Here is a 45,786-nt window from a genome sequence, read left to right as displayed (position 1 = left end):
GATCGATCCTGAAGACCATCGCGGCGCCTGTCGGCGGCGCCCTCGGCGGTGCCCTCGGCAATCGCCAGATGGGTCAGCAGATCGGCAACATCGCAGGCCAGGTCGCAGGCTTCCTACCCTTCAGCGCAGGACCGCAGACTACCCAGGGCTGGCAGGGAAATGAGCACGGCCGTCCGCAGGAGACGATGTATCCCTGGTACGGCCAGAGCCAGGCCCCGGTCTATCATTGAGGCTGAGGCGCCTTGCCCCGGAGGGGCAGGAGCCAGGGGGCGGAATGGGGACCGCCGTGTCGGCGGCCCCCTTTTCCCTTCCGTTCGGCGGTGGGCCATGGAGGGTGGCACCCTCCGGCCCTATCGGGCGCGCAATCAGCCGTGATGGGAGTCTCCGATGACCGACAAAGGCGAGGAATATCTGGTGGCCGTGCGAACCAACTCGCCGGAAGCCGCAGCCGCGATGGCAAGCCTCATGGCCGAGGCCGAGTCCTCGCCGGACCTGCGGATCGCCAGAAGTCCCGCCGGGGGCTCCGCTCCCGCCGTCGTCATCATGCCGGCTCCCGTCGCCGATGCGCTCCGACAGCGCTATGGCGCCCAGCTCGTCATCGAATTGAACGCGCCTTTGACGCACTTCTGACAGCCCCGGGCGGCCTGACCGCTCGCCTGGGGCCTCCTAGGGAGGAACAAACATGGCGGACACACCGGAAAACACCGGGCCGGGCGGATCGACGAAGCGGACGAGCACTGCCACGAGCACTGCCGCGTCCTCCCGGTCCGACGGTCCCGTCACTCCGGCGACCGGCGAAAATGGACCAGGGCGCAGCATCCCCGCGAGCGTGGGACCGCGGCGCAAGCAGTTCCTCATCGCGACCAGGGCCGCGCCCGGCTTCGCTCCGATGTCGACGGATTTCGTCGCCAACTCCCTCAACATGCTCGACGACGTCGAGATCGTGCGGCGCGTCGCGCCCAAGGGGGTCGGTGTGCTCGGCACCTTCGGTGCCGGCGGCGGATCCTCCATGCCGGAGGTCATCGTCGCGCGCATGCCTGCGGAGCGCGGGCTCGAGTTGCTGAGCACCGCCGGCCCGACGATCGTCGTCGAGGAGGACCGGCTGCTGCATCACAGCGACTTCCCCGAGATGCCGGAACTCCTGCAGCCCCAGTTCCTGGCCATGCCGGGCGTGGGTACCGACATCCAGTTCCGCGTCGTCGGCGAAGGCGGAAAGCCGTTGGGCGACGCAATGGTCTACGTGTATGGCCGCGGCTTTCCCGCCCAGGGCAAGACCGGGCCGAACGGCCAGGTTTCCATCACGCTGTTCGGAACCTCGCTCGAGGCCGTCACGGCGATCTACGTCAAGCCGGCCTGCAACCACTGGGACCGCTATCTGAGCGCGCCGGAGCTGAACGAGGGCGTGAACACCATCCAGCTTCGGGAACTTTCGCAGGCCTGGCCCGAATTCCCCAAGCAGCGACTGGTCAACTGGGGCCAGAAGCTGATGCACCTGGAACAGATGGCCGAGTCCGCGCGCGGTCGGGGCGTGAAGATCGGAATTATTGATTCTGGATGCGACATCACTCACCCGCAGCTCGACCATATTGCCAGCGGCCTGGACTTCACAGGCGGCGACCGGGAGCGGGGCTGGACCACGGACACCTATGCGCACGGGACGCATTGCGCCGGAATCATCGCGGCATCGAGCAAGAACATGCCAGGCATCCTGGGCTTCGCGCCGGACGCCGAGGTGCATGCCTTCAAGGTGTTCCCGGGTGGCCGGTTCAGCGATCTGATCGATGCGCTTGACGAGTGCATCCAGCGTCGCATCGACGTGGTCAATCTGAGCCTGGGCAGCGACGCGGTATCGGAGCTGGTGGCGCGCAAGATCGAGGAGGCGCGACAGCATGGGGTCGCATGCATCGTAGCAGCCGGCAATTCCGGTCAGCAGGTCCAGTTCCCGGCCAGGTTGCCGGGCGTGCTGGCCGTGGGGGCGCTCGGCCGGATGGGCGAGTTCCCAGAGGACAGCTTCCATGCGACCACCGTCCTGCAGGGCGGCCTCGCGCCGGATGGGACATTCATTGCGAAGTTCAGCTGCAACGGACCCGAGATCGCGGTCAGCGCGCCCGGTGTGGCCGTTGTGTCGACGGTGCCCGGAGGCTATGCGGCGCTGGATGGAACCTCCATGGCAGCTCCGCACGTCACAGGCCTTGCGGCGCTGATCCTTGCGCACCATCCGGCCTTCCAGGGAGGGCTGAAGGCCCGCAACGCCCAGCGCGTCGAGGCGCTGTTCCAGGTGATCGCCCAGTCCTGCGTGAACCCGTTCCCCGGTGCCCCGACCTATGTGGGTGCTGGCTTGCCCGACCTCAGCCACGTGCCGCAGCAGGCGCAGCCGGCTGCCGTGGCGCCTGCTGCAGTCGCGTTCGGCGGACGCCCGATCGGGACGAGCCTGGGCTCCCTGGCCCCCGCAGGCTTCGGCGCCGGCTTCGGCCAGCAGGTTGCATGGGGAGCGACACAGCAGACGGTCGCGCCGTTCATGGTCAACCAGGCCCTGGTCCAGCAACTCCGCGCCGCGGGCCTTCTCTAAAGCGGCCAGGCGGGCCGACAGGCGTGGCGGCCCGCCTCCTTCCGTGCCTCAGCGCTGAAAGACCGGCGTCGGCAGCGCCCGGATGACATCCTCGACCGTCGGTGCCGTGGCAAGAACGCAGGCGCTCTTGACCGCCGCGTAGGTGCCCGTCCGCTTGAAGCGCGCGATCGAGAAGACGGGCGGATCGCCGTCCGCGGCATCCGGCTCCCATACCACGATGTAATCGCCGTGGTCTTCGCTGACGAACTCTGCCCGTCCCCATGTACGGGCGCGGAGGTTCTGGTCGATCTCGGATTCGAGGAGCATCCAATCCGAAATGGTGAAGCCAAGCCCCGAAGGACCCACCCCGTCTGGCATCGAAACACTCCGCAAGACTGCTTGCAATTCACGGACTCGTTAAGATCAACCCAACCTGAGCCCGTTCGTTGCGTCTCACGCAGCCTATCTCAGCAGTTATTAACGGGAGATGCCCTGCGCCGTAGGCCGACGAGCCGGCTGGCGACATCGGCGCGGCTGCCGATCTGGAGCTTTTCGAGAATGGTATGGACGTGGTTCTTGACCGTCGAGACGCCGATGTCCAGGGATTGCGCAATCTCCTTGTTGGAGAGGCCTGCCGACAGATGAGCCGCGATCTCCCGCTCGCGTATCGTCAGCGGAATCGCATGCGTGCGCTGGACGGCCGGCTGGTAGCTGACCGCCTTGGCAAGGCGCTGGTAAAGGCAGGCCGCGATGCGCGGTGTGCAGCAGAGTTCTCCACGCAGGACGGCAACCACCATGTCCGGCAGATGGTCCGCATCGGCCGTAGCCGGCAGGAAGCCGTCGACGCCGGCCTCGATGCATTGCATGACGTCATCCTCGTCCTCGCCGGCGGCAAGCACGATGATGGAGACGCCGGGCACCTGTGACAGACGCCGCACGAGCGGAAGGACGGCAGGGTGGATGGCGTCCAGCAGGACGACATCGGGAATCGTCCCGAGACAGATCTTCTCCGCAGCTTCGAGGCCGCAGTTGCCGACCACCCGAAACCAGGGAGATCGGCCGAGCGCCGCTGATATCGCATCGCGGTACAGCCGGACGCGGCCGACGACCAGGAGCTTGGCCGGCAGAATGCCAGCCTCCAGCAACATCGTTCCCGTGCAAGTCATTCGACCTTCTCCAGGAACTGAAATGGGGCGAATTTCCTCCTACTTTTCAATCAGAAGCGGACCTTTCCGTCGCACCTCCCATAAATATTCAGTCAGAGTTCCCCAATGGTCTTTTGGCGAAGCAAGGACACTCCGTCAATTACACCAACGGCCATTCGCGGCGAGGCGTCGCTGACGGCCGTTGCGGCCGGACTTTCCTAGGCTCGCCACCCCGCCATCATGTCGGCCGTACCCGCCGGTTCTCCTGCAGCCCGTCCGAGGCAGCCAGTCCAGGGGAAGGGCCCTGCCCTTCCGGCGCACCCCGCAGCCCCGCACCGCGGGATGCGTTTAGAAACATGAGGAGAGGGGAAGCCATGGGCCGGAACGCGGAACTGAAATACCTCGTCGCCACCGCGCGGGCGCTGGCGGGCGGGACCATCTTCGCCTTCCCGCTGCTGATGACGATGGAGATGTGGTGGCTGGGCTTCCACATGGACCCGTTCCGGCTGGCGCTGTTCCTGATCGTGTCGCTGCCGCTGCTGACGGGGCTGTCCTTCCTCTCCGGCTTCGAGGACACCTTCCGCTGGCGCGACGACGTGATGGACGCCCTGACGGCCTATGGCATCGGCTTCGTCGCCTCTGCGGCGCTGCTCATGCTGTTCGGGGTGATCGGCCCCAACCAGCCCTGGACCGAGATCGTCGGCAAGATCGCGGTCCAGAGCGTGCCCGCCGCCATTGGCGGCATGCTCGCGCGAAAGCAGCTCGGCGAGGAATGCGACCAGGAAAGCAACCTGCGCCGCGCGGGGTATCCCGGCATCCTCTTCGTAATGGCCATGGGCGCCCTGTTCCTCGCCTTCAACGTGGCTCCCACCGAGGAGATGCTGCTGATCTCCTTCCGCATGTCGCCGTGGCAGGCGCTGGGGCTGGCCCTGCTCTCGCTGCTGGTGCTGCACGCCTTCGTCTATGCCATCGGCTTCAGCGGCCAGGCGGAGCCGGTGCGCGCGCCGCTGTGGCACACGGTGCTGCGCTTCGCTGTGCCGGGATACGGCATCGCGCTGCTGGTCAGCCTCTACGTCCTCTGGACTTTCGGCCGGACCGACGGGATGGCGCTGATGGAGACCGTGCAGGCCATGGTGGTCCTGGGCTTTCCGGCTGCGCTGGGGGCGGCCACCGCACGTCTGGTGATCTGACTGAAGGGGAGGAAGGGAATTCCATGGTCGGGATCGGTGGGACCGTTGATGCGGAGGGGCGCGGGGACGGACGCCGGGCGCGCGGCGAGAGGCGGACGCCCGTGACGGAATGGATCGCCTCCGGGATGGGGGCGATCCTGTTCCTGGGCACGCTGGGCATGATCCTCTACGAGGGGATCTTCGTGGCCGGCAGCCCGCCGGATGTGCGGGTCGAGATCCGCGACGTCGCACGCCAGGGCGAGGGATGGCTGGTCCGCGTGAAGGCGACGAACCTGGGCGGGGCCACGGCGGCCGAGGTGCGCGTGACCGGCCGGCTGCGCCGCGGGGACGAGACGGTCGAGGACGCCAGCATCCTGCTGGACTACCTGCCCGGACATTCCGAGCGCGAGGGCGGGCTGTTCTTCCGCGGCGATCCCGAAAGCCTGGTGCTGGACCTGCGCGCCGAGGGCTACGTCGAGCCCTGATCCCTGCGACGGGCGGGCTGCCTCCCTGTTGCAGGATGGTCCGCCGCAGGGGAAGGCCCGGCCATGCCGCTGATCACCTATCACGCCTCGCACGAGCAGTTCGCGCCCAGCCACCTGCTGGACCTGGTCCGGCGGGCCGATAAGGCCGGTTTCGGGGGAGTCTTCTCCTCGGATCACTTTCATCCCTGGGGGCCGTCCCAGGGCCAGTCGGGTTTCGTCTGGTCCTGGCTGGGCGCGGCCATGCAGGCGACCCGCCTGCCCTTCGGCCTGATCACCGTGCCGGGCGGGTGGCGCTATCATCCCGCCGTCCTGGCCCAGGCGGTCGCGACCCTGGGCGAGATGTTTCCGGGGCGCCTGCCCTGGATCGCGGTCGGCAGCGGCGAGCTCGTCAACGAGCATATCACCGGCGGGGAGTGGCCGGAAAAGGCCGAGCGCAACGCGCGCCTGCGCGAGGGCGCCGAGGCGATGCAGGCCCTGCTGCGCGGCGAGACGGTGACGCGCCGCGGCCGGATCCCGGTGATCGAGGCCAGGATCTACTCCCGCCCGGAGACCGAGACGCGGCTGGTCGGCGCCGCGGTCAGCGAGGCCACGGCCGAATGGCTCGGCGGCTGGGCCGACGGGCTGCTGACGGTGGGTCATGGCCCCGAGGCCGTGCGCAGGATCGTCGACGCCTTCCGGCGCGGCGGGGGCGAAGGCAAGCCGGTCTACTTCAAGATGGACCTGTGCTGGGCCGCCTCGGACGCCGAGGCGCTGCGCCAGGCGCACGAGCAGTGGCGCTTCAACGTGCTCGGCGGGGATGTGAACTGGACCCTGCGGACGCCCGAGGACTTCGAGACCGCGGCCCGCTTCATCCGGCCGGAGGACATGGCGAAGGCCGTCCACGTCTCGGCCGATCCTGGCCGGCATGCCGCCTGGATCGCGGAATACGCCGAGATCGGTTTCGAATCCATCGACCTCCACAATGTCGGGGCCGATCAGGAGGCCTTTATCGACGTCTTCGGCGCCCGGGTGCTTCCGCAGGTCAGGAGCTGAGCCCGGCCCGGGCCGGCTGCCGGCCGTCGGGCCTGCCGATGCCGTCCTTCCCCGCCCCTTCCAGGATCGCCCCCTCCAGGATCGCCCCCTCCAGGATCTCGGCCGCGAAGTCCTCGCCGCGCCATTCGGCCAGCCAGACGCCGGGCCTCCCGCCCCGGCAGCGCAGCAGCTCGACCCGCCAGCGGGGAGCGCCGACGCCGGGCTCGTCCGCGCCGTCCGGCGTGCGGACGACACGGCCGGGCGCGGCCGACACCGCCCAGCGGGTCACGGCCGCGCTGGCGGGGGCCCGCCGCCGCCCCAGGCGCAGCAGCAGCGCGGTCACCCCGCCGGCCTCGGCGGCGAGTTGCAGGCGCCGGCCGGCGGTCGCATCGATGCCGTCCACCTCGGCCAGGACCGCGCCCAGCCCCCGGCAGCGCAGCGCCTCCTCGAGGGCCCAGAGGATCTCAGCCTCGGCGCGGGCGCGAACGACGATAAGCCGCTCGGGCCCGAGCCCCCAGGCTGCCAGCCCCGGGGCATAGGGCTCGGCCGCGCCCCGGCGCGCCTCGGCCCGCCGCACCCAGAGGACCGGCCCGTGCAGCGCCGCGATGCGGCCGGCCAGCGCCGCGGCAAAGCCGGTCGCAGCCCCGCCCCAGGGATCCTCGCCAGGACCGGTGCCCGCCGAGACCTCGTGCAGGCAGCCGAGCGGCAGTCCGCCTTCCGGCAGCGCGGCCCCAAGCGCCGGGCCGAGCGGGAGGACCCGGCCGCCCTCGCCCGCGGTTCCCTCCAGCCGCCGGATCCGGCGGCGCAGGTCTTCGAGCAGGACCGCCTTGCCGGCCGCAGGTATGGGCATGGGATCGGTCATCGGATCTCCCCGGCCTTGCCTGCGGGTCAACAGGCCCGGCGCGGAATCGTTCTCTATTTGTTCTATAAACCGCGCATGCCTTCCGTCAAGCGCGCCCAGACGGGGTGGTCCGGGCCAGAGCTGTCCGGGCGGCCGGAAAGCTCGGCCGCCGCGAAGGAACGGCCGGACCGGCGAGGCGTTTAACAGCGGTGCACGTCGGACGCGAGAGCCAATGGACATCATCCGCATCCTGTTCGCTTTCCTCCTCCCGCCGCTGGGGGTTTTCCTGCAGGTCGGGTTCGGCCTTCATTTCTGGCTGAACATCCTGCTGACCCTCCTGGGCTGGCTGCCGGGGATCATCCATGCGATCTGGATCATCGTCCGCCGTTGATCCGCTGACCCCGGGAACCGGCTACGACGAGTTGCTGCGGCTTCAGCGCCTCTCCAACCTGCTGGACAGTCGCTGGCGCATCCCGGGGACATCCTGGCGGATCGGCCTGGATGGGATCGCCGGGCTCGTGCCCGGCATCGGCGACACGCTGGGCATGGCCGTCTCGGCCTACATCGTCTACCAGGCAACCCGGTTCGGCGTTCCGTCCCGGCTGGTGGCCCGCATGGTCGCCAATGTGGGCGTCGACTGGCTGGTCGGATCGGTCCCCGTCCTGGGCTCGATCTTCGACATCGCCTTCAAGGCCAATCGCCGGAACATGAACCTGCTGACCCGGCACCTGGAGCAACGCTACACGACGGGCCCCCGCGGCGCCTGACCTTCCGTCCGCGCGCGCCTGGTCGCATCTTGACCCACGTCAAGGCGCGCCTGCCGCCGTACGCCAGACTGCGGGCATGGACAACATCGACCTGATCGCCCGCTACGACGGCCACCGCGTCCCGCGCTACACCAGCTATCCGACCGCCCCGCATTTCAGCCCGGGGATCGGTCCGGACACCTATCTCGGCTGGGTGCGGGAACTGGACCCGGACGAGCCCGTCTCGCTCTACCTCCACGTCCCGTTCTGCCATGCCATGTGCTGGTACTGCGGATGCAACACCCGCGTCGTTGCCCGCTACCAGCCCATCGCCGACTACCTCGGCGCGCTCGACCGCGAGATCGCCATGGTGGCCGCGGTCCTGCCGGCCCGGATGAAGGTCGCGCACATCCATTTCGGCGGCGGCACGCCGACCATGATGGCTCCGCGCGACTTCACCTCCCTGATGGACCGGCTCCGCAGCCGCCTCGACCTGCTGCCCCAGGCCGAGGTGGCGGTGGAGATCGATCCCAGGACGCTCGATCCCGAGATGCCGGCCGCCCTGGCCCGGGGCGGCGTGAACCGCGTCTCGCTCGGCGTGCAGGACCTGAACCCGCGGGTGCAGGAGGCGATCAACCGGATCCAGCCCTTCGCCGCCACGCAGGGCGCCGTCGAGGCCCTGCGCGGCGTCGGCATCGAAGGCATCAACCTGGACCTGATGTACGGCCTGCCGCATCAGACCCCCGAGACCTGCGCCGAGAGCGCGCGCCAGGTGCTCGGGCTGGCACCCGACCGGCTCTCGATCTTCGGCTATGCCCACGTTCCCTGGATGAAGACCCACCAGCGCCTGATCGACGAGAAGGCGCTCGCGGATTCCCGGGGCCGCTGGCTGCAGTTCGACATGATCGCCCGCACCCTGTCGGAAGGCGGCTACGAGCAGATCGGCCTCGACCACTTCGCCCTGCCCCAGGATCCGCTGGCGCTCGCCCAGCGGGCGGGACGCCTGCATCGCAACTTCCAGGGCTACACCACCGACGAGGCCGGCACGCTGCTGGGCTTCGGCGCCTCGGCCATCGGCTCGCTGCCCCAGGGCTACGTCCAGAACGATCCCGCCCACGAGCGCTATGGCCGGGCCGTCGCCGCCGGTCGCCCGGCCGTCACGAAGGGCCTGCGCCTCAGCCCCGACGACCGCCTGCGGCGCGAGGTGATCGAGCGGCTGATGTGCAACCTGACGGTCGACCTGGCCGAGGTCGCGGCGGCCCACGGCACGAGCGCCGATGTGTTCGCCGAGGACGTGGCGCGACTTGCCCCGCTGGTCGAGGACGGCATTGCCGGGATCGAGGGCTCGCGCGTGTTCGTCGAGGATGCCATGCGCCCGCTGGTGCGTCTGGCCGCAGCGGTATTCGACGCCTATCTCGACCGCGGAGCGGCCCGGCACTCGCTGGCGGTCTGAAGGCGGCGGCAAACGGCCGCCGGCCTCACTTCTGCTGGACCCTGGCGACCACGCCCATCGTGGAGAGGTTCCGTTGCGCGGCCTCCGCGTCGGAGCGCCGCGTCACCAGGATCACCTGGCACAGCCCCATCTTCAGCGCGGCCGAGCGGTTGCCCTCCGGCACGATCAGGCTGCCCCCGAACAGCGACTGCCCGAGCAGGACGTTCTCGCCGGCAAGGCAGGCGGTCTCCTCGGCATGGCGCTCCGGAGAAAGGCTTTCGGCCGGCCCGACCAGCCAGACCTCCTTCTCGGACGGGGACGCGGCGCCGTTCTCCGGCAGCGGCGGCACGCTCATGCGCGGAGCCGCCGCGGGCGCTCCGGAAGCCCTGCGGGGGGTCAGCTTCGCCAGCGGCGGGCCGAGCGGCAGCCGGGCGATCCTCCCGAGGCTGGGGCGGGTCGGCGCGCCGGGCCGGCTCCGGGCCGTCGTCGGCTCGGCTCGGGGCTGCGGCGCGGGAGCCGTGCGCGCCACAGCCGCCGGCGGCTTGGTGGCCGGTGCCGGAACGCCTGCCGGCGGCAGGGCCATCGGTGCGGGCGGTACGCGCGCAGCATCGGCGGGCGGCTGCGTCGGCCGGGCAGCCGCGGGAGCCGGGGCCGGCTGCGCGAGGGCGGCCCCTGCCTCGCTCTCCGCTCCTGTCTCGGGCGGAGGCGCCGGACGCTGCGCCGGGGCCGGCGGGTTGAGCGCAGCGCTCTGGGCGGGGCGCGCCGGCTGGGAATTCGCCGGCGTGGCTGCGGGCGGCGCCTTGACTTGCGGCTGCGAGGACGCCGGCTGTGTCGGTTGCTGCGGGGCTGCCGGCTGCGCCTGCTGTACCGGCGGCTCGGGCGCCGGCTGCGCCTCCGACACCAGCGGGACGGGGAAGCCCAGCGGCGCCACGAAGGGCTTGGGTGCAGGCACGGGCACCGGCGTCGCAGGAGCGGACGGCGCCGCGGCCATCCGCTGTGCGGGCGCCGCATGGGACGCGGCAGCGGGTGCGCCTTGCCGCACCCGCGCCTCGCGCCGCTGCGGCGGAGCGGCGGGCTTCGCGACGGATGCGGGGTTCGCGGCTGACGCCGGCGGCGCGACTCGGTAAGGCACCGAGGTCTGCGGCCGCATCGCGAAGGGCGCGATCCGGTAGGGCGGGACCTGGGGCCGCGCCACCGATCCCGGCTGTACGAGCCGCTGCGGGCTGGATGGCGCGAAGGTCGGCGCGAAAGCCGGCACCGGCCGGTCGTCCGGCGCATCGGCGCGGGACGCCGGCGGCAGGACCATCCAGACCGCCGTCAGGGCGACGAGGCTCAACGTGTACCAGCGGTTCATGGGCCCCCGGGCCTCTCTCTAGAGAACGGGATAAACCCTTCCGCCCCCGGATGCAACCAAGACGAGACCCGAAAGTGGTAATCAGCGTTTCGACGCCGCCTCGCGGATGGCTGAAAGGGTCGTCCGCGTGGTGATCACGTCCGGGTCCATGCGCAGCTCGATCAGCGCGGGTCTGCCCGACGCCACCGCAGCCTCGAAGGCCGGCGCGAACTCCTCTGTCCTCGACACAGCCACGCCGAAGGCGCCGTAACTCTCGGCGAGCCGGACGAAGTCGGGGTTGCTCAGTGCCGTCGCGCTGACCCGGCCGGGATAGCGCCGCTCCTGATGCATGCGGATCGTGCCGTACATGCCGTTGTTGAAGACCAGGATCACCGGGGCCGCCCCCGACTGCACGGCCGTCGCGATCTCCTGGCCAGTCATCAGGAACCCGCCATCTCCGACATTGGCGAGGACGATCCTGTCGGGATGGACCAGCTTGGCCGCGACGGCGGCGGGCACGGCGTAGCCCATGGCGCCGCTCGTCGGGCCGAGCTGCCTGCCGGGGCGTCGGTAGGAAAGGAACCGGTGGCTCCAGCCCGAGAAATTGCCGGCATCCACCGTAACGACGGCATCGGCCGGCAGCCTGTCGCGGAGCCAGGTGAAGACCCGGCCGAGATCCAGGTCGCCGGCATAGGGCTGCGGCTCCAGCCAGGCCAGGTAGTCGTCCCGGCAGGCGCGCGACCAGCCGTCCCAGCGCGGCGCCGCGGCCGCCGGCAGGGCGGCCAGCGCGGCCAGGGCCGCCGCGGGGCCCGCCTGGATCGGCAGGTCGGGGCGGTAGACCCGCCCGAGCTCCTCGGCCGAGGCGTGGATATGCACCAGCGTCTGCGTCAGCTCGGGCGGTTCGACCAGCTCGTAGCCCTGGGTCGTCATCTCGCCGAGCCGGGCGCCGATCACGACCAGCAGGTCAGCTTCGCGCACACGCTGGAGCAGCTTCGGATTGGGCCCGGTGCCGAGATCGCCGGCATAGCTCGGGCTGTCGTTCGCCATCACGTCCTGCCGCCGGAAGGAGCAGCAGACCGGCAGCCTGTTCGCCTCGGCCCAGCGCCGCAGGTCGGCGCAGGCGGCATCGGTCCAGCCGCTTCCGCCGACGAGGACGAGCGGCCGCTCGGCGCCGGCCAGCAGCGCAGCCAGCCGGTCGAGCTCGGCGGGGCCCGGGTGGCCCTGCACGGCGGCGTAGGGCGCGGTGTCGGGAACCTCGACGCGGTCGCGCAGCATGTCCTCGGGCAGCGCCAGGACCACCGGGCCAGGACGGCCGCTGGTCGCGGTCGCGAAGGCGCGCGCGACGAATTCCGGGATCCGGCGCGCGTCGTCGATCTGCGCAGCCCACTTCGCCACCGAACCGAACATGCGGCGGTAGTCGATCTCCTGGAACGCCTCGCGCTCCGCCTGATCGCGGGCGACCTGGCCCACGAACAGGATCATGGGGGTGGAATCCTGCATCGCCGTGTGCACCGCGATGGAGGCGTTGCAGGCCCCGGGCCCGCGGGTCACGAAGCAGATTCCGGGGCGCCCCGTCAGCTTGCCCGCGGCCTCGGCCATGTTGGCGGCGCCTCCCTCGTGACGGCAGGTCACCAGGCGGATGCCGGGCGTGTCCACGAAGGCGTCGAGCACCTCGAGATAGCTTTCCCCGGCCACGCAGAAGGCGAGGTCGGCACCATGCACGCGCAGGGCGTCGACGAGGATCTGGCCGCCGCTGCGGGCGGGTCGGGTGGCGGGCAAGGCTTGCGTCTCCGGATCAGGTCAGGCCCGGCGTCTCATGCGCCGCCGGACAGGCGGGGCGAGTAAAGTCGCCACCGCCGCAGCCGTCAAGGACGGGCGCACCGCCAATGGGTCGGTCCCCTCCCCGACGCGGGTATTGCCTTTTGAGGGGGCCGACGGTATTGCGGAAAACCCCGGGGGGCGGTGCGGACGGGGCGGTTTCCGGCCAGGCCGGATCCGCCCTCCGGGTTTGTCGAGATCGCGATTGACGCTTCGGACGGACCGACCGAGGCGGCCGTTCTCTACCCAGGGAGGATGCAGGGGATGCCCGGACTGACGCGCGACCAGGTCATCGAGATCTGCGGCCGTTTGGACGACATGCGCATCGCCGCCATCATCGGCACGGGCGCCGACACGGCCGAGCTCATGGAAGCCAGGACCTGGCTGAACTCCGACGACTATCTGGCAACGGCGCTGAAGCGCTCGGTCAGCGGGCGGGTCGCCCGGTTGGTCGAGCTGCTGCGGGCCGACGAGACCGAGTGGGACGACCGCTGACCCCGGCGGGCGGCGCGGCCCTGGTCTTTTGGCCGCGCCCGTCGGCCTGATCCGGCCGATCCGTTCAGCCCTGCTGCGTCACTCAGCCGCGCTTCGCCTCGAGTGCCTTGTAGGCGGCGGTGAAGCCCTTCAGCGAGAACTTCACCGCGGCGAGCTGCGTCTGGTTCGGAAGCCCGAAGGTCAGGATGATCTCGTTGCCCTTGCGCAACCGCTCCAGCACGTCGTCGGGAAGCACCGCGCGGGCGCTGCACTTCGCCGCGTCGCAGCCGTTCACCTGAAGCGGCGCCGGGGCCCCGCCGTCGACGGAGAGCCCGATCGGCTGCTTGGGGTCGATCTGGGGCGCGAGGTTCACCTGCATGACCCCATTGGGCCGCCCTGGCGGCTTCGCGACGGCGATTCCCGCAAGGCCGGCCTTGGTCTCGGCGTCGACGACCTCCTGAGTGATGAAGCAGGGCGTGGACGGCGCGCAGACCAGCTTCCAGTCGCCGATCCTCTGCCCGCCCTGGGCGGCGGACTGCTTTCCCTTCGCCTGCTGGGCCGCGGCGGGCATCGCGAAGACGAGCACGGCCGCGAGCGCGGCGGCCGCAACGGACGTGGCATGGGAGGCGGTCAAGGCTTCGGCTCCTGATCTCAGCGGGCGGCCCCGGGCCATGCCGGGATCCGCGAAGAAAGCGCATGCCGGACGGCCCGCGGTCAAGGGGATGCTGCGGCAGGCCGACGCCCGAAGCACTCCGAGGTTCGCTCCGAACCTTGGAGTGCTTCCAGATCATTGAGCTTGGAACGGGGCGTGATCCGTTCCAGTGCCGGGCCCCGTCAGGTGATGCGCTCGAAATCCGGCCGGGCGGGCGTGTCCCTGACCAGGCGTACGGCCCAGGGAGAGGTCAGCTCCTGGGACGTCAGCGCTCCGGCGGCCGGCGCCTTGATCCGATAGGTCACTTGCAGCGTGTCAGGGAAGTCGATTCGCCGTAGCACCGCGGCGTCGACGATCTCGACCGCGAAGCCCCCGCCGCTCTGCACGCCCGCGAAGACAGCGACGGCCATCCAGCCCGGCGGCAGCGGTCCCGGCGCAGGGGCGGCGACCTGGCGCCAGAGCCCCTGCCATTCCTCCTCGGTCCGGGCGGTCACCGTCACACGCCCCTGCACCTCGCTCTGCACGCCGCTCCAGTCCAGGCGCCCACCGATCCCCGGCAGGGCGCCGGGCCGCTGGCCCGAGCCCCAGACCGGCGGCTCCCCGGCGAGGAGAGCCGCCGTGGATCCGCAGCCGCCCAGCGCCGCGACCGCGGCGGCCAGCGCGGCGGCCCTCAGCAGACGGGGCATCGGCTTGGCCATCAGGCGACCTCCCGGGGGAGCGCGGCCTCGACCAGGTTCGCCCAGTAGCTGGCACCCAGGGGCAGGATCTCGTCGTTGAAGTCGTATCGCGGGTTGTGGACCATGCAGCCGCCCCCGCCGCCGGCCTGGCCGATCCAGGCATAGCACCCGGGAGTGCGCTCCAGCATGAAGGCGAAGTCCTCAGCACCCATGCTCGGCTCGAAGTCGCGCATCACCGCGGCCTCGCCGAGCATCCGCGTGGCGACCCCGGCGGCGAAATCGGTCTCGGCTGGCGTGTTCAGCGTCGGCGGATAGTTCCGGCGGTAATCCACCGTCGCGGCCGCCTCCAGGGCCGCCGCGACACCCTCCGAGATGCGGCGGATGCCCGCCTCGAGACGGTCGCGCGTCTCCGGCCGGAAGCTCCGCACAGTGCCGGACAGCCGCGCCTCGCCTGGGATCACGTTGTAGGCGCTTCCGGCGTGGATCCGGGTGACGCTGACGACGGCATTGTCCATGGGGTCGGTGCCGCGGCTGACCAGCGTCTGAAGCGCCGTCACGATCTGCGATGCGACCACCACGGGGTCCACCGAGTGGTGCGGCATGGCGCCGTGGCCGCCTCGGCCCGACACGGTGATGTCGAACAGGTCGGCCGCCGCCATCATGGGGCCCGGCCGCATGGCCATGATCCCCGCGGGCATCTCGGGCCAGTTGTGCAGGCCGTAGACCTCGTCGAAGGGCAGCTTCTCCAGCAGCCCGTCCTCGATCATCCGGAGCGCGCCGCCCCGTCCCTCCTCGGCGGGCTGGAAGATGAACCGCACCGTGCCGGCGAAGTTGCGCGTCTCCGCGAGGTATCGGGCCGCGCCCAGCAGCATGGTCGTGTGGCCGTCGTGGCCGCAGGCATGCATCTTCCCGGGCACGGTCGAGGCATGGGCGAAGTCGTTCTCCTCCTGCATAGGCAGGGCGTCCATGTCGGCGCGCAGCGCGATCACCTTCGGCCGGCCCGCGCCGGTATCCCTGGCAGGATGCGCGCCGTGCAGCGTGCCGACGACCCCCGTGACGCCGAGGCCGCGATGGACCTCGATACCCCATTCCGTCAGCAGCGCCGCCACCTTCTCGGCGGTCCGGAACTCCTCGAAGCCCAGCTCCGGATGGGCATGGAAATCGCGCCGCCAGGCGGTCATGTCGGCGTGGAACTCGGCGATGCGGTTGATGATCGGCATGTCCTGATCCCTGTCGCGGTGCATACCCGCAATCTTGCGGCCGGCACCATAGCAGAGGGCTCGGGATCGGGACAGGCGGCCAGGAAGGCCGAAATCGTCCCTGCGACACCCGTCCGCCTCAGCCGTCGTCGGCCTCGATCGGGTGCAGCGAGCGCCAGGCCTTCCACAGCAGCCACAGCCCCGCCCCACCCAGCGCCGCGGCACGCACCGTCCGGCCGGTCCGCGTCCGCCAGATCGGGCGCGAGGGGTTCACGACGAAGTTGTCGACCACGTCCACGAAGGCTCCGAGCTTGCGCGGCTTGAGCGGCCGCAGGCAGCGCTGGGAGCGGCATTCCGCCCGCAGCACGTCGATGGCGCGCACCAGGGAGCCCATCTGCCCGGTCGCCTGAGACACGCGCCCGCGCGGCACGCCCAGATGCTCGGCGATCAGGTCGTCCCGGAGCGTCCGGATGGCCCCCGCGATCTCGCCGGCCCGGGGATCCCCGGGCACCGCCTCGATCACGGCGTCGCATTCGGTGTCGACGCCCATGGAACGCTCGTTGAGGTTCGACGAGCCGATCCGGAGCAGCCGGCCGTCCACGATCATCAGCTTCCCATGGACCGTGATGCCCTCGTCGCCGCTGAACGCGCCGTAGATCCGGAACCGGTCGTAGCGGTCGGCCGCGCGCAGGGAATGGACGAGCTTGTCGCGCAGCACGTTCATGGTGGCGTGCTCGATCCAGCTCGGCCCCCAGTGGGAGGTGACCACGACGACCTCGGGCCCGTCCGGCTCGCGCAGCCGACGCCCGATCGCCTCGGCGATCGGGCGCGAGGCGAAGTACTGGTTCTCGATGTAGATGAAGCGCCGCGCCGCGGCGATGCTCTCGAGATAGAGGCGCTCCACCTCGCGCGCGCCGGGCCAGCCGTTCCAGCGCGGCCGCGTCCGCGCCAGCCCGACCGGCACGTCGCGCAGCATGGGCGCGACGGCGGGCGGCCAGGGATCATGGTCGGGCTCCCGGGGCGGCGCGGCGGGCCGCTCCCCGGTCGCGCATTCCCAGCGGTCCCGGCAGAGCTCGCCAAGCGCCAGCGCCGCCGGGCCGTCGACCATCAGCATCATGTCGTGGCGCGGCTCGTAGCGGTTCCCGTCGGGATCGAGCCGGCGGGGGTCGTGGGCGACGTGCTCGCGCGTGTCCCAACGATTCCCGGACAGGTCGATCCCGCCCAGGAAGGCCACGGCGTCGTCGACCACGAGCACCTTCTGATGGTGGACGGATCCCGTGGGATAGGCCCCATCGGCCTTGATCGTCAGGCGCTCGTCGGTGAGCCAGTCCTGGATGGTCGGCGGCACGGTCGGCCGGATCAGCGCCAGCGCGTCCGCCATGTCCCAGACCAGCAGGCGGATCTGCAGCCCCGGCCGTTCGACCAGCAAACCTTCCAGGAAGGCGCGCAGCGTCAGCATTGAAGCCGGGTGCTCGCGGATCCTCAGGTCAAGGTCCCAGCCCAGCAGGGCGATGCTGTGGCGCGCGCGTCGCATGGCCTCGAAGGCGGCGGCGAAATAGGTCTCGCCATCGACCAGCACGGCGGCGCGGTGAGCCGTGTCGCTGCGCCAGATCGTGCGCCCTGGTACCGCGATTGCGCCTTCATCCGCCGTCAGCGCGCAGCGCTCCGGCGCAGCGGCCGCGGGCGCATACCCCGCTCTGCTGTCCATTGGCTCTCCTGTCCGAACGGCGCGTTCGCGCCCCTTTCAGGAAACCCATCTTCCGTCGCAGGGTTGCCGCCGCCCGGGCGCGGCGGCCTCGGCAAAGGGGGAGGCGACGCGCCGCCCCCTCGCCTGCGGGCTCAGGTGATGACGGTCGGTGCGTCGCGTCCGGTCCGCGCCCTGATGCCGGCAATGGCATCTGCGGCCGCGATCACCTCGGCCAGCGACTCCTGGGTCGGCAGGTCCAGGCGCGCGGGGTCGGATTCATAGCGCTCGAGGTACACGCGCAGCGTCGCCCCGGCCGTTCCCGTGCCGGACATGCGGAACACCGCCCGCTCGCCGCCGGCGAAGAACACGCGGATGCCCTGCCCCGTGCTGACCGAACCGTCCACGGGATCGGTGTAGGCGAAATCGTCGGCCCTTACGACCTCCAGCGTCCCGAAGCGGCGTCCGGGCAGCGTCGGCAACGCCTCGCGCAGCGCGGCCATCAGCCCTTCGGCCGCTGCCGTCTCGACCTCCTCGTAGTCGTGGCGCGAGTAGTAGTCGCGCCCATAGGCCGACCAGTGCGCGCGCACGATGGCCTCCACGCTCTCGCCGCGCGCGGCGAGGATGTCGAGCCAGAGCAGGACCGCCCACAGCCCGTCCTTCTCGCGCACGTGGTTCGAGCCCGTGCCGAAGCTCTCCTCGCCGCAGATCGTGGCGAGCCCGGCATCTAGCAGGTTGCCGAAGAACTTCCAGCCCGTGGGCGTCTCGTGGCAGGGAACGCCCAGGCGCTGCGCCACCCGGTCGGCCGCGCGGCTGGTCGGCATGGAGCGGGCGATGCCGCGGATGCCGTCCCGGTAGCCCGGGGCCAGATGCATGTTGGCCGCCAGGACCGCGAGGCTGTCGCTGGGTGTCACGTAGAAGCCGCGGCCGAGAACCATGTTGCGGTCGCCGTCCCCGTCCGAGGCCGCGCCGAGGTCCGGCGCGTCCGGCGCGGCCAGCGCGGCCACCAGATCGGCCGCATAGACCGGGTTCGGGTCCGGATGCAGGCCGCCGAAGTCCTCGAGTGGCTCGCCGTTCACCACCGTCCCGGGCGCCGCTCCCAGCCGGCGTTCCAGGATCTCCCGGGCATAGGGGCCGGTCACCGCGTTCATGGCATCGAAGCGCATGCGGAAACCGCGCGCGAACATCGCCCGAATCCGGTCGAAGTCGAACAGCTGCTCCATCAGCCCGGCATAGTCGGCGACGGGATCCACGACCTCGACCACCGCATCGCCGACATTCACCTCGCCGAGCCGGTCCAGGTCGATGTCGGGCACGTCCAGGATCCGATAGCGGCCGATGGCGCGTGTGCGGGCATGGATCGCCTCGGTCACCTTCTCTGGGGCCGGGCCGCCATTGCCGACGTTGTACTTGATGCCGAAGTCGCCCTCGGGGCCGCCGGGATTGTGGCTGGCCGACAGGACGATGCCGCCGAAGGCGCGGCGCTTGCGGATCACGCAGGACGCCGCCGGCGTCGACAGGATGCCCCCGCGCCCGACGACGATGCGCCCAAAGCCGTTGGCCGCCGCCATCTTCAGGATGATCTGGACGGCCTCGCGGTTGTGGAACCGCCCGTCCCCGCCGACCGCCAGCGTCGCCCCGGAGAAGCCCTCCAGCGCATCGAAGACGGACTGCACGAAGTTTTCGACATAGCCGGGCCGCCGGAACACGGCGACCTTCTTGCGCAGGCCGGAGGTTCCGGGCTTCTGCCCTTCGATGGGGGCGGTCTCGATGGTCCTTGGGGTCATTCCGCTGTCCGGGAGCCAGGGCTTCGAATCTTCGCCCACCATGCCGCCGCCAAAAGAGGGCGGCAACGGCTCAGACGTTGATCACCGTCAGGCTGACCGGCGAGCGCGGCCCGCCGATCACCACGATTCCCGTCTCGGTCACGTGGTGGCGCGCGCGGTCCTGCTCGGGCTCGTGGCCGATCGTCGCTCCCGCAGGGATCTTCACGTTCTTCTCGATGATGGCGCGGCGCACCCGGGCGCCCGCCCCGATCTCGACATTGTCGAACAGCACGCAGTCCTCGACCAGGGCGTGGTCGTGGACGCGCACGTAGCGTCCGAGAACCGAGTTGCGCACGGTGCCGCCGATGATGCACCCGCCGGAGACGACCGAGTTCAGCGCCTGGCCTCGCCGGCCATCCTCCTCGAAGATGAACTTGGCGGGCGGGTCCGAATAGCCGGCCGTGTGCAGCGGCCAGTCCCGGTTGTAGAGGTTGATCGGCGGCACGATCGCGCGCAGGTCCATGTTCGCCTCGTAATAGGCGTCCAGCGTGCCGACGTCGCGCCAATAGGCCGGCTGGTCCTCCTCGCCGGGAATGCGGTTGGTCTGGTAGTCGTAGGCGTAGAGTGCCGAGGTGCCGGCGAGCTGGGGCAGGATGTCCTTTCCGAAGTCGTGGCTGCTGTCCGGCTTGGCCGCGTCCTCGTACACCATCTTCATCAGGCAGTCGGTCGAGAAGATGTAGTTGCCCATGGAGGCCAGCACCTCGTCCGGGCGCCCTGGCATGGTCGGCGCGTCCGCGCGCTTCTCGTGGAAGGCCTGGATGCGGCTGCTGCCATCGATCTCCAGCACCCCGAAGTCGCGGGCGAAGCGGCGCTCCACGGGCAAGGCGGAGATGGTGACCTGCGCCTTCTTCTCGAGGTGGTACTCGATCATCTGGCGCACGTTCATGCGGTAGACGTGGTCCGCGCCGAAGAGCAGCACCAGGTCCGGGGCCGACTGCTCGATCAGGTTGGCGTTCTGGAAGACGGCGTCGGCGGTGCCGCGGTACCAGTGCTCCTCGGGGGTCCGCATCTGCGCCGGCACGGGCACGATGAACTGGTTCTTCAGAAGGCCGCCGAACTGCCAGCCGTCCCGCAGGTGCTGGATCAGCGACTGGCTCTTGAACTGGGTCAGTACGTAGATCGAGTAGATCCCCGAGTTCACGAGATTGCTGAGAACGAAGTCGATGATGCGGTACTTGCCGCCGAAGGGCACCGCGGGCTTCGCGCGCTCCTCGGTCAGCGGCGCAAGCCGCGTGCCCTTGCCGCCAGCCAGTACGAGCGCCAGGACCTTCACCTGCATGGCCGTCCCCTCCCCTTCGGACCGGCCATTTCGCCGGCCGCGTTTGTTCCGCCGTCGGCAGGAGCATGCCAGAGACAGTCCCGACCGCAACGGATTCGAATCCGCGCCCTACCTCTCGGCGTCCTCGCCCTCGCCGCCGGCGGCATCCGCGAGGATCGGGTCGAGATCGTGGCCGCGCAGGTACTTCGTCACCGAGCCGTCCTCGAACCGGACGTCGTAATAGGAGTCCGCATCGAGGGTGCGGGCGACGATCATCCCCATCCTGCCCCCGACGCGGACACGTGTGCCGAGCTTCAGCGTTCCCATGCCCCTACAACCGGCGCGGACGCGATCCGTCGCGCTGCCTCGCGCTCAGTCGCGGCCGCGCCATCTGTGCTTGCCGCCGTGGTGGCCGCCGTGGTGGTGGCCGTGATGCCCGCGCCGGCCGTAATAGTAGTTGTTGACCTCGCGCTTCTCGGGGGTCGTCACGGCGCCCAGCAGCGCGCCGCCGGCTCCGCCGAGCACGCCGGCCATCACGGGATCGTAGCCCAGCATGTAGCCGCCCGCGGCGCCGGCGCCCGCGCCGAGCAGACCGCCGGTCGTCGCCCGCCGCTCGGCATGGTTCATGGTGCAGCCCGAGACCGCGAGCCCGCCGACCAGGACCAGGATTCCAAGCGTCTTCGTCATTTTTTCGACCCGTTGTGTCGTTCTCGTATCGCGAGTGTGCGGATCACCGGCACCAACCCCTGTGACGCCCGCCACAGCCTCCTGTGACAAAAGGGAGGTACCGCTGGCGCCGATGGATGCGGGCGGTTCCGGCGCGACCTGATGCGCGGCGCATGGCACGCCTGCAGCAGCGAAGCGGCGACAGGGCGAATGCTGCGCTCGCGCCGGCCATATAAATGGATGCGAAGCCGCGCGGGTACCGCCCGAGGGATCGGGCACCGCCCCGCCGGGCGATGGTGGAGATGGCGATGTCCGAGGTCCTTCGGCGCGATACCGACGCAGATTCCCTGCTGGGGCTGGAGCCGGGGTCGCGGCGGCGCGGCCTGCGCCGGCGGCTGGCGCAGCTCGCCGGGGTCGTGCTGGCGCTGGCGCTCGCAGGCTGGCTGTTCGCGCTGTCCAGGACCACCTCCGCGGCGACGGGCTACGTGACCGAGCCGGCGGCGCGCGGCGCGCTGAACGTCGTGGTGACGGCGACCGGCAGCGTCCAGCCCACGAGCCAGGTGGAAATCTCGAGCGAGCTGTCGGGAACCGTGCGCCGCGTCTTCGTGGATTACAACAGCCGCGTCGAGGCTGGCCAGGTCCTTGCCGAGCTGGACACGGACAGGTTCCGCGCCGCCGCCGACAGCGCCCGCGCCAGGCTCGACGCCGCCAGGGCGCATGTCGTCGAGGCCACCGTGACGCTGGAGGAGAAGGAGCGGGACTACCAGCGCAAGCGCGCCCTGGCCTCGACAAGCTCGGGCAGCCGGCAGGACCTGGACGCCGCGAAGGCCGCCTTCGACCGCGCCGCAGCCGCCCTCGCCAGCGCCAGGGCCGATGTGGGCACCGCCCTGGCCGACGTGACGCTGAACGATTCGAACCTCGCCAAAACGCGGATCGTGTCGCCCATCAACGGCCTCGTGCTGAAGCGCAACGTCGATCCCGGCCAGACCGTCGCCTCCTCGTTCCAGACGCCTGTGCTCTTCACCATCGCCGAGGATCTGCGGCAGATGGAGGTCCAGGTGGACGTGGACGAGGCCGATGTCGGCAAGGTCCACGAGGGGCAGCACGCGACCTTCTCGGTCGACGCCTACCCCGACCGGCGCTTCCCTGCGCGCATCCGGGAGCTTCGCTTCGCGTCCGAGACCGTGCAGGGCGTCGTGACTTACAAGGCGGTGCTGACCGTCGACAATGCCGAGCTTCTGCTGCGCCCCGGCATGACGGCCACGGCCGAGATCGTCGTGCAGGAGATCGCCGAGGCGCTGCTGGTGCCCAACGCCGCGCTGCGTTTCACCCCGCCAGCGCAGGCGGACGGGCGGACGGGAGGCAGCCTGCTGTCCCGCCTGCTGCCGGGTCCGCCTCGATTCCGGCCGGCGAGCCGGCCGGACACGGCCGGCCCGACACGCACGGTCTGGGTCCTACGTGGCGAGGAGGCCGTGGCGGTGCCCGTCGTCGCGGGCGCGACCGACGGACGGCGGACCGAGATCCGGGAGGGCAGCCTCGCACCTGGCGATGCGGTGATCACCGACGTGACGAGCCCCACCAGGGGCTGACGGGAGGCCGGCATGCCGGACCAGGGCACCGCGGCGACGCCGCTGATCGAGTTCCAGTCGCTGAGCAGGGTCTTCGGGGCCGGCGCTGCCGCCGTCCGCGCGCTTGACGCCGTCGACATGCGGATCGACGAGGGAGAGTTCATCGCGATCATGGGTCCCTCGGGATCCGGCAAGTCGACCGCCATGAACATCCTGGGCTGCCTGGACACGCCAAGCTCCGGAGCCTACCGCTTCAAGGGCGTCGAGATCGGCCGCCTGGACCCCGCGCGCAGGGCGCTGCTGCGCCGGCGCTTCATCGGCTTCGTGTTCCAGGGCTTCAACCTCCTGCCGCGCACGAGCGCCGTGGAGAATGTCGAGCTGCCGCTGATCTACCGCGGCGCGCCGCAGGCCGAGCGGCGGGAGCTCGCCATGCAGGCGCTGGCCCGCGTCGGGCTCAAAGGGCGCGAGCGCCACACCCCGGCCGAGCTGTCGGGCGGCCAGCAGCAGCGCGTCGCCATCGCGCGCGCCATCGTAACCGAGCCCGCCGTGCTGCTCGCCGACGAGCCCACCGGCAACCTCGACACCAGCATGAGCCGCGAGATCATGGACCTGCTGGTGGCCCTCAACCGCGGCCAGGGCATCACCGTCGTGATGGTCACCCATGAGCCCGACATGGCGGCCTATGCCGAGCGCGTGATCCGCTTCATCGACGGCCGGATCGCGACCGACGAGCATCGGGGAAGGGCCGCCTGATGGTCTGGGAATCCGTCCGCCTGGCGCTCCAGGCCATCCGCCGCAACACGCTGCGCTCCTTCCTGACGGTGCTCGGCATCATCATCGGCGTCGCCGCGGTGATCGCCATGGTGACCATCGGCAACGGCACGACGGCGAAGATCACCTCCGACCTCGCGAAGCTCGGCAGCAACTTGCTCTTCGTCTCGCCGGGCCAGTTCGGGCCGGGCCGGGCGAGCGCCGATGCGAAGGCCTTCAACGAGCGCGACATCGAGGCCATGAGGGCGCAGCTCCGCAGCGTACGCGCCGTGGCGCCGGTCTCCCAGAAATCGGTGACCCTGGTCTACGGCACCGAAAGCCGGAACACCGTCGTCACCGGGACCGACAACGACTTCTTTATCACCCAGGACTGGGTACTGGCGGCCGGGCGCAGCTTCCTCGACGGCGAGCTGCGCGCGGGCCGCGCAGCCTGCGTGATCGGCCAGACCGTGCGGGACAGGCTGTTCGGGCCGGCCGAGGCGATCGGGCAGAACCTGCGCGTGCACAACGTCTCATGCGAGGTGATCGGCATTCTCGAGGCGAAAGGCCAGTCGAGTTTCGGGACGGACATGGACGACACGGTCCTGATGCCCCTCCGGGCCTTCCACCGGCGCATCGCCGGCAACATGGACATCGACCGCGCCTACGTCTCGGCCGTCGACGGGGCGGACACCTCCAGGGTCCAGGCGGATATCGAGCGCCTGCTGCGCGAGCGCCGCAACATCTTCCCTGGCCGGGAAGACGACTTTGTCGTGCGCGACATGCGGCAGATCGTCCAGACGGCGGCGGGGACGGCGGCAATGCTGACGGGCCTCCTGGGCGCCGTGGCGGCGGTCAGCCTGCTGGTCGGCGGCATCGGGATCATGAACATCATGCTGGTCTCCGTCACGGAGCGGACCCGCGAGATCGGCATCCGGCTGGCCGTCGGCGCGCAGGAGGAGCAGGTACTGCTCCAGTTCCTGGTGGAAGCGGTCGTGCTGTCGCTGTTCGGCGGGCTGATCGGCGTCCTGCTCGGACTCGGCATCGCCGCCGCGGTGACCACGGCGCTCGGCGTCCCCTTGCCGGTCGACCCGACGATCATCCTGGTCGCCTTCGGCTTCTCGGGCCTGGTCGGGATCGTCTTCGGCTTCTTCCCGGCCCGCAGGGCTGCCCGGCTCGACCCGATCGAGGCGCTGCGGCACGAGTGAGGCGCCGGATCAGCCTCCGCCGCCCTGGGACTCGCCCTGGAACGCCTCATGGAACTCCCCCCGGCCTTCCCAGGATTCCAGGATCTGCTCGACGGCGTCGATGTTCGCGACCACCGCGCGACCGTGCTCGTAGCGGTCCAGCACCACGCTTGGAACCATGTGGTAGCGCGCGCCCAGGTGCCGGCAGCTCGCCGAGATGCAGGGGTTGATGTATTCCGGCGAGTACAGCTCGACGATCAGCTTGCCGGGCGGCATGAACATGGTCAGCGCCAGCCCTGCCCCATGCGCGCCGATCACCGCGTCCGCCCGGCTGGCGAGCGCGATCTGCTCGTCGAGGCGCATGTCCTCCATGTGGACGCGCCGGAAGCCGAAGTGTTCCAGCACGGGCATCAGCTCGTCCTCGTTCAGGACGCCCCGGCCGTCCTTCCGTGCGATGTAGAGGCGCGTCGTCTCCCCCGCGCGATCGGCCGCCGGCGGGGACAGGCGCCGGCGCATTGCCCGAAGCGCGCCAGCGCCGAGGCTCCATCCCTGCATCTGCGTGGTGCAGAGCAGGCGTTCCACGCAGAGCCGCGCCGGCGACAGCTTGAACACCCGTTCGGGCAGGACCGACAGCATGCGGAAGGTATCGAGGACATAAGGGCGCAGGGAGCGGACCAGGAAGCTTCCCTCGAATCCCGTATCCTGAATGGCGAGGATCCTCGGGATGCTCTCGTACATCCAGTGCCAGAACTCGTTCGACCAGAGCCCGCAGACATAGGCCCAGTCGCCGGGCAGGCGGTCGAGCGCCGCCGCCGTGCCATCCTTGTTCAGCGAGGCGAAGGCGGCCTCGGCGGCCGTCTCGGTGTCGTAGTCCGAGGATTCCCGGGCGATCACGAGATCCGCGCCCTGGCTGAACCCGATGATCGGCGGAGCTCCGATGACGAAGGCATCGCGCGCCTCGTAGACGCCCACAACCCTGCCCGTCCTGTCCGCGCCCCAGTCCGCAACGCGCCGGACCATGCCGGGATGCGACTTCGCGAGATCGTCCAAGGTGCTGACCAGCATCGGCCATCGTTCCGTCAGTGCCGAGGAATGCCGCGGTCGCTCCACGGACGGCCCGGCAGCGCCGACCATGGAACCGGAATCGTTGCGAATGTCTTGAGCCCGCCTGTGCGCTTCCGGTGTCAGCGGCTGTTAGGGACGGCGAGAGGGCATGCGAGCGAAAGCAAGGAGACGAGAATGGCATTCAAGACACCCCTGATCACCGGCTTCGCGCTGGCCTCGCTGGCCGTCGCCCCCGCCTTCGCGCAGGGGACCACCGGCACGGCGCCCGACGCAGCCCCGCCCCCGCCGGGCGCGACCGCTGGCGCGGCCCCGACCCCGCCCAGCGCGACCATGGATACTGCGCTGATGTCGATGACGGTCGACGCGATCGAGGACATGGACGTCCACGGTGCCGACGGCCAGAAGATCGGCGAGATCGAGGAGATCGTGCGGGGGCCGGACGGGCTGATGGCGGTGGTCGAGGCCGGCGGCGGCTTCCTGGGGATCGGCGGGAAGAACGTCCTGGTCCCGATGGCCCAGTTCCGCATGGAGGGAGAACGGCTGACCCTCCCCGTCACCGAGGAGCAGGCCAAGTCCATGGCCGAGTACACCGAAGGCCAGGGCGGCTACGCCGAGGTCGAGAACGACGACCTGGCGCTCAGCGAGGCGGCGACCCGGCCCTGATCAAGAACAGGAGGAGCCGCGCGGCTCCTCCCCCTCACCGAGGCGCTGTTCCTGCCGCGCAGGCCCTGCCTGACGGGCCCGCGCGACGGGACGGGAGGACCTCCCCGCCCGATCAGGGTTGATCGACCGCCTTCCCGGGCGATACTCCCGCGGAAACAGGAGCGGGACATCCAGCCATGAGCCGCGAAGACATCGCCAGGCAGCCCCGAGTCCGCGCGCCGGACCTGCGCGCGCCCGGACTGCACTGGCTGAACACGCCGCGGAACCTGTCCCTGGACGATCTCAGGGGCAGGCTCGTCATCCTCGACTTCTGGACCTTCTGCTGCATCAACTGCCTGCAGATGCTGCCGGCGCTGGCGCGCGTGGAGGAGGCCTTCCCCGAGGATGTCGCCGTGATCGGCGTCCACAGCCCGAAATTCCCGCACGAGCGGGACCCCGCGAACGTGGCGGCGGCGCTGCGGCGCCACGGGATCCGGCACCCCGTCGTCCACGACCCCGATTTCTCGCTGTGGAAGCAGTATGCGGTGCGGGCCTGGCCGACGCTGGTCTTCATCTCGCCCGACGGCTACGTGACCACGCAGCATGCCGGCGAGGTGCCGCCGGAGGTGCTGGTCGAGGCCGTCGGCGACGCGCTTTCGGCCTTTCGCGCGGCGCGCCTGCTGGCGCCCGGCCCGGCGCCGCTGGAGATCGCGCTGCCGGCGGCAGCCGCGGCCTTGCCCGGCCGCTTCGCGTTTCCCGGCAAGATCAAGCCTCTGCCCGCCGGGGGATGGGCGCTGGCCGATGCAGGCCACAACCAGGTCGTGCTGCTGGACACCGCCGGGGCGGAGCTCGCGCGCTTCGGCTCCGGCCTGCCGGGCCGTGCCGACGGTCCCGCCGGCGAGGCACGGTTCGATGCGCCGCAGGGCATCGCGGCGGACGAGGGGGCGGTCTTCGTCGCCGATACCGGCAACCATGCGATCCGTCGCATCGACCTTGCCAGCGGGACGGTCTCGACCCTGGCGGGGAGCGGCGGCCGCGGCGGTCCGCTGGGAGGGCCCGCGCCCGGGCCCGATACGGCCCTCGCCTCCCCCTGGGATATCGAGGTCCGCGGCAGCCTGCTGCTCTTCGCCAATGCGGGAACGCACCAGATCGGCCAGCTCGCGCTGGAGACGGGCCGGGTCGCACGCTTGGCGGGAGCCGGCCCCGAGGGGCTGCGCGACGGCGCGGCGGCCGAGGCGCATCTGGCGCAGCCGAGCGGCCTTGCCCTCTCCGCCGATGGCGGAACCCTTCACTTCGCCGATGCCGAGACGTCGTCTGCGCGCCAGGTCGATCTCGCGACCGGGCGGGTGCGCACCCTGGTGGGCAGCGGTCTCTTCGACTTCGGGCATGTGAACGGCCCGCTCGCCGAGGCGCAGATGCAGCATTGCCTCGGCATCGCCACGCGCGGCGGCGCCCTGCTGGTCGCGGACACCTACAACGGCGCCGTCCGCGTCGTGGATCCCGCGGGCGGCCTGGTGTCGGACCTGGACGACGGGTTCCTGTGCGAGGATCCCGTCTGCCTGCCGCTGGACGAGCCCGCAGGCGTATGGGCCGATGGCCCCGACCGGATCCTGGTCTCGGATACCAACAACCACCGGATAGTCGTGCTGGACGCCGCAATGCGCCGCTCGCGCATCTGGGCTGAGTGACTTTCGCGCACCACCGCGTTGCGGTTAAGCTTCAGTTCCCACCCGTTCTAAGACACTGAGGCTCCATGCACGGCACCACGCTTGGCGAGCGCGACAAGGCCCACTCCTTCCACCCCTTCACCAATCTGGAGACCCACGGCCGCGTCGGCCCGCTGGTGATCGTCGAGGGCCGTGGCGTGCGCGTGCGCGACGACCAGGGGCGCTGGTACATCGAGGGCATGGCCGGCCTGTGGTGCACCGCGCTGGGATGGGGCGAGGAGCGGCTGGTGGATGCCGCCACGGACCAGATGCGGCGCCTGGCCTTCTATCACGGGTTCAACGGCCGGGCGCACGACCGCAGCATCGAGCTGGCCGAGCGGCTGGCGGCGCTCGCCCCCGACCCGCTCGCCCGCGTGTTCCTGGCGGGATCCGGGAGCGAGGCCAACGACACGGCCGTGAAACTCGTCTGGTACTACAACAACGCGCGCGGCCGGCCCGCCAAGAAGAAGATCATCGCGCGCAGCAAGGGCTATCACGGCGTCACGGTGGCTGCGGCCAGCCTGACGGGGCTGCCGCACCTGCACGAGGCCTTCGACCTGCCGCTGCCCGGCATCCTCCATGCCGACTGCCCCCATTACTGGCGCTTCGGACGGCCCGGCGAGAGCGAGGAGGACTTCGCGACGCGCCTGGCCGAGCAGCTCGACGCCCTGATCCGCGCCGAGGGGCCGGAGACCGTCGCCGCCTTCATTGCCGAGCCGGTGATGGGCGCGGGCGGCGTGATCGTGCCGCCGCGGACCTATTTCGAAAAGGTCCAGGCGGTGCTGCGCCGGCATGACGTGCTGATGATCGCCGACGAGGTGATCACCGGATTCGGGCGCACCGGAAGCCTGTTCGGCTCCGAGACCTATGGGATCCGGCCCGACATCATGACCGTCGCCAAGGCCCTGTCCTCGGCCTATGTGCCGATTGCCGCCGTGCTGGTCTCCGAGCCCGTCTACGAGACCGTGGCCGCGCAATCCGGCAGGGTCGGCACCTTCGGGCACGGCTACACCTATTCCGGACATCCGGTGGCGGCGGCGGTTGCGCTGGAGACGCTCGCGATCATCGAGGAACGGGACGTTGTCGGCCATGTCCGGCGCGTCGGGCCGCGCCTGCAGGAGGGGCTACGCCGCCTGGAGGGTCACCCGCTGGTGGGCGACATCCGCGGCGTCGGCCTGATCGCCGGCGTCGAGCTGGTGCGCGACAAGGCGACGAGGACCTCCTTCGAGCCGGCCCAGGCGGTGGGGCCGAAGCTGGTCTCCTTTGCCCAGGCGCGGGGCGCCATCCTGCGGGCCATGGGCGACAGCATCGGCTTCTCGCCGCCTCTGGTGATCTCGGAGGCCGAGATCGACGAGCTGGTCGGGATCTTCGCCGCCGCCCTGGACGACACGCTGGCCTGGACGCGGGAGTGCGGCATCGCGCCCAATGGCGGTTGAGCTGCCTTGCGACCAGGTTGAGCTAGATCAAGCCGCGGCTGCCGCCATGGCCTAGGATGGCCTGCGCAGGGTACGCAATCAGAACGAAGAGCCTTGCCCGCTGTTGCCGCGGGACCGATAGTGTCCGTTGGCGCAGCGCGCGGGTTACGGGATACCGGGATGGATTACGAGAGCTTCTTCCGGAGCCAGGTAGAAAGCCTTCGCTGCGAGGGCCGCTATCGCGTGTTTGCCGATCTGGAGCGGCGGCGCGGGGATTTTCCGAAGGCGCAGCGCTACGACGCCCAGGGCCGGGCCCACGAGGTGACGGTCTGGTGCAGCAACGACTATCTCGGCATGGGCCAGCACCCCGACGTGCTCGCCGCCATGCACGAGGCGCTGGAGCGCTGCGGCGCCGGCGCCGGCGGCACCCGCAACATCTCCGGCACCAACCACTACCACGTCCTGCTGGAGCGCGAGCTCGCGGATCTGCACGGGAAGGAGGCCGCCCTCCTCTTCACCTCGGGCTACATCTCGAACCAGGCCAGCCTCAGCACGCTGGGCCGGCTGCTTCCGGGCTGTGTGATCCTGTCGGATGCGCTGAACCACAACTCGATGATCGAGGGGATCCGTCAATCCGGCTGCGAGAAGCACATCTTCCGGCACAACGACCCTGCCCACCTGGAAGAGCTGCTGTCCCGCATCGCCCCTGACCGTCCGAAGATCGTCGCGTTCGAGAGCGTCTATTCCATGGACGGCGACATCTCGCCGATCGGCGAGATCTGCGACGTCGCGGAGCGCCACGGCGCCATGACCTATCTGGACGAGGTCCATGCGGTCGGCATGTACGGGCCGCGCGGGGCCGGCGTCGCCGAGCGGGACGGCGTGATGGACCGGCTCACCGTCATCGAGGGGACGCTCGGCAAGGCTTACGGTGTCATGGGCGGCTACATCACCGCCTCCGCCGCCCTGGTCGATGCCGTGCGGAGCTTCGCAGCCGGCTTCATCTTCACGACCTCGCTGACCCCGTCGGTCGCCGCCGGCGCGCTCGCCAGCGTCCGCCACCTGAAGCGCAGCCAGGCCGAACGCACCCGGCACCAGGAGCGGGCGGCCACGCTGAAGCGGATGATGCGCGAGGCGGGGCTGCCGGTGATGGACTCGGCCAGCCACATCGTCCCGGTGATGGTCGGTGATGCGCGGCTGTGCAAGCAGGCCAGCGACGACCTGTTGGAGCGCCACGACATCTACGTGCAGCCCATCAACTATCCGACGGTCCCGCGAGGCACGGAGCGGCTGCGTTTCACCCCGACGCCGCTGCACAGCGACAGCGACATGCGCCAGCTCGTCTCGGCCCTGCTGGATGTGTGGAGCCGGCTCGAGCTGCGCAAAGCCGCCTGAGCGGCAGGGGGCGCGCCCGCAGGGCACGCCCCCTCATTCATCCTCAGCGCTGGGCGCTGTCGTTCCCGGATCCGCCGAAACGGCTGGTCTCCGCCAGCTCCTGCTCGGCGATGGAAAGGCGGATCTCCTTCCGCCGCGCGTCCACCGATTCCACCCGGTCCCAGGGCACGCCGTACACCTTCTCGCTGGTGCCCGTGATGCTGCTGCCCGCCCCGACGTTCAGCGTGTCGATGCGGCCATTCTTCCAGTTCAGCAGTACTTCCGAGACGCTGCCGATCTCCTTGCCGTCGCGGCCGAGGACCTTGAAGTCGTCGATCTCGGTCATGCGCACCTGGCTCTCGGCCGGGGCACCGCCGCCCACCGTCCCGCTGGCGGACCGGGCCTGGTCCCGATGGCGGTCCACCGGCGTCGCATAGGCCTGGCCCTGCCCCTCGTAGCCTGGGCGCCCGGTCGCGATGTCCTCAGCAGTATTGCGGGGATCGGTCTTGGCCCGCTCGCCCGCGGCACTCTGACGGCCCGGGCTCGGCGTCGCCCCAGGACGGGATCCGGTCTCGGAATTGGTGGCGCCGGTGCTGTCGCGGTCGGCGGTCGCCTCCGGAGTCCCGGTCTGGGGCTGCCGGCTGGGATCGGCCGGCCGCGCCTGGGCGTTCCCCTCGGGCGCTCCCATGGAGCGTCCGGCGCCCAGCGTCTCGGGCGTCTGCATGCCCTTCTGATCCACCGGCGCGCGCCCTCCCATGTCGGGCGCAACCTGCGCGGCGGCGGGCAGGGCCGTCCCCAGCATCAGCGCGGTGCCGAGCAGAATTGGTTTCAGCACGTCTCGTCCTCCGTCAAACTCGTGCGCCTTCAACAGGAGCCCGGACGAGGCCGTTCCCCCCGCAGATCGGCAACGGATGTCACGGGCGACGGGCCGGCTCATACCCTTGGCCGAATGGACAGCCGTCGGGGGCGGCCCTATCTTGAGCCTGCCGACGCATACCGGCCGGAGGGACAGGCATGTACCGCGACAATTCGCTGATGCCGAAGGAGGCCGTACGGCTGGCGGTGCTGGGCCAGATCGCCCAGCAGCCCATGCGCTATGCCGACCTTGCGGCCGCCGTCCGCCATTTCACCGCACGCCTGGTGGGGCCGTCGCTGGACCTGATGGCCCCGTCGCTCGAGCTCCTGCGTTACGAGGGGCTCGTGGAGGCCCTGGACGGCAGCGGCATGGAGGATAACGCCCTGCTCGGCGTCACGGAGGCCGGGCGCCGCGAGTTCGAGACGCTGATGAAGGCGGCCGTCCGGGCGCCTTCGACGGACGATCTCAACAAGCTCGTAATCACGCTCAAGCTGCGCTTCCTGCACCTTCTGGAGCCGGCCGACCGCTGCGACCAGATCGAGCAACTTGCCGAGCTGCACGAGGCCGAGTTGGCTCGGCTCGAGGACCTGCGGGCCCGCCACGCCGACGAGCCCGGACACCTCGGCGCATGGCTGGACCACGACATCGGCCAGACCCGGGCGCGGCTCGCCTGGTTCGCCGATCTCGCGAAATCCCTGTAGTCCTCCCGGTGGTCCTTCCAGGTGGTCCTCTGGGGCCGCACTCGGGTTTGGTCTAGATTTTAAGGATTTCGCGGTAGGCTGGCGGCGCATCCCAACCGCCGGCGCCGTGCCATGACCGAGATTCTCAACGCTGAAGACCTCGCCGACCGCCTGCGCGTCGAGTTCAAGGACGACGCCCAGGACCGGCTCGAGATCATCTACCGCACCGTCAAGGCCTTCGAGGCGGCCCCCGCCGGGGAGGCCGAGGCCCTGGTGGCGCTGCAACGCGAAGCCAGCAAGCTCAAGGGCATCGGCTCCACCTGCGGCTATCCGCTGGTGAACCTGATCGCCCACCGGCTCGAGGTCTATCTCGCCGGGGTCAAGACGCTGCGCGAGCGCGAGATCGCCGACGTCCTGAAGTTCGCCGACCGCATGGCCGAGGCCGTCGACAAGGAGGAACGGCCGGACGTCGCCAGGACCAACCAGATCATCCGTGCCCTGCCCGTCCGATACGAATTCGACATCTCCCATGTCGAGGTGCGGGACGTCGAGATCATGCTGGTAACGCCGTCCAAGGTGGTCAGCCGCCTCCTGAGCACGGAGATGCAGGCCTGTGGTTACCGGAGCGTCGTGGTCCACGACCCCGTCGAGGCCCTGGGCCTCGCGGTCCGCAACCCGCCCGGCATGGTGATGGCCTCGGCCACCATGGAGCCGATCGGCGGGCTCGACCTCCTGCGCGGGCTGAAGGCGATGTCGGTCACTGCGGCGGTGCCCATGGCGCTGCTGACCAGCCTGGACGTCCCCTCGCGGGACCTGCCCCGGGACGTCGCGGCCGTGCGCACCGGCGGCCATTTCGGCGAGGACTTCGCCACCGCCATTGCGCGCTTCAACCTGGGCTGAGCCTCACTCCACCAGGGCTCGCATCACGACCACGGAGCCGACGCCGACCGCGACGACGCCGAGGACCGGCAGCCGTGTGGCGGCGAGCACCGTCAGCGCCGTCGCCACGATCTCGGCCGGGCCGGCCGAGGCGGCCGGCGCGATAACGGCCACCAGAACCGCCGTGGGCAGCGCGTCGAGGGCCGCGCGCACCCGCCCAGTCGCCGGAATGTACCGCGCGAAGACCAGCCCGGCCACCCGCGTCAGGTAGGTGGCGGCCGCCATGGCCAGGATCGCCAGGAGCGTCGCTGGATCGAGGCTCATGGCGTGCTGCTCCGGTCCGCCTCGGCGCGCAGAACCGCTTTGCCGCCGCCCGTCTCGGCGTCTCCCGCGCGCAGTGCCGCGACGCCGATCCCGGCCAGCGCCCCCGCGACAACGAACCAGCCGCCAGGCACCGCATGACGCACTGCGATCGCGGCTGCGGCGCTGGCCACCACCACGGGCAGGCTGGACCGGCCTTTCCAGAATCCCGCGACGAGGCCGATGAAGACGGCCGTGAAGGCGAAGTCGAAGCCCAGCGCCCGAGGATCGGCCACAAGGGCGCCGACCGCGGCGCCAATCGTCGTCGTCACCAGCCAGTTCAGATACAACGGCGCCGCCGCCCCCAAGTAGAAAGCGGGGGTCAGGCCGCGCTCGATGGCCCGGCGCTCGGCGACCGCCCAGATCTCGTCGGCCATGAAGAAGACGGCAATGCTGCGCCCCAGCGTGCCGAAGCGATCGAGCTTTCCCGCGAGCGAGGCGCCCATCAGCACGTGCCGGAGGTTCACCAGCAGAACCGTCAGGCCGAGTGCCGCCCAGGGCGCCGGGTCCTGCCAGAGGTCGATGGCCACGAATTGCGCGCTGCCCGCGAAGACCAGCGCGCTCATCAGCGTGACCTCGATGACCGAGAGCCCCTTGGCCGCCGCATTGGCGCCAAGGATCAAGCCGAAGGGTACGCAGGCTATGGTGAGCGGAAGGATCTGGATGAAGCCCGCGCGCAAATCTTCCACGGGGGACGAAGGGGGCGTTTCATGGGTCATGGGATGCGATGCATCGACCAGCATCCGCCGCAGCTTGCCCATTTACATTGCACTCCGATGCACGGACCACGCCGAAAGCCCACCGCCTCGATCCATTACTAATTGTGAAACATGCAAGTCCAGTCAACCTTATACTGGCGGGATTCTTCACATGTAACTCGACGCTCAAGTATCTCTTCACGCCGCATCCGCAGTCGTCCGGAACTGTTGGCCATGCCCGGAGGTACGGGCCTTGCCGCACCCCGGAGACGTCCGGCGCCACAGGTCGGCAGCCAGGAACTGTGTGATGTCCTTGGCGCCCTGGATCAGGCTGCAGGGCGTGCTTGCCGAGCTGAACGGAAGGCAGATGTGGATGCCCGCGCGGAACCCCTCTACGCGGGACGAGGGGGATGCTTCACAGGTCATGCGTCCCTGGTACCCCGGCGGCATATCCCCGGTCTTGCACGGAATTGCTCAGCCCGCCCGAAAGGCACCCGGCGAGATTCCGGTGCGTGCCTTGAAGGCGCGGGTCAGGTGGCTCTGGTCGAAGAAGCCGCAAGCAACCGCGACCTCCGCCGGCGTCTCGCCGGCCACGAGCCGCCGGCGGGCGGCCCGGACCCGGCAATCCGTAAGGTAGGCGTGCGGCGTGAGACCGGTCCTGCGCTTGAACAAGCGGATAAGGTGATGGCGCGTCAGCCCCGCGATCTCGGCCAGGGTCGCCAGTTCGATCGGTTCCGCGTACTGCTCGTCGAGGTATTCGCGCACACGGTCGACGGCGCCTCCTGCCGGGCGGGCCTGGTCCGGCGGCGCCTCGCCTCCGTGCCGCGCCAGGATCAGGGCGTAGGCCCGCACCATGGCCTCGTCCCCCGCCAAGGGCTCGGGATCCTCCTCGAGCCGCCGGTGCGCCGCCACGAACGCCTCGAAGGCCGCGGGATCGCGCACGTTCGTCGCCGCGAAATAGGGCGTGGCGACGGGCCGGCCGCCCCGCGCGTCGGAGGTGATCTCGGCCAGCAGGGCCGCGGCGGGATAGCTCATGCGGCAGCTGTACCCGTCGCCCAGCGGCTCGCCGTCGTGGACCTCGCCGGGGTTCACGAAGCACAGCTCGCCCGCCTGCGCATAGCGGCGCTCGCCGCGCAGGTCGTAGGTCTCGCAGCCGGCGAGAATCACGCCGATCGCGTAGGTCTCGTGCATGTGTGGCACGTAGCGGTGCCGCCGGAAGGTGGCGGTCAGCCCTTCGAGCCCGTGATGCCGCCGGGCGCGCCAGAACCGTGCCCGGTCGCCGTCGCCGAGCCCCGGAAGGGCGAACCGCACCTGATGGTCGTTCATGTCCAGGCTTGGGTGCCTAAATCCAAAGCGCCGCAGCGGTCTTGGACGAAATTGCGCACCCGGGCACGTCCGGCGTCCCCGATGCCCCACGGCGCTGCCGGTTCCGTCCCGCTCGACGATCTAGGTACGGACGGCGTCGCTGTCGAAGGTTTTATCCGCCAGTGGCGTGGAGAACTCAACGCCTTCCAACACGGACGCGATACCGACGCCGTCGCGTCGCCGGCGGCAGACTGGCGGCGGACCGTCAGGGGGACGGTCGGCCACGAGACGGAGAACAGCTCGAAGCGATCGCTGAACGGGCAGTCACCGGTGTCCCGCGTGCTTCCCTGGCGGGTGCGGAGCCGGATCAGGTCCGCCCAAAGCGGGCAGGCCGGTCGCGCTTGGGCAGGCCGGCGTGCCTGCGCGCCTAGCGGCCGCCAGCGGCCCGGACAGCGCTTATCAAGTCCTCGCTCTTCTCCCAAAGCTTCTTAGCTTTGCTGGCATCGAGAGCATACGACCTTACGCCGTCGGCAAACGGGTTGGGCGTGTCATCGACCGGCGCGACCGCGCAGTCTTCGAGATAGCGCCCTCCGATCTCGTCCTTGTCGGCCACGACCGCGGCCCAGACCGACGTTGCCGCCGCCTGCGGGATGTCCTTCAGCTGTGCCGGCGGAAGACCCGCTTCGGCGCGAGCCTTCCCAACCGTTTCCAGAAGACCCTGCAGGTCTTCCTGCGAGAGATGGCGCGGGAGATCAGTGAAACTGTTCCCTGGCATCACCGAGGCTGCTCGGAGACCGCGATCGCGATGCCGCCGGTCGAATTCCGCTGCGAAGAGAGCGTTGGCCGTCTTCGATCGGCCATAGGCGACCCACGGGTCATATGCCTGTCGCTCGAAATTCGGATCGTCCAGGTCGACATCGGCGACGCGATGAGCCTGGGAGGACAGCACCACCACCCGCCCGTTACTGGCGAGCAGCGGCTCGATCCAATTGACCAACGCAAAATGTCCGAGATGGTTGGTCCCGAACTGGACTTCGAATCCGTCCGCGGTCCGACCGAACGGCGTTGCCATGACACCGGCATTGGCGATGATGGCATCGAACGGCCGGCCCTCGGCCAGCAGCCGATCCGCGCAGGCCCGAACGCTTTGCAAGGATGCCAGATCGAGTTCGATCGGCTCCAGGCCGCCAACTCCTTGCGAGGCGGCGTCACGGATCGATGCAGTGGCTGCCTCGGCCTTACCGAGGTCCCTGACCGCACCGACGACGCTGGCACCGTGAGAGACCAGCGAGCGGGCGGTTTCCAGCCCAATGCCGGCCGATGTACCCGTAATGAGAAACCGCTTTCCCTTGAGATCGAGGCCGGAAAGCACCTCGTCGGCGGTCGATCTTGCACCGAACTTCTCGGTCATCTCATTTCCTTTGATTGGGCGTGCAAAGGCTTCGGCCTGATCTTCGACGCTCAGACCTGCAGGCCGCCGGCCACGTCGATCACGCCGCCGGTGATGTAGCCCCCGTTCGGTCCCGCCAGGAAACAGACGATGGCCGCCACTTCCTCGAGCGTCGCGATCCGACGGATGGGATGCAGGTCCATGATCGCGCCGGGGAGATTGTCCCGCACCCCTGCGGCCATGTCGGTCGGCATGATGCCCGGCTGGATGACGTTGGCCGTGATTTCGCGTCCGCCGAGATCACGGGCGACGCCCTTCGCATATCCGGCGATGGCTGCCTTGGTTCCCCCATAGTCGGCGACGCCGGCGAACGGGACACGGCTACCCAGGAGCGAGCCGATGAAGATGATCCGGCCGCCATCCGACAATACCGGCGCTGCCGCGCGCGTCGTCGCCACGGTGCCCATGACGTTGATCTGCCACTGGCGATCGAGATTGACCGTGTCGAGATCGGGATCGTCGACCGTCCTGCCCTGCACGGCGATCGCCGCATTGTTGACGAGGATGTCGAGCTTGCCGAAGTGCGCCAGCACCTTGTCGACCAGCGGCTTGGCGGCCGCCATGTCAGCCTGGTCGCTCTGTATCGCGAGCGCCCGGACGCCCTTCGCCTTGAGCTTCTCGACCACAGCTTCGGCCTTGTCGGTGGACGTGACGTAGCTGATCGCAACATCCGCCCCCTGGTCGGCAAGCGCTTCCGCCGCGGCGGCACCGAGCCCGCGCGAGCCGCCCGTAACGAGGGCAACCCTGCCCTTCAATATATTCGACATGAAACCCCACCTTCAGGATCGGAGCGCTGCCCGGGCCCTTGGCAGACGACAGCGCCAGATTTTCATAACAACCATTACGGTAACGATTGTTATGAAACCTGGACGGAGGCTGTCAAGTGGTTTAGTAACGGCCGTTATGGAAAAACGGAGGCGATCTGATGGGGCGCCATCGTGAATTCGATTTGGAGAAGGTGCTCGACGCCGTGCTCTGCGTCTTCTGGCGCAAGGGGTACGAGGGCACCTCCTACGCAGACCTGACCGAGGCCGCCGGCGTAGAGAGGCCCGCCCTCTATTCCGCGTTCGGCAACAAGGAAGCGCTCTTCCGCCAGGCCCTGGCCCGCTATGACGAGCGATACCTCGGCTACATTCCGGAGGCGCTTCAGCTACCCACGGCGCGCCAGGTTGCTGCGCACATCCTGCACAAGGCAGTCGACCTCAACACACGGTATCCGGATCATCCGGGGTGTCTGGGCATTAATGGAGCCCTGGCGGGATCGGATGAGGCGGAACCCGTGCGGCGGGCGCTGATCGATTTTCGCGCGGCTGGTCAGGCGCAGCTTCGAGAACGCTTCGAACGGGCCAAGGACGAGGGCGACCTGCCACAGGCGGCCAAACCCGACGCCCTTGCGGCATTCGTGATGGCGGTAACGCACGGCATCGCGGTGCAGGCTAAAGCCGGATTCAGCCGCGATATGCTGGAGGCCGTCGCCGAGCAAGCGCTTTCCGCGTGGCCTGCAGGAAGTTCCGCACCGTCTGGAGCCTCGTCCTGAACCTTGGGCGAGAAGCGCGCCGGCCTTTGCTTGCGTCTGGCCTCTGCGGTACTCGCCTCGGCATCGGCCCGGGAAACATGATGAATGTCGACGGTCCGCCCTAGTACAGATGCTGACCGCCGGTCACGAAGATCTCGGTGCCGGTGACGTAGCCCGATTCCGGCGAGGTCAGCCAGAACACGCAGTCCGCGACGTCCATGGGCTGGCCCATGCGGTGCAGCGGGATGCGGGGGATCAGCATCTCGTAGTCCTGGGAGAGCATCGCGGTCTCGATCTCGCCCGGGGCAACGGCATTGACCCGCACGCCCAGCTCGGCGAACTCGACGGCCATCTCGCGCGTCAGGCCCGACAGCGCCGCCTTGGAGGTGCTGTAGGCCGAACCCGCGAAGGGGTGGACCGAATGGCCCGCGATGGAGGTGATGTTCACGATGGCGCCCTTGCCCTTGGCGAGCGCGCCCGCGAAGCCGCGCGCCATGACAAGCGGCGCGAAGAAGTTCAGCTCGAAGACCTGGTACCAGGCTTGGATGTCGCCGTTGAGGCAGCCCAGCCGTTCCTTGAACGGCGTCTTTGGGGAAACACCGGCATTGTTGACCAGCGCGTGGAGCGGTCCGCCGGCCAGGATCTCGTTGGCGCGCCGGATGAAGGCGGCGCGGCTCTCGGCATCGGCAAGGTCGGCGGTGACGTGGTGCGTCCAGTTGGGGTCGGCCTTGCAGGCCTCGGGCATCTCCTCCCGCGAGCAGGTGATCACCCGCCACCCGGCGGCGCTGTAGCGCTGCACGGTCGCGTGGCCGATGCCCCGGCTGGCCCCGGTCAGGATCATCGTCTTGCGGTCAGGCATGCTTCACATTAGCGCATCGACCGGGATGGCGGAAGCGCCCCACGGCGCTAGACTCACTCCTTCCCCTGCCCCCGGCCGAACCACGGGAGACCCGCGTGCGCCTTGCCCTAGCAGCCCTGATCGCCCTGACGGCGCCGACATTCGCGCTCGCTGCGGCGCCCGCGCCCCGGTCCTGCGTTCCGCCGGGCGCTTGGGTGGACCCGGCGGACCAAGCCCAGCTTCAGGGCCCGTCGCTGCTGGCGCGCGCCGCCCAGGGCCCGGCGGTTCTCCTGGGAGAGCGGCACGACAGCCCCGCCGACCACCGCTGGCAGTTCCAGACCCTTGCAGGGCTGCATGCCCACCGGAGCAACGTTGCCGTGGGACTGGAGATGCTGCCCCGCAGCGTGCAGCCCGCGCTCGATCGCTGGTCCGCCGGCGAGATCGACGAGGCGACGCTGCTGCGCGAGACGCGCTGGAACGAGGTCTGGGGCTACGATGCCGAACTCTACCTCCCCATCCTGCGCTTCGCGCGCATGAACCGGCTGCCCGTCGTGGCCCTGAACGTCGATCGTGACCTCGTGCGGAGGACTGGGCGCGAGGGCTGGGCCGCCGTGCCGCCCTCCGCGCGCGAGGGCGTGGGCGATCCCGCGCCGCCCCTGCCGGCCTATCGCGAGGGCCTCGCCAGGATCATGGCCATGCATGACGGAAAGGCGCGCGGCGACGGCGACGAGGGGCTGAACCGGTTCGTCGAGGCCCAGCTCGTCTGGGACCGGGCCATGGCGGAGGCGATCGCCGGCGCCCATCGGCGGACCGGGGCGATGGTGGTCGCGATCCTGGGCGCGGGCCATGTGGAGCACGGACTCGGCGTCGCGCACCAGCTTGCCGACCTCGGCCTGCAGGGGTCGACCGCGCTCCTGCCGTGGCCCGGGGACCGCGAATGTGCCGAGCTGCGGGCCGGCATCGCCGATGCGGTCTTCGGCCTGGACCCGGATCCCGCGCCGGCGCCGCGGCCCCGGCTCGGCATCGGCATCAGTGCGGACGCCGGGGGGCTGCGGGTCGACACCGTCGAGGCCGGCGGCCTCGGCGAGGAGGCGGGTCTCAGGCCCGGGGACCTGCTGCGCGCCGCGGCAGGTCGCCTGGTGGCACGCCCGGCCGACCTCGCAAGCCTGGTGCGCAGCGTCGCCCCCGGCACATGGCTGCCGCTTTCCGTGGAGCGCGGCGGGCGCCCCCTGGTCCTCCTCGTCCGCTTCCCGCCCGCGTGATGCGGGCCTGACGCCTGTCTGACGGGGCTTGACGCAGGGCGGATGCGGCACGGCCGCGGCTTGCGGATCAGCGGCCTGTTGCCGCATGGTGACGGTTGCCGCGACCGCCCACCCTTCTGGATCGCACCGGACCTCAGGATCGACCATGACTGGCCTCCCTAATCTCTTCAGCGTTCTCGTCAGGGGACTGGTCCGCAGCTGCCCGAATTGCGGCAAGGGGCGTCTGTTCCGGGGCTATCTGAAGGTCGCCGAGACATGCCCCGCCTGCGGCACCGAGTTCGGCCGGATCCGGGCCGACGACCTGCCGCCCTATCTCACGATCTTCGTCGTGGGACACATCATCGTACCCATGGCGCTGTGGGGCGAGCGGGCCGGCGCTTCCACCCTCTTCCAGATGACCGTCTGGCCGCTGGCGACGCTGGTGCTGACGCTCGCAATGCTTCCGTGCCTGAAGGGAGCGGTGGTCGGGCTGATGTGGTCAATGGGGATGCGGGGCGACGAGCAGCGCTGACGGAACCGCGCTGCGCCCGCGTGCCGCACCGCTCAGGCCAGAGACGACAGCGGCACGTAGGTGTCGGGAACGCCGGTATGGCTGTGGACCCCGCCTGCGCGGGCGGGGTTCAGCTTCGACACCGTGACACCGATGATCATGTCGATGCGCCCGCCGCCGCTCGACAGCGGAAAGACGATGCGCTCCCCGACCAGCGTCTCGCCGCGGTGATTGTAGACCGGCCCGATGTTGTGCACGAGCGCCGGTGTCTCTATCACGCCCGCGTAGCGCCGGATGGCGTTGGCATGAACCTCAGGCGCCACGATCTCGCTCATGGTCCGGCCCTTCAGGTTCCGGCGGAATGCGTCGTTGATGTGCTCGCCCGCAAGGCGGTACCGGAAGTCGCGCCGGTCCTGGAGGTAGTCGCAGATCCAGATGAAGGGCAGAGTCCAGGGGATCTCGACCGGGTCGATGGCGCGCCGGTCCGGTATCCCTCCACCGCGGTAGAGGCCGATCCAGTAGTCCGCGAAGCCGCGTATCCGCCGATCGATAAGCAGGGAAGCAAGATCCGGTGCCGTCATGGCGACAGTAGACCACCGGAGCGTTAACCGTCTGACAAGGCCGTGCCACGGCCGCCCCGACGCTCTCCCCCGGCGACCCTGAGATCGTCGATGCCGGCCCGCGCCCGGGCGCGCAGCGGCGCGAAGGCGGAGCCCGGGTAGGATCCGAGCACGAGATCGTACATCTCGAGCGCATCGTCGCGGCATCCGTGGCTTCGTGCCGCGTCCCCGACGCTCAGGGCGAGATCGGCGCCGTAGAGCGCCGCGTCAAGCCCGTGCTCCACCGGCTTCGTCGTCTCCGCGTTGAGGCGGGCCACCGCCTTCGCTCGCTGGAGGTCGGCCGAGGCGCAGTCGGGGGCTGCGGAGAAGCGCGACAGCGGCTCCTGCACCATGCGGCCGATCTGCGCCAGAACGTTTTGCCGCTGCAGCTCGGCATAGTCGACGGGCGGCGGACCCGGCCGGGCGCAGCCCGCCAGCACCAGCAGCCCGAGAATCCACGAGGATGCGCCCTTCATGCCCGCTTCCGCCTTCCCGATTCGCGCCGGCGACATTAGCAGCCCCGCCGGTGCGCCAGGGCTAGGCCACCGGGCACCGCGGAGCGCCAGTGGGCTTAGACCGTCCTGGGTACCCGGACGCCCCATCCGGCAGCATCGGGGTCCCGTCGGCGACGGCGCTTCCGCAGCGCGGGCGAGTTCGGCATAACAGTGCCGAGGCGGCTTTTCCCGCCGGGCCGGGCGGCGTGCCTGCCGGCCGTCACCGCAGCGAGGCAGGAGCTGATGACGTCCGACGCGTCCTATCCCCGTGACATGATCGGTTACGGCCGCAACCCGCCCCAGGCCGACTGGCCGGGCGGCGCCAGGGTCGCGGTGCAGTTCGTCCTGAACTACGAGGAGGGCGGCGAGAACTGCATCCTGCACGGGGACCCGGCCTCGGAGGCCTTCCTCTCCGAGATCGTCGGCGCCCAGCCCTGGCCGGGCCAGCGCCACATGAACATGGAATCCATCTACGAGTACGGCAGCCGCACGGGCGTCTGGCGGATCCTGCGGCTCTTCGAGGAGCGCGGGCTTCCGCTGACGGTCTATGGCGTTGCCATGGCGCTGGAGCGCAACCCCGAGGCCGTCGCCGCCTTCGTGGAGCTCGGCCACGAGGTCGCGAGCCACGGCTGGCGCTGGATCGAGTACAAGGACCTTCCGATCGAGGTCGAGCGCGAGCACATGCGGCGCGCCATCGAGATCCACACCCGCGTGGTCGGCATGCGGCCGCTCGGCTGGTATACCGGGCGCGCCTCCGAGAACACCCGGCGCCTCGTCGTCGAGGAGGGCGGATTCCTCTACGACAGCGACTCCTATGCGGACGACCTTCCCTACTGGGACCGCAGCCACGGCCGCCCGCACCTGGTGATCCCCTACACGCTGGACGCCAACGACATGCGCTTCGCGACGGCGCAGGGCTTCAATGCCGGCGACCAGTTCTTCGCCTATCTCCGCGACAGTTTCGACGTGCTGTACCGCGAGGGCGAGGCCGGATCGCCCAGGATGATGTCCGTCGGGCTTCATTGCCGGCTGGTCGGCCGGCCCGGACGGGCGGCGGCCCTCGCGCGCTTCCTGGATCATGTCCAGGCGCATTCCGGCGCGTGGGTCTGCCGGCGCGTCGACATCGCGCGCCACTGGATCGCGCGGCACCCGCCGGGAAGCTGAGTTCCCTGCGCGGAGTGATTCTGCCGCTCGCGGACAGTGCCGGACCGGCAGGTCCGGGACGCAGTTTCCACCAAAGTGGTGATCCGTTAGACTCGCGTCCCGAAGGACGAGACGGCGCCGCCTCAAGGCGGGGCCCCTGCATAAGGCGACCACGCCCATGGCCCAAGACGACGAGGATCTGCTGGAGGAGGCGGACGCAGACGAGTCCGCCCCGCGGCGAGGACCGTCCGTGGGAACCGTGCTGACGGTCGCGGGCCTTGTCCTGACCTTCGCCGCGGGAGCATGGCTCAGCACGTCGCTGCTCGAGGCACCGGCGCCCGAGGCAACCCTGGTCGTCGCAGCGCCGTCGCAGGTCACACCATCCCCCTCGCCTGCCCCCAGCGCTCCTCCGACGGCCCCTCCGACGGCCGCCCCATCCCCTGCACCGGCACCCGCGCCGCCGGCAGCCGTGCCGCCCGGGGCCGCTCAGCCCGCGCCGGCGACCGCCAGCGCCCCGCCGGCTCCGTCCGCGGCGCCGCCAGCAAACGGCGCCGCGCCGGACACAGCACCCCAGCCGCCGGAGCCGCAGGCCTCTACCAGACTCCAGAGGCCCACGCCGTCGGCGCAAGTCCGTACCGATGCAGGGGCGCCTCCCCCGCCCGCTCCGGCCGCTGAGGCGCCGGCCGCGGAACCGGCCCCTCCAGCCACGACGGATCCCACGCCCCAGCGCGCAGAAGCTCCCACGGCGCCCGTGGAGCCCGCACCGCGCGCCGAGACCCCGCCGGAGCCGGCGGAGTCCCAGGCGGCATCGGCGCCGGAGATGCAGAGCACCCAGACGGTCCAGTCTGCTGCCCCGTCCACGACCCAGTCCGCGGCTCCGTCCGCTACCCAGTCCGCCGCCCTGCCGCCACGCCCGGAAGCCGCGGCCGCGGGAGCGCCACGCCCGGCCCCGCCCGCCCAGACGCCGGCGGCCCGCGGCGAGACAGGGGCGCGCGGCCGCTACACGGTCCAGGTCGGCACCTTCACCATCCCCGAGAACGCCCAGCGCCTTGCCGCCGACCTCTCGCGGCGGGGCTTCGAGGCCTATGTGGTCGACTGGACGCACACCGACGGAGGCGCATGGAAGGCCGTGCGCGTTGGCCGCGCGGCCAACGAGGCCGAGGCACGCGGTCTCGCCTCCCGTCTCTCGGCCGAGGCGAACCTGCGGGGCGACATCATCCGCCTGCGCTGAGGGGTCCGCGCAGGACGCCCATCCCCGGGGCGAACGGTTCCAGATGTAACCGGATCCATGCCCCGGCACATGAAATTGAAACCGGAGCCGCCGACAGTCCCCAGGCGGTTCCGGACGAGCACCAGCCCGGGCCACCCGGAACTGTAGGCGGCAATGACGGGGACCAACGCATGAAGGCTGCGCTCTTCACCCGCTTTGGCGGCCCCATCGAAATAACCGAGGTTCCGGAGCCGGACTGCCCCTTCGACGGCGCCGTGATCCGCGTCGAGGCCTGTGGCGTCTGCCGGTCGGACTGGCACGGCTGGAAGGGCACCGACCCGCACGTGTCGGTGCCGCACGTCCCCGGACACGAGTTCGCCGGCGTCGTCGAGGCCGTGGGACCGGAATGCCGACGCTTCAGGGTCGGCGACCGCGTGACGGCGCCGGTCATCCTCGGCTGCGGCCAATGTCCTGACTGCATGGATGGCGAGCCCACCGTCTGCGCCGAGCAGTACGTCATCAGCTTTTCCGGATGGGGCGCCTTCGCGGAACGCATCGCGATCGCCCGGGCCGACTTCAACCTGGTGCACCTGCCCGAGGAGATCAGCTTCGTCGAGGCCGCCGGGATGGGCTGCCGCATAACCACAGCGTTCCGGGCCCTCGTCGACCGCGCCCGGTTGCGGCCCGGGGAATGGCTCGCGGTCCACGGCTGCGGCGGCGTGGGCCTGTCCGCGGTCGCCATCGGCGCCGCGCTCGGCGCTCCGGTCCTCGCGGTGGACGTCAATGACCCGGCCCTGGCCATGGCCCGCGCGCTCGGTGCGACCAGGACGCTCAACGCGATGTCGGTGGCCGACGTCGGCGAGGCCGTCCGCGAGCTGACCGGCGGCGGCGCGCATGTCTCGATCGATGCGCTCGGCATCACCGATACCTTTCACAACTCGATCCGCGGCCTGCGGCGGCTCGGCCGGCATGTGCAGGTCGGCATGCCGCTCGGACCCCATGCCGAGCCGCCGATCCCGCTGCTGGACACCGTCTACTTCCGCCAGCTCACGATCATGGGCTCGCGCGGGATCCCGGCTCGGAGGATCCCGTCCCTCGTCAACCTCGTGACCAGCGGCCGCCTGGACCTCGCGCGTCTCGTGACGAAGCGCATCCCCCTGGCCGAGGCGGGCTCCGCACTCGCGGCCATGGACGGCTACAGCGGCGTCGGCTTTACCGTGATCGACAGGATCTAGCTCTACTTTGGCAGTTCTACTCGCACCTGTGCTGGACAAGCCAGCACCGACAGTGCGGGCATCGGATGGGCGCCGTCTCGAGGATGTGCGCGAGAATGGC

The 45,786-nt window shown here is 70.2% G+C and carries 48 protein-coding genes; 25 read left to right on the top strand and 23 right to left on the bottom strand.

Features of this window, described 5'->3' with window-relative positions:
• The 3 genes from JUB13_RS07385 to JUB13_RS07375 form a co-directional block, all read left to right on the top strand.
• The coding region (locus JUB13_RS07385; protein WP_207478167.1) for a hypothetical protein at positions 1-230 on the top strand (230 nt) is incomplete at its 5' end.
• 157 nt (positions 231-387) lie between these two features.
• Positions 388-630, top strand: a complete 243-nt coding sequence (locus JUB13_RS07380) for a hypothetical protein (RefSeq protein ID WP_207478166.1) — start codon at positions 388-390, stop codon at positions 628-630.
• 259 nt (positions 631-889) lie between these two features.
• The gene (locus tag JUB13_RS07375; protein WP_207478165.1) at positions 890-2,569 is read left to right on the top strand and encodes a S8 family peptidase; all 1,680 of its coding nucleotides are present in this window, start codon (positions 890-892) and stop codon (positions 2,567-2,569) included.
• 48 nt (positions 2,570-2,617) lie between these two features.
• Here the strand turns inward: JUB13_RS07375 and JUB13_RS07370 are convergent, their stop codons facing one another.
• Together JUB13_RS07370 and JUB13_RS07365 are read right to left on the bottom strand one after the other, a co-directional pair.
• A complete protein-coding gene (locus tag JUB13_RS07370) occupies positions 2,618-2,875 on the bottom strand; it encodes a hypothetical protein (protein ID WP_207478164.1) in 258 nt (85 codons plus the stop codon).
• Positions 2,876-3,015: 140 nt separating this feature from the next.
• On the bottom strand, positions 3,016-3,714 hold the full coding sequence (locus tag JUB13_RS07365; protein WP_207478163.1) for a LuxR C-terminal-related transcriptional regulator: 699 nt from the start codon (positions 3,712-3,714) through the stop codon (positions 3,016-3,018).
• 353 nt (positions 3,715-4,067) lie between these two features.
• Here JUB13_RS07365 and JUB13_RS07360 point away from each other — a divergent pair, with 353 nt between their 5' ends.
• The 3 genes from JUB13_RS07360 (at position 4,068) to JUB13_RS07350 (ending at position 6,379) form a co-directional block, all read left to right on the top strand.
• Entirely contained in the window at positions 4,068-4,883 is an 816-nt protein-coding gene (locus JUB13_RS07360) for a TIGR02587 family membrane protein (RefSeq protein WP_236024810.1), read from the top strand.
• Positions 4,884-4,906: 23 nt separating this feature from the next.
• Positions 4,907-5,347: a hypothetical protein gene (locus tag JUB13_RS07355; protein WP_207478161.1), complete on the top strand. Its 441-nt coding sequence runs from the start codon at positions 4,907-4,909 to the stop codon at positions 5,345-5,347.
• A gap of 63 nt (positions 5,348-5,410) precedes the next feature.
• Positions 5,411-6,379: a TIGR03885 family FMN-dependent LLM class oxidoreductase gene (locus JUB13_RS07350; protein WP_207478160.1), complete on the top strand. Its 969-nt coding sequence runs from the start codon at positions 5,411-5,413 to the stop codon at positions 6,377-6,379.
• Here the strand turns inward: JUB13_RS07350 and JUB13_RS07345 are convergent.
• Positions 6,369-7,220: an ImuA family protein gene (locus JUB13_RS07345; RefSeq protein WP_207478159.1), complete on the bottom strand. Its 852-nt coding sequence runs from the start codon at positions 7,218-7,220 to the stop codon at positions 6,369-6,371. The two genes, JUB13_RS07350 and JUB13_RS07345, sit on opposite strands and share 11 nt — an antisense overlap.
• Before the next feature lie 211 nt (positions 7,221-7,431).
• Between JUB13_RS07345 and JUB13_RS07340 the strand changes: the two genes are divergently transcribed.
• From JUB13_RS07340 to hemN, 3 genes are all read left to right on the top strand, one after another.
• Complete coding sequence (locus tag JUB13_RS07340) at positions 7,432-7,590, top strand: YqaE/Pmp3 family membrane protein (RefSeq protein ID WP_207478158.1); 159 nt, start codon at positions 7,432-7,434, stop codon at positions 7,588-7,590.
• On the top strand, positions 7,562-7,966 hold the full coding sequence (locus JUB13_RS07335) for a DUF4112 domain-containing protein (protein WP_207478157.1): 405 nt from the start codon (positions 7,562-7,564) through the stop codon (positions 7,964-7,966). The genes JUB13_RS07340 and JUB13_RS07335 overlap by 29 nt, the downstream gene beginning before the upstream one ends.
• A 76-nt stretch (positions 7,967-8,042) precedes the next feature.
• Positions 8,043-9,398, top strand: a complete 1,356-nt coding sequence (hemN, locus tag JUB13_RS07330; protein ID WP_207478156.1) for an oxygen-independent coproporphyrinogen III oxidase — start codon at positions 8,043-8,045, stop codon at positions 9,396-9,398.
• 25 nt (positions 9,399-9,423) lie between these two features.
• Here the strand turns inward: hemN and JUB13_RS07325 are convergent, their stop codons facing one another.
• Complete coding sequence (locus JUB13_RS07325; protein ID WP_207478155.1) at positions 9,424-10,731, bottom strand: hypothetical protein; 1,308 nt, start codon at positions 10,729-10,731, stop codon at positions 9,424-9,426.
• 81 nt (positions 10,732-10,812) lie between these two features.
• Complete coding sequence (locus tag JUB13_RS07320; protein ID WP_207478154.1) at positions 10,813-12,489, bottom strand: thiamine pyrophosphate-binding protein; 1,677 nt, start codon at positions 12,487-12,489, stop codon at positions 10,813-10,815.
• A gap of 303 nt (positions 12,490-12,792) precedes the next feature.
• Here JUB13_RS07320 and JUB13_RS07315 point away from each other — a divergent pair, with 303 nt between their 5' ends.
• Positions 12,793-13,023: a hypothetical protein gene (locus JUB13_RS07315; RefSeq protein WP_207478153.1), complete on the top strand. Its 231-nt coding sequence runs from the start codon at positions 12,793-12,795 to the stop codon at positions 13,021-13,023.
• An 82-nt stretch (positions 13,024-13,105) separates the two neighbouring features.
• On the opposite strand, the gene JUB13_RS07310 is transcribed toward JUB13_RS07315, so the two are convergent.
• From JUB13_RS07310 to JUB13_RS07275, 8 genes are all read right to left on the bottom strand, one after another.
• Complete coding sequence (locus JUB13_RS07310; protein ID WP_207478152.1) at positions 13,106-13,636, bottom strand: invasion associated locus B family protein; 531 nt, start codon at positions 13,634-13,636, stop codon at positions 13,106-13,108.
• Positions 13,637-13,836: 200 nt separating this feature from the next.
• The gene (locus JUB13_RS07305) at positions 13,837-14,352 is read right to left on the bottom strand and encodes a protease complex subunit PrcB family protein (RefSeq protein WP_207478151.1); all 516 of its coding nucleotides are present in this window, start codon (positions 14,350-14,352) and stop codon (positions 13,837-13,839) included.
• Complete coding sequence (locus tag JUB13_RS07300; RefSeq protein WP_207478150.1) at positions 14,352-15,551, bottom strand: M20 aminoacylase family protein; 1,200 nt, start codon at positions 15,549-15,551, stop codon at positions 14,352-14,354. Before JUB13_RS07300 ends, JUB13_RS07305 begins: the two co-directional genes overlap by 1 nt.
• Positions 15,552-15,669: 118 nt before the next feature.
• On the bottom strand, positions 15,670-17,238 hold the full coding sequence (locus JUB13_RS07295; RefSeq protein WP_207478149.1) for a phospholipase D-like domain-containing protein: 1,569 nt from the start codon (positions 17,236-17,238) through the stop codon (positions 15,670-15,672).
• 131 nt (positions 17,239-17,369) lie between these two features.
• The gene (locus JUB13_RS07290) at positions 17,370-19,001 is read right to left on the bottom strand and encodes an alpha-D-glucose phosphate-specific phosphoglucomutase (RefSeq protein WP_207478148.1); all 1,632 of its coding nucleotides are present in this window, start codon (positions 18,999-19,001) and stop codon (positions 17,370-17,372) included.
• Positions 19,002-19,071: 70 nt separating this feature from the next.
• The gene (glgC, locus tag JUB13_RS07285) at positions 19,072-20,319 is read right to left on the bottom strand and encodes a glucose-1-phosphate adenylyltransferase (RefSeq protein WP_207478147.1); all 1,248 of its coding nucleotides are present in this window, start codon (positions 20,317-20,319) and stop codon (positions 19,072-19,074) included.
• Between the two features lie 108 nt (positions 20,320-20,427).
• A complete protein-coding gene (locus JUB13_RS07280) occupies positions 20,428-20,625 on the bottom strand; it encodes a hypothetical protein (protein ID WP_207478146.1) in 198 nt (65 codons plus the stop codon).
• A 45-nt stretch (positions 20,626-20,670) separates the two neighbouring features.
• Positions 20,671-20,985: a hypothetical protein gene (locus tag JUB13_RS07275; protein ID WP_207478145.1), complete on the bottom strand. Its 315-nt coding sequence runs from the start codon at positions 20,983-20,985 to the stop codon at positions 20,671-20,673.
• A gap of 287 nt (positions 20,986-21,272) precedes the next feature.
• On the opposite strand from JUB13_RS07275, the gene JUB13_RS07270 reads away from it, so the two are divergent.
• Genes JUB13_RS07270 through JUB13_RS07260 form a run of 3 tightly spaced genes read left to right on the top strand, consistent with a single transcriptional unit; the run spans position 21,273 to position 24,490 of the window.
• Positions 21,273-22,553: an efflux RND transporter periplasmic adaptor subunit gene (locus tag JUB13_RS07270; RefSeq protein WP_207478144.1), complete on the top strand. Its 1,281-nt coding sequence runs from the start codon at positions 21,273-21,275 to the stop codon at positions 22,551-22,553.
• Between the two features lie 12 nt (positions 22,554-22,565).
• Positions 22,566-23,285, top strand: coding sequence for an ABC transporter ATP-binding protein (locus JUB13_RS07265; RefSeq protein ID WP_207478143.1), 720 nt, complete (start codon positions 22,566-22,568; stop codon positions 23,283-23,285).
• A complete protein-coding gene (locus tag JUB13_RS07260) occupies positions 23,285-24,490 on the top strand; it encodes an ABC transporter permease (RefSeq protein ID WP_207478142.1) in 1,206 nt (401 codons plus the stop codon). The genes JUB13_RS07265 and JUB13_RS07260 overlap by 1 nt, the downstream gene beginning before the upstream one ends.
• 9 nt (positions 24,491-24,499) lie before the next feature.
• Here JUB13_RS07260 and JUB13_RS07255 read toward each other — a convergent pair whose 3' ends face one another.
• Positions 24,500-25,534: a glycosyltransferase family 61 protein gene (locus JUB13_RS07255; RefSeq protein WP_207478141.1), complete on the bottom strand. Its 1,035-nt coding sequence runs from the start codon at positions 25,532-25,534 to the stop codon at positions 24,500-24,502.
• A 174-nt stretch (positions 25,535-25,708) separates the two neighbouring features.
• Here JUB13_RS07255 and JUB13_RS07250 point away from each other — a divergent pair, with 174 nt between their 5' ends.
• From JUB13_RS07250 to hemA, 4 genes are all read left to right on the top strand, one after another.
• Positions 25,709-26,197: a PRC-barrel domain-containing protein gene (locus tag JUB13_RS07250; protein ID WP_207478140.1), complete on the top strand. Its 489-nt coding sequence runs from the start codon at positions 25,709-25,711 to the stop codon at positions 26,195-26,197.
• Positions 26,198-26,373: 176 nt separating this feature from the next.
• The gene (locus JUB13_RS07245) at positions 26,374-27,864 is read left to right on the top strand and encodes a redoxin domain-containing protein (RefSeq protein ID WP_207478139.1); all 1,491 of its coding nucleotides are present in this window, start codon (positions 26,374-26,376) and stop codon (positions 27,862-27,864) included.
• Between the two features lie 65 nt (positions 27,865-27,929).
• Entirely contained in the window at positions 27,930-29,318 is a 1,389-nt protein-coding gene (locus JUB13_RS07240) for an aspartate aminotransferase family protein (protein WP_207478138.1), read from the top strand.
• 159 nt (positions 29,319-29,477) lie between these two features.
• The gene (gene hemA / locus JUB13_RS07235) at positions 29,478-30,692 is read left to right on the top strand and encodes a 5-aminolevulinate synthase (RefSeq protein ID WP_207478137.1); all 1,215 of its coding nucleotides are present in this window, start codon (positions 29,478-29,480) and stop codon (positions 30,690-30,692) included.
• A gap of 43 nt (positions 30,693-30,735) precedes the next feature.
• On the opposite strand, the gene JUB13_RS07230 is transcribed toward hemA, so the two are convergent.
• The gene (locus tag JUB13_RS07230) at positions 30,736-31,506 is read right to left on the bottom strand and encodes a PRC-barrel domain-containing protein (protein ID WP_207478136.1); all 771 of its coding nucleotides are present in this window, start codon (positions 31,504-31,506) and stop codon (positions 30,736-30,738) included.
• A gap of 179 nt (positions 31,507-31,685) precedes the next feature.
• Between JUB13_RS07230 and JUB13_RS07225 the strand changes: the two genes are divergently transcribed.
• Positions 31,686-32,228 (top strand): hypothetical protein, encoded by a 543-nt coding sequence (locus JUB13_RS07225; RefSeq protein ID WP_207478135.1) that lies wholly within the window; start codon positions 31,686-31,688, stop codon positions 32,226-32,228.
• Between the two features lie 111 nt (positions 32,229-32,339).
• On the top strand, positions 32,340-33,107 hold the full coding sequence (locus tag JUB13_RS07220) for an Hpt domain-containing protein (RefSeq protein ID WP_207478134.1): 768 nt from the start codon (positions 32,340-32,342) through the stop codon (positions 33,105-33,107).
• 3 nt (positions 33,108-33,110) lie between these two features.
• Here JUB13_RS07220 and JUB13_RS07215 read toward each other — a convergent pair whose 3' ends face one another.
• The 5 genes from JUB13_RS07215 to JUB13_RS07195 all read right to left on the bottom strand — a co-directional run bounded on the left by JUB13_RS07215 (position 33,111) and on the right by JUB13_RS07195 (position 37,666).
• Positions 33,111-33,410 carry an AzlD domain-containing protein gene (locus JUB13_RS07215; RefSeq protein WP_207478133.1) on the bottom strand — a complete coding sequence of 100 codons (300 nt, stop codon included), beginning with the start codon at positions 33,408-33,410 and terminating at the stop codon, positions 33,111-33,113.
• Positions 33,407-34,207, bottom strand: coding sequence for an AzlC family ABC transporter permease (locus JUB13_RS07210; protein ID WP_236024809.1), 801 nt, complete (start codon positions 34,205-34,207; stop codon positions 33,407-33,409). Before JUB13_RS07210 ends, JUB13_RS07215 begins: the two co-directional genes overlap by 4 nt.
• A gap of 411 nt (positions 34,208-34,618) precedes the next feature.
• A complete protein-coding gene (locus JUB13_RS07205) occupies positions 34,619-35,470 on the bottom strand; it encodes an AraC family transcriptional regulator (RefSeq protein WP_236024808.1) in 852 nt (283 codons plus the stop codon).
• Between the two features lie 406 nt (positions 35,471-35,876).
• On the bottom strand, positions 35,877-36,860 hold the full coding sequence (locus tag JUB13_RS07200; RefSeq protein WP_207478132.1) for an SDR family NAD(P)-dependent oxidoreductase: 984 nt from the start codon (positions 36,858-36,860) through the stop codon (positions 35,877-35,879).
• 50 nt (positions 36,861-36,910) lie between these two features.
• The gene (locus JUB13_RS07195) at positions 36,911-37,666 is read right to left on the bottom strand and encodes an SDR family NAD(P)-dependent oxidoreductase (protein ID WP_207478131.1); all 756 of its coding nucleotides are present in this window, start codon (positions 37,664-37,666) and stop codon (positions 36,911-36,913) included.
• A gap of 158 nt (positions 37,667-37,824) precedes the next feature.
• Here JUB13_RS07195 and JUB13_RS07190 point away from each other — a divergent pair, with 158 nt between their 5' ends.
• Positions 37,825-38,436 carry a TetR/AcrR family transcriptional regulator gene (locus JUB13_RS07190; RefSeq protein WP_207478130.1) on the top strand — a complete coding sequence of 204 codons (612 nt, stop codon included), beginning with the start codon at positions 37,825-37,827 and terminating at the stop codon, positions 38,434-38,436.
• A 100-nt stretch (positions 38,437-38,536) separates the two neighbouring features.
• Here JUB13_RS07190 and JUB13_RS07185 read toward each other — a convergent pair whose 3' ends face one another.
• The gene (locus tag JUB13_RS07185) at positions 38,537-39,274 is read right to left on the bottom strand and encodes an SDR family NAD(P)-dependent oxidoreductase (protein ID WP_207478129.1); all 738 of its coding nucleotides are present in this window, start codon (positions 39,272-39,274) and stop codon (positions 38,537-38,539) included.
• A 95-nt stretch (positions 39,275-39,369) separates the two neighbouring features.
• Here JUB13_RS07185 and JUB13_RS07180 point away from each other — a divergent pair, with 95 nt between their 5' ends.
• Both JUB13_RS07180 and JUB13_RS07175 read left to right on the top strand, forming a co-directional pair.
• Positions 39,370-40,515, top strand: coding sequence for a ChaN family lipoprotein (locus tag JUB13_RS07180; RefSeq protein WP_207478128.1), 1,146 nt, complete (start codon positions 39,370-39,372; stop codon positions 40,513-40,515).
• A 145-nt stretch (positions 40,516-40,660) separates the two neighbouring features.
• Positions 40,661-41,026: a DUF983 domain-containing protein gene (locus JUB13_RS07175; RefSeq protein WP_207478127.1), complete on the top strand. Its 366-nt coding sequence runs from the start codon at positions 40,661-40,663 to the stop codon at positions 41,024-41,026.
• 32 nt (positions 41,027-41,058) lie between these two features.
• On the opposite strand, the gene JUB13_RS07170 is transcribed toward JUB13_RS07175, so the two are convergent.
• Together JUB13_RS07170 and JUB13_RS07165 are read right to left on the bottom strand one after the other, a co-directional pair.
• Positions 41,059-41,586, bottom strand: a complete 528-nt coding sequence (locus JUB13_RS07170) for a PAS domain-containing protein (protein WP_207478126.1) — start codon at positions 41,584-41,586, stop codon at positions 41,059-41,061.
• A 23-nt stretch (positions 41,587-41,609) separates the two neighbouring features.
• Entirely contained in the window at positions 41,610-42,080 is a 471-nt protein-coding gene (locus JUB13_RS07165; protein WP_207478125.1) for a hypothetical protein, read from the bottom strand.
• A gap of 261 nt (positions 42,081-42,341) precedes the next feature.
• On the opposite strand from JUB13_RS07165, the gene puuE reads away from it, so the two are divergent.
• The 3 genes from puuE (at position 42,342) to JUB13_RS07150 (ending at position 45,686) form a co-directional block, all read left to right on the top strand.
• Positions 42,342-43,262, top strand: coding sequence for an allantoinase PuuE (puuE, locus tag JUB13_RS07160; protein ID WP_207478124.1), 921 nt, complete (start codon positions 42,342-42,344; stop codon positions 43,260-43,262).
• Between the two features lie 799 nt (positions 43,263-44,061).
• The gene (locus tag JUB13_RS07155) at positions 44,062-44,472 is read left to right on the top strand and encodes an SPOR domain-containing protein (RefSeq protein ID WP_207478123.1); all 411 of its coding nucleotides are present in this window, start codon (positions 44,062-44,064) and stop codon (positions 44,470-44,472) included.
• 170 nt (positions 44,473-44,642) lie between these two features.
• Positions 44,643-45,686: a zinc-dependent alcohol dehydrogenase family protein gene (locus JUB13_RS07150; protein WP_207478122.1), complete on the top strand. Its 1,044-nt coding sequence runs from the start codon at positions 44,643-44,645 to the stop codon at positions 45,684-45,686.
• Positions 45,687-45,786: the final 100 nt, after the last annotated feature.

The organism is Arenibaculum pallidiluteum (genome assembly GCF_017355985.1).
Taxonomy (GTDB): domain Bacteria; phylum Pseudomonadota; class Alphaproteobacteria; order Azospirillales; family Azospirillaceae; genus Arenibaculum; species Arenibaculum pallidiluteum.
This window is presented reverse-complemented; position numbering and strand designations above follow the sequence as displayed.

What these genes read in the sequence shown, in the direction of transcription:
- JUB13_RS07380 (WP_207478166.1), top strand. Translation starts at nt 388, where the DNA reads ATGACCGACAAAGGCGAGGAATATCTGGTGGCCGTGCGAACCAACTCG.
- JUB13_RS07375 (WP_207478165.1), top strand. Translation starts at nt 890, where the DNA reads ATGTCGACGGATTTCGTCGCCAACTCCCTCAACATGCTCGACGACGTC.
- JUB13_RS07370 (WP_207478164.1), bottom strand. Translation starts at nt 2,875, where the DNA reads ATGCTCCTCGAATCCGAGATCGACCAGAACCTCCGCGCCCGTACATGG.
- JUB13_RS07365 (WP_207478163.1), bottom strand. Translation starts at nt 3,714, where the DNA reads ATGACTTGCACGGGAACGATGTTGCTGGAGGCTGGCATTCTGCCGGCC.
- JUB13_RS07360 (WP_236024810.1), top strand. Translation starts at nt 4,068, where the DNA reads ATGGGCCGGAACGCGGAACTGAAATACCTCGTCGCCACCGCGCGGGCG.
- JUB13_RS07355 (WP_207478161.1), top strand. Translation starts at nt 4,907, where the DNA reads ATGGTCGGGATCGGTGGGACCGTTGATGCGGAGGGGCGCGGGGACGGA.
- JUB13_RS07350 (WP_207478160.1), top strand. Translation starts at nt 5,411, where the DNA reads ATGCCGCTGATCACCTATCACGCCTCGCACGAGCAGTTCGCGCCCAGC.
- JUB13_RS07345 (WP_207478159.1), bottom strand. Translation starts at nt 7,220, where the DNA reads ATGACCGATCCCATGCCCATACCTGCGGCCGGCAAGGCGGTCCTGCTC.
- JUB13_RS07340 (WP_207478158.1), top strand. Translation starts at nt 7,432, where the DNA reads ATGGACATCATCCGCATCCTGTTCGCTTTCCTCCTCCCGCCGCTGGGG.
- JUB13_RS07335 (WP_207478157.1), top strand. Translation starts at nt 7,562, where the DNA reads ATGCGATCTGGATCATCGTCCGCCGTTGATCCGCTGACCCCGGGAACC.
- hemN (WP_207478156.1), top strand. Translation starts at nt 8,043, where the DNA reads ATGGACAACATCGACCTGATCGCCCGCTACGACGGCCACCGCGTCCCG.
- JUB13_RS07325 (WP_207478155.1), bottom strand. Translation starts at nt 10,731, where the DNA reads ATGAACCGCTGGTACACGTTGAGCCTCGTCGCCCTGACGGCGGTCTGG.
- JUB13_RS07315 (WP_207478153.1), top strand. Translation starts at nt 12,793, where the DNA reads ATGCCCGGACTGACGCGCGACCAGGTCATCGAGATCTGCGGCCGTTTG.
- JUB13_RS07305 (WP_207478151.1), bottom strand. Translation starts at nt 14,352, where the DNA reads ATGGCCAAGCCGATGCCCCGTCTGCTGAGGGCCGCCGCGCTGGCCGCC.
- JUB13_RS07300 (WP_207478150.1), bottom strand. Translation starts at nt 15,551, where the DNA reads ATGCCGATCATCAACCGCATCGCCGAGTTCCACGCCGACATGACCGCC.
- JUB13_RS07295 (WP_207478149.1), bottom strand. Translation starts at nt 17,238, where the DNA reads ATGGACAGCAGAGCGGGGTATGCGCCCGCGGCCGCTGCGCCGGAGCGC.
- JUB13_RS07290 (WP_207478148.1), bottom strand. Translation starts at nt 19,001, where the DNA reads ATGACCCCAAGGACCATCGAGACCGCCCCCATCGAAGGGCAGAAGCCC.
- glgC (WP_207478147.1), bottom strand. Translation starts at nt 20,319, where the DNA reads ATGCAGGTGAAGGTCCTGGCGCTCGTACTGGCTGGCGGCAAGGGCACG.
- JUB13_RS07280 (WP_207478146.1), bottom strand. Translation starts at nt 20,625, where the DNA reads ATGGGAACGCTGAAGCTCGGCACACGTGTCCGCGTCGGGGGCAGGATG.
- JUB13_RS07275 (WP_207478145.1), bottom strand. Translation starts at nt 20,985, where the DNA reads ATGACGAAGACGCTTGGAATCCTGGTCCTGGTCGGCGGGCTCGCGGTC.
- JUB13_RS07270 (WP_207478144.1), top strand. Translation starts at nt 21,273, where the DNA reads ATGTCCGAGGTCCTTCGGCGCGATACCGACGCAGATTCCCTGCTGGGG.
- JUB13_RS07265 (WP_207478143.1), top strand. Translation starts at nt 22,566, where the DNA reads ATGCCGGACCAGGGCACCGCGGCGACGCCGCTGATCGAGTTCCAGTCG.
- JUB13_RS07260 (WP_207478142.1), top strand. Translation starts at nt 23,285, where the DNA reads ATGGTCTGGGAATCCGTCCGCCTGGCGCTCCAGGCCATCCGCCGCAAC.
- JUB13_RS07255 (WP_207478141.1), bottom strand. Translation starts at nt 25,534, where the DNA reads ATGCTGGTCAGCACCTTGGACGATCTCGCGAAGTCGCATCCCGGCATG.
- JUB13_RS07250 (WP_207478140.1), top strand. Translation starts at nt 25,709, where the DNA reads ATGGCATTCAAGACACCCCTGATCACCGGCTTCGCGCTGGCCTCGCTG.
- JUB13_RS07245 (WP_207478139.1), top strand. Translation starts at nt 26,374, where the DNA reads ATGAGCCGCGAAGACATCGCCAGGCAGCCCCGAGTCCGCGCGCCGGAC.
- JUB13_RS07240 (WP_207478138.1), top strand. Translation starts at nt 27,930, where the DNA reads ATGCACGGCACCACGCTTGGCGAGCGCGACAAGGCCCACTCCTTCCAC.
- hemA (WP_207478137.1), top strand. Translation starts at nt 29,478, where the DNA reads ATGGATTACGAGAGCTTCTTCCGGAGCCAGGTAGAAAGCCTTCGCTGC.
- JUB13_RS07225 (WP_207478135.1), top strand. Translation starts at nt 31,686, where the DNA reads ATGTACCGCGACAATTCGCTGATGCCGAAGGAGGCCGTACGGCTGGCG.
- JUB13_RS07220 (WP_207478134.1), top strand. Translation starts at nt 32,340, where the DNA reads ATGACCGAGATTCTCAACGCTGAAGACCTCGCCGACCGCCTGCGCGTC.
- JUB13_RS07215 (WP_207478133.1), bottom strand. Translation starts at nt 33,410, where the DNA reads ATGAGCCTCGATCCAGCGACGCTCCTGGCGATCCTGGCCATGGCGGCC.
- JUB13_RS07210 (WP_236024809.1), bottom strand. Translation starts at nt 34,207, where the DNA reads ATGGGCAAGCTGCGGCGGATGCTGGTCGATGCATCGCATCCCATGACC.
- JUB13_RS07205 (WP_236024808.1), bottom strand. Translation starts at nt 35,470, where the DNA reads ATGAACGACCATCAGGTGCGGTTCGCCCTTCCGGGGCTCGGCGACGGC.
- JUB13_RS07200 (WP_207478132.1), bottom strand. Translation starts at nt 36,860, where the DNA reads ATGACCGAGAAGTTCGGTGCAAGATCGACCGCCGACGAGGTGCTTTCC.
- JUB13_RS07195 (WP_207478131.1), bottom strand. Translation starts at nt 37,666, where the DNA reads ATGTCGAATATATTGAAGGGCAGGGTTGCCCTCGTTACGGGCGGCTCG.
- JUB13_RS07190 (WP_207478130.1), top strand. Translation starts at nt 37,825, where the DNA reads ATGGGGCGCCATCGTGAATTCGATTTGGAGAAGGTGCTCGACGCCGTG.
- JUB13_RS07185 (WP_207478129.1), bottom strand. Translation starts at nt 39,274, where the DNA reads ATGCCTGACCGCAAGACGATGATCCTGACCGGGGCCAGCCGGGGCATC.
- JUB13_RS07175 (WP_207478127.1), top strand. Translation starts at nt 40,661, where the DNA reads ATGACTGGCCTCCCTAATCTCTTCAGCGTTCTCGTCAGGGGACTGGTC.
- JUB13_RS07170 (WP_207478126.1), bottom strand. Translation starts at nt 41,586, where the DNA reads ATGACGGCACCGGATCTTGCTTCCCTGCTTATCGATCGGCGGATACGC.
- JUB13_RS07165 (WP_207478125.1), bottom strand. Translation starts at nt 42,080, where the DNA reads ATGAAGGGCGCATCCTCGTGGATTCTCGGGCTGCTGGTGCTGGCGGGC.
- puuE (WP_207478124.1), top strand. Translation starts at nt 42,342, where the DNA reads ATGACGTCCGACGCGTCCTATCCCCGTGACATGATCGGTTACGGCCGC.
- JUB13_RS07155 (WP_207478123.1), top strand. Translation starts at nt 44,062, where the DNA reads ATGCAGAGCACCCAGACGGTCCAGTCTGCTGCCCCGTCCACGACCCAG.
- JUB13_RS07150 (WP_207478122.1), top strand. Translation starts at nt 44,643, where the DNA reads ATGAAGGCTGCGCTCTTCACCCGCTTTGGCGGCCCCATCGAAATAACC.